Genomic DNA, 57671 nt, shown 5'->3' on the forward strand with positions numbered 1-57671 from the left:
TCGTTTTTAACTGCTTCAACTTCTTTACCAATGATGTTTATGGAAGATGCGATAAAGGCTACGGTAGATATTATGGAAGCTCCTACGGAAGCAATTAAGGTAAGATCTTCTTATAACCTGGCAGCGATGAGTTTTACGCCTGAAAGTTTAGCTGAAGAAATTAAAAAGTATATTCCGACTTTCGAAATTTCTTACGAACCAGATTTTAGACAGGATATTGCAGATAGCTGGCCCTCTAGTATAGATGATAATGCAGCAAGAGAAGATTGGGGATGGTCGCACAATTTTGATATTGTGGCTTTAACTGAAGCTATGCTAAATGGAATAAAAGCACAATTGGTAGTAAAGTAAAATTTACTTGATAATCGAGATTAGATGCTCTAGTCACGATAGCTATCGGGGTGTATTGTAATAAAGAAGATTTTCAAATAAATGCCTCTTTTGGGTTAGTCCTGAGGTAAGCCTACTATAGGAAATGTATATAAAATAAAAAGCCGCTCATCGAGCGGCTTTTGCATTTGAATACTATATATATAATCTAATCTATATGCACTATCCAATAACACGAACCTGGTCTGCGTTAAGACCTTTTCGTCCTTCTTTCTCAACGTACTCCACTTTATCTCCTTCATTTAGAGCATCTCCTTCGATCCCTGTAACGTGAACGAAGATATCTCTTCCTGTGTCGTCGTTGGTGATGAATCCGTAACCTTTAGATTCATTAAAAAATTTAACTGTACCTTCCATTGTAATAAAATAATAATTAATAAAGTACAAACATACTATAATATTATTGACAATGGTTCAATAAAATAGAAAGATTCTGAAAATTTTTTCAAGACTATAAAAGTGCTAATCTATGCCCTTATCCCGCATTTTTTTCATATTCTCTGGGCTTAAGGTATAATCTTCTAGCTTTTTACCTCTCCAACGAACTACTAAAAATATAGGCATCAATACAAAAGAAGAGGTTAGAACAGCAATACCTATAATACGATCTCCAGTTACAATATCATCTTCTGCAATCCTAAAATAAAATCCAACTGCTATGGCTATTAAAATAGCTATTCCTAAAATCTTCATTATTATCTTCATAAAATCGTCCTTTCTTTAAACGGTAACTTCAATCAATTTTTGGCGATATGCGGTAAGCATTTTAGATTTAGAGATAAATCCAACATACTTATCTTCTTTAACCACAGGTAAATTCCATGCTGCGCTATGCTGAAATTTCTTCATTATCGTTTTCATGCTATCGTTTTGTAAATCGATAATGTCTGGCGCTCTTTGCATGATATCACTTACAGTAATTTCATCATATAAATGTTGTTTAAACATTATTGGTCTTATATCATCCAAGAGAATGATCCCCATAAAATTTTCATTTTTATCGATTACTGGGAAAATATTTCGAGAAGATTTTATAACACCCTCATGGATAACATCACCTAAAGTCATATTCACTTTTAGAGGAATAAAATTCTTTTCGATAATCTGGTTTATATTCAGCAAGGTTAATACCGTTTGGTCTTTATCGTGTGTTAAAAGTTCACCGCGTTTGGCAAGTTCTAATGTGTAAACTGAGTGTGGTTGTACGGTATTTGTGATCATATAAGAAATAAGTGCGGTAATCATTAACGGCACAAACAGTTCGTATCCTCCGGTTAATTCAGCAATAAGGAAAATGGCAGTAAGGGGAGCATGTAAAACTCCGGCCATTAAACCGGCCATTCCCACCATGGTAAAACTACTGGTTGAAATAGGTTTATCTGTAATACCTAAATGATTTACCACTAAAGCAAAACAATGGCCTAATGCACTTCCCATAAAAAGCACCGGAGCAAAAATCCCACCTACACCACCGGCAGCGAAAGTAAGTGAAGTCGCAAATATTTTAAATACCACCAAGCCCGCAAGTAGAAGGATCACCACCCAGATATTATCTAGAAAATCGTTTAAAAAGTTAGTGCCTAATGCCTGAATATAATTTTCGGCTAAAAGATTATTAATCACGCCGTAACCCTCACCATAAAGTGGAGGTATAAAGTAAACGATAATTCCTAAACCGGTGCCCGCCAGTAATAATCGGGTAAATTTATTTTCAATTTTACCAAAGAGTGTATTTATTCTGAAATAAATCACTGTAAAATACATCGAGCCTAATGCGCAAATACAGCCTAAAATCATATAAAATGGAACTTCAGAAATTGTAAAATCATCTCTAAGCTCGAATGGTAAAATGGTATCTGAACCAAAGAAAAAGTAAGAAGTAAGAATCGCGGAAACCGATGCTGTTAATAAAGGTAACATGCTTACCAACGTTAAATCCAGGCTAAATACTTCTATAGCGAAAATAATTGCAGCAATGGGGGCCTTAAAGATAGAAGACATTGCTCCAGCAGCCGCACAGCCTATAAGTAATGTGCGGGCACTTTGGTTCATTCTAAATAAGCGAGAAATATTAGAACCTAAAGAGGCTCCTGTTGCAACCGTTGGGCCTTCTAATCCTACAGATCCTCCAAAACCAACAGTTAATGGGGCCGTAAGAATAGAGCCATACATCTGGAAAGAGCGCATAAGCCCTTTTCTTTTAGAAATAGCATAAAGTGTTGAAGGTATCCCATGGCCAACCGGTTTTCTAAGGATCTTCTTTATGATAAATACCGTTAGAGCCAATCCTATGATTGGAAATATAAAATAAAATGCATGATGGTAGTTGGCGATTAAATTTCCTTCAAGCAGATTTTGTATAAAATGCGTGAGGTTTTTAATGACGACGGCGCCCAAACCCGCCGTAAAGCCAATAATAGCACTAAGAATTAAAATGAACTGCTGTTGTGAAAGATGCTTTGTCTTCCACAGCAAAAACTTTTGTAATCCAGGGACTGCTTTTAAAAACATCTGCTAAACCTCCAATTTTGGGTTATGACAAAAAAATCCTGCTCTAAAGCAGGATTTTCGTTTTTTATTCAATATTCAATTTTAAGCTTAATTCTTTTAGTTGCTCTTCATCTAATTTAGAAGGAGCATCGATCATTACATCGCGGCCAGCGTTGTTCTTAGGGAATGCAATAAAATCTCGAATAGTCTCTTGCCCGCCAAGAATTGCTGTTAATCTGTCGAATCCAAATGCGATACCGCCATGTGGTGGTGCACCGTACTGGAATGCATTCATTAAAAATCCAAATTGTTCTTTTGCTTCCTCTTCAGTAAACCCTAAATGAGAGAACATTTTAGATTGTGTTTCTTTATCGTGAATTCTTATAGAACCTCCACCAATTTCATTTCCATTTAATACAAGATCGTAAGCATTAGCTCTTACTTTTCCTGGATCTGTAGCTAAAAGAGGAATGTCTTCAACTTTAGGAGAAGTAAACGGGTGGTGCATTGCATGGTAACGTTCGGTTTCCTCGTCCCATTCTAATAGCGGGAAATCGATCACCCAAAGTGGCGCAAACTCATCAGATTTTCTAAGCCCAAGCTCATTACCAAGATGCATACGTAATGCACTTAACTGAGACCTTGTTTTGTTGGTATCACCAGCCATTACTAAAATTAGATCTCCAGGATTTGCACCAGTTACCTGTGCCCATTCTTTAAGATCTTCTTCAGTATAGAATTTATCTACTGAAGATTTTAAGCTACCGTCTTCGTTGTATTTAGCCCAAACAAGTCCGTTTGCTCCAATTTGTGGGCGCTTCACCCAGTTTATTAAAGCGTCGATTTGTTTTCTGGTATAAGATGCAGCACCAGGAACGGCAATACCTACAACTAATTCTTGTTGGTCGAAAACATTAAAGCCTTTGTTTTTTGCAATAGCATCTAACTCGGCAAACTCCATCCCAAAACGAATATCTGGTTTGTCGTTGCCGTATTTGCGCATTGCTTCATCGTACGTCATTCTTGGGAATGTATCAACGTCTACATCGTTAATTTCCTTTAAAAGGTGACTTGTTAAACCTTCAAATATATTTAGAATATCTTCCTGTTCTACAAAAGCCATCTCACAGTCGATTTGTGTAAATTCTGGCTGGCGATCTGCTCTTAGGTCTTCGTCTCTAAAACATTTTACGATTTGAAAATACTTATCCATACCACCAACCATAAGCAACTGCTTAAATGTTTGTGGTGATTGCGGTAGTGCATAGAATTGCCCCTCGTTCATTCTACTTGGTACTACGAAATCTCTGGCACCTTCTGGAGTAGATTTAATAAGGTAAGGTGTTTCGACTTCAATAAATCCCTGATTAGATAAATAATTTCTAACCTGCATCCCAACTTTATGTCTAAAAACCAGTTTATTCTTAACTGGATTTCTTCGAATATCAAGATAACGGTACTTCATTCGTAAATCTTCACCACCATCTGTCTCATCCTCTATAGTGAAAGGCGGAGTTAAAGAAGTATTTAAAATGGCAAGTTCTTTTACCAAAACTTCAATTTCACCTGTGGCGATATTAGGGTTTTTAGACTCCCTTTCTATAACTTCACCTTTTACCTGAATTACAAACTCACGGCCTAAGGTTGCAGCTTTCTTCATTAAGTCTTCTGAAGATCTTTCTTCATCAAAAATAAGCTGAGTAATCCCATAGCGATCGCGAAGATCTACCCAGATCATAAAACCTTTATTTCTAATTTTTTGCACCCATCCTGAAAGCGTTACCTCGTTCCCAATTTTGGAAGAATTAAGCTCACCGCAAGTATGACTTCTGTACATAGTTGTTTTCGTAAAATTTTAGTGGGGCAAAAGTAATAAGTAAATGTGGTTTGAGTAAATAAACAGCCTAAAATTAATCACTATGTAAACACAATGTTATGAAATGATAATATTTAAATTGCTGTAAATAAGTTATTTATGTATTTAATGTTAATTTAATGTTACGTAATTATTGTTTTAATGTAAACTTTGTGTTATATTTGTTAGCACAAGATTAATAGATAGCAAAATGAAGACGATAAAAAATACAATGTTGGCTGCACTGATGATGATAGGAGGAGCAGCTATCGCGCAAAAAGGAGTTAAAAAACCTGTATTCGAAAAACAGGGAGATTTAATAAAAGGCACATATTATTATGAAGACGGAAGTATTAGGCAGGAAGGTACGTACAAGAATGGAGAGCTCCATGGAAAATGGGTTTCTTACAACGAGAACGGTGAAAAGACAGCGTCCGCAGAATATAACAATGGTGAGAAAACTGGTAGATGGCTTTTTTGGGAAGGTGATAAGATTAAGCAGGTAGAGTATAAATCTAACCAAATCGTATCTGTAGATAATATTTCATCTAAATCTTCGTTAGCAGTTAACGAAGAGTAGAGATTGATTTTAGTTTAAAGAAAAAAGCCCTGATTTTTTTTAATCAGGGCTTTTTTATTGGCACCGCCAAAGGCTATAATACCTCGAGGTAGTTTACTCGATATAAAAAATGTCCCAGTATTGCTGGGACATTTTTCTACTTAGTTATTTGCTAATTTTCGTTGTTTTCTTTCTAATTTTTTATTTCGGGTTTTCACCTTTGCACGGTTTACCAAGTAAAACATTACCGGTACAACAACCAATGTTAAGAAGGTGGCGAAAACCAGTCCAAAAATTACTGTCCATGCTAGAGGTCCCCAAAAAATAACATTGTCTCCACCAATATAAATCCCGGGATCATAATCTATCATTAATCCGAAGAAATCTATATTTAAGCCTATCGCTAATGGAATTAACCCAAGTACTGTAGTAATCGCAGTTAATAATACCGGGCGCAATCTTGATCGTCCTCCTCTAACAATACAATCAAAATATTGTTCTCTGGTAAGAAGGTCGTCTTCCTCTAGGCCAAGGTCGTTTTTCTTACGGTCTATTAAAATTTGCGTGTAATCGATAAGCACAATCGCATTATTCACAACGATACCGGCAAGAGATATAATCCCCATCATCGTCATAATAATCACAAAGTCCATTTGGAAAAGAATTAATCCAAAGAAAACACCAACCAAACTTAAAACTACTGCGCTCACTATTATTAGTGGTTTTGAGATCGAATTAAATTGGGCTACTAAAATCAACAATATCCCTCCAATAGCAATTAATAAAGCTTTTAATAAGAAAGCCATGTTATCTGCCTGTTCTTCCTGCTCACCAGTAAAAGCGAAATTCATGTCATCTGGTAATTCGTAATTCTGAAGTTCGGTTTTTAATTGCTGAACAATTTCATTGGCATTATAATCACCCAAAACATTCGAGTAAACAGTAATTACACGTTTTAAATCTTTTCTTTTAATCGAGCTGAAAGATGAAGCAACTTCAGTGTTTACTAATGCTGAAATTGGCACCTGAACTAACTGCCCATTATTTTGATCTCTAAAAGTAATTGGCTGATTAAACAATGCATTTTCATCGTATCTAAACTTTTCGTTGAAGCGAACATTAACTTCATAATCATCATCACCGTCTTTGTATGTAGATACTTCCTCGCCGTAAATTGCTCTACGTAGTGTTTGCCCCACAGCAACAGTAGAAACTCCTAGCTGTCCTGCTTTTCTTCGATCTACGGTAACTTCAAGTTCAGATTTAGATTTGTTTACGTCGATTTTTAATTCTTCAATCCCTTCAATACTAAGCTCCTGAATGTAAGAGCGCATATTTTCGGCTTCAGCTAACATTTCTTCGTAGTCTTCGCCTCTAATTTCAATATTAATAGGATATCCAGAAGGTGGTCCTGCTGCATCTTTTTCAACAATGATCGATGCTCCAGGAAAACCATGAACTGAAGCTCGAATTTCTTCCATTACCTCACTACTTTTCACACCTCTACGTTCGTTAAACTCGCGCATCGATAAAGTGATCTTACCTTTGTGTGGCATTTCGTTTTGCTGGCCACCATCGGTTTGTGGATTTCCTGCCCCTTCACCAACCTGAGATACGGCCGATTCTACCATGTAATTATAGCCACCATCATTATATTTCTCTATGGCATCGTAGATTCTTTTTTCAACCTCTTTTGTTAACTGATTCGTTTTTGCGATATCTGTCCCTTCAGGATATTCAATATAGGTGATAATTTGCTGAGGTTCGTTTTCAGGGAAAAACAATACATTAGGTTGTACCGCGCCAATAAGCATAAACGAAAGGATAAGCATAATCACTGTTCCGAAGAAAAATGCATAGGCTCTTTTTCCGCTTAATGCATATTTAAGAGTGCTTTCGTAGCTATTTTCTAGTTTTTTAAGTGCGGTAAACTGGAAGTATGAGATGGCTTTGGTAAGCACATATTTGTAAACCCATAAGAGGATTACCAGTAAAATAAGGATATTTCCTATTCCTCTTAATGCACCAGCATCTAGTAAGAACCCTGCTAATAATATTATAATCCCTAAGGCTGCAAATATTACCGATAAAATTACCAGTCTTTTTCTGGTGATTTCTTCTTCCTCGGTTTTCATAAATTCTGAAGTTAGCATCGAGTTAATGATCAATGCCACAAATAATGAAGAGCCTAATACAATAGAAAGTGTAATAGGAAAGATCATCATAAACTTACCAATGGTTCCTGGCCATAGCCCTAATGGGAAAAATGCTGCCAGCGTAGTTGCTGTAGATGCTATAATTGGCCATGCAATTTCTCCAAGTCCCTGTTTGGCGGCTTGTTTTCGTGACATTCCTTCGTCCATTAATGTATAGACGTTTTCTACCACTACAATACCGTTGTCTACCAACATTCCCAGTCCCATTACCAGTGCAAAAAGAACCATAGTGTTTAGGGTAAAACCAAGACTGGAAAGAATAATATAAGATAAGAACATCGAAAGCGGGATGGCTAAACCAACAAAAAGAGCATTTCTAAAACCTAAGAAAAACATTAGTACTAAAACCACCAATATTACCCCAAAGATGATATTATTTACAAGATCGTCAACTTGCGTTTGCGTTTTTGTAGATTGGTCGTTAGAGTAAGAGATATGAAGGTTTTCTGGTAAATAATCTTCCTGCTCTGCAGCGATAATTTTTTTAATATCCTCTACCGCTTCGATCATGTTTTTACCACCACGCTTTTTGATATCTAACATCACCACAGGTTCACCGTATTCTCGTGCAAAAGTGGTTGCGTCTTTTTCTTTGAAATTGATCTTAGCAATGTCCTTTAGAAAAATGTTTCCGCCTTCGCGCTTTACAATTACATTTTCTAATTCTTTAGGATCTTGGATTTCTCCAACGATTCTAATATTTTTTTCGACACCGCTGGTAATTACATTTCCGGCAGAAATGGTTTTGTTTTCCATACTTACCGCATTAACAATATTGTCAAAACTTACCTGTGAAGCAGACATTTTGTAAATATCCACGGCAATTTCAACTTCCATTTCTTCAGCTCCACGAATGCTAGCCTCTTTAATCTGGGGAAGTAATTCTATTTTTTCCTGAAGATATTCAGCATAGGTTTTTAATTGCTGAACAGGGTAATCACCTGTTAAATTGATATTCAGGATAGGTTGTTCTTCTGAAATGTTCAGGTCGAAAACATTTGGCTCTACCTTTGCGCCGTTATCTAAAGTTGGCCAGGTAGTTTCAGCTTTTACCAAATCTACTTTGTCTTTTACTTTAGTTTTGGCATTATCTACACTAACGTCTTCTTCAAATTCTACAATGACGATCGAGTAATCCTGAAGTGTTGTTGAGGTAATTTCCTTAACGCCGGCAATATCATTAAATTCCTCTTCTAAGGGTTCTGTAATAAATTTCTCTACATCTTCAGCCGAGTTTCCTGGGTTTACTGAACTGATATAGATTTTGGTCTCTATAATTTCAGGAAAAGCCTCACGTGGCATTCCGTAGTAAGAAAGCAAACCACCAAGCATGATGATCGCAATAATAACGTAAACCGTCATTTTATTATCGATCGCCCAGGAGGAGAGCTTAAATTCTTTATCTAGATTGTTCATTTTTTACTTTTTGCTAATTTTTACTTCCTGTCCGTCTCTTAAACTCTTGCTTCCTTCAACGATAAGAGTAGCTCCTGCTTCTAAACCTTCGGTTACTTCAATTCTATTGCCGTACACATAACCGGTTTCAATCACAGTTTTTCTCGCAACCCCAGTGCTGTCTGTTTTATTTTCTAAAGTGTACACAAGACTTTCTCCCATTGCATTTTTCTGAATAGTACTTTCAGGAATGCTAATAGCGCCTTCTGCTGTGTAATCATTCAACATGATTGTTGCGATTTGGTTAGGACGTATTAATTGATCTGGATTAGGAATAGCGATTTTTACTCTAAAAGTCCTGTTGTTGGCGTTAATGTTGTTTCCAACTTCTGTAACTTCACCTTCGTATTCCTTATTAATAGAGCTGATCATAACCTTCACTAAAGTTCCTTTTTTAATCTTTGGAAGATAATTTTCTGGAACCGCAGCTTCAACATACATATTGCTTAGGTTGATAATTCTAAAAAGCTGACTCTGTCCCGGGCTTACTACTTCTCCCTGGTTGCTAATCACATCATCTATTACTCCGCTAAAAGGAGCGGTAACTGTAGTTTTTGCAAGCTGTGATTTTAATTGTTCAGCAGCTTTTTGAGAAGCTTCGAAATTAGTTTTAGCTTCTAAAAATTGAATCTCAGATCCTATATTCTGGTCCCAAAGTCTTTTTTGGCGCTCGTAAGTTGTTTTGGCTAAAGTAGCTTGTGCTTCGGCCTGTGCTACCTGGCTGGATAATCCGCCATCATCGATTTTAGCTAAAATTTGACCCTTTTTTACACGATCCCCTTCATTTACATATACATTTTGTAAAATGCCAGAGTATTCTGGGTAAATGATAATATTCTCGTCTGTAGCAACATCCCCTTGTACTTCAGCAAAATGTTGAAATGTGCTATCTTTTAAAGTTTGCACAGTTACAAGATTAAGACTTTTGTTCTTGTCTAATTTGCCAATGGCTTCATCCAGTCTGTTAATGTCTGAAGTTAAAGCACTTTGCTCTTTGCTAAGTTCAGATTTTCTGGCTCTTATTTCGGTAAGATTCCCTTCTTCGATAAGATCTTCTATAGATTTTTTATTCTCATTTCCGCAGGCGGCTAATAAGAGAGAAACACTAAAAATTGCTGCTAATTTTTTCATATGGCGGGAATAATTATTCTTTATCTTCATATTTGGTTGTGTCTAATAAATTCTCTAGCTCAACTTTTGTGGTGATTACATTAAGCATAGATTGCAGGTAATCCTGCTGTGCGGTATATAATTGCCTTTGGGCTTCACTAAGTTCGAAGCTGCTGGCAACGCCTTCCTCAAACTTGGTTTTGTTTTTATTTTCGATACGTTCTGCTAGAGCCAGGTTCTTTTTCTGAACGTTATAATTGTCCAGGCTATATTCGTACTCTGTTTTAGCTGAATTTATCTGTTGTTTTACTTCGTTTTTGGTGTAATCTAAATCGGCAAGAGCCTGTTCTAATGCGATTTTCTTTTGCTGAGTTCTTGCAGATCGCATTCCGCTACTAAAAATTGGGATATTTAAGCTAATTCCTAATATCGATTGATCGAAGTATTCTTGATTGTCATTTAAGAAAGTGAATTCCTGGCTAAATCCCTGGTAACCATAGTTCACATATCCGGTAAGTGAAGGCAAAGCTTTGGCTTTCTCTAATTTAACTTCAATTTCTGCAGATTCTGCCGTGTTTTTGGCAATTCTGAAGTCGATATTCTCTTCTACAGCAATGTTTTTTTGCAAGATCGAAAGGTCAAAATATTGCATAGCTAGTTCTTCTAATTCTTCGGTAAGCGTAATATTTGTTTCTACCGGAAGTCCTAAAGTGATATTTAGCATCTCGTAAGCAATATCTGCCATGCGCTCACTTCTGTTCAGATTATTTTTTAAGGTAAGGAGGGTGATCTCTAATTGCTCTACATCTTCTTCTTCAGCAAGACCATTTTCAAAAGTAAGCCTGGTCTCATCGAAGGTTTTTTGTACGCTTTCTACGTTTTTCTTCAAGATGGCTACATTTTCTTCAGCTAAAAGAACATTTCCGTAGGCATTAATAATTCCTTTTTTTACTTCCTGATCTGTTTTTGTTTTTGCATTCTCTGTGATTTGAAGCAATGTTTTTGCAGATTGAATTCCTACCAGATAAGAACCATCAAAAATGATTTGATTCCAGGTGGCAGTTGCATTCATACTTTGCTGCGTACCAAAAGTTACGGGGATAAAAGTACCAGGTTCACCGCCGGTAATTTCAGCAGGTAAAAGTTGTACAGGCTGTTTTATGTAATTTTGGTAATCTACAGCGCCGCTTATTTGTGGTAAACCTTGTGCGATAATTTCCCATTTTTGCTTTAAAGAGATCGCTATATCCCGTTGCGCATTTGCTGCTTCAACATTGTGATCTAACCCATATCGAATTGCTTCTTCCAGGGAAAAAGAAAAAGATTTGGGGATTTCTGTAGTTTCCTGTGCATATGATGAAAGGCCAATAAAGCCAATAAGCATAAGAAAACTTTTAATTGGTAGGTGTTTCATTGTTGTTTATTAGATCTTCTAAAATTTCTAATCCTTGTTTAGTTGCAATTCCTCTTATATGATATTCGATGTATAATTGAAACAAATCTCCTTTACTGTATTCTTCAGCAGGAAAAATGCTGGTGTCTCTTATAGTATTTGTGCCTTCGTGATAAAGTTTAGAAATAAACTTCACGTCGATTTCTTTACGGAATAGTCCTTCATCTATTCCTCTTGTTACATTTTCTTCTATGCTACACGCAACAAGATCTGATTTGGTGCGGGTTACATTTGCAAAAATTTTTGGGTAATACTTTTCTAACTGAAATTGAGGAGAGGTTTTCTCGTCCTTCAAAAAAATGCTTATCTGTTTTTTTACTTCAAATAATTCTTCAATAGCATTAAGGTCTTTTTTCTTTATTTCAGCAATACTTTTTTGAATCGTCTCTAGGATATTAAAAGCAACATCCTGCACCAAAAGTGTTTTTGTAGAATAATTAGCGTAAATGGTTTTTTTAGAGATGCCTAGTTTTTCTGCAATATCATCCATAGTAACGCTTTTAAAGCCATACTCTAAAAACATCTCGGTCGCCATATTTAAAATCGTCTCTTTCAATCTTCAAAATTTTGGGCAAATGTATATCACGGAAACTTTTAAAACAAATAAAGTTTCCATAGTTTACGTTTATTTAATAATCGCATTAAATTTGAAATTATTGCAATTATGGTATTTTAGCAGAAAAATTATTTTAATGCTGGCTATTACAGAGTATCGGGAGGTTTTTTTAAAATATCTTGAAGAGAAAATAACGATTAAGGAACCTGCTAATCTTTACGAACCAATGGTTTATATTCTTGGTTTGGGAGGAAAGCGTTTACGGCCAGTACTGGTTTTAATGGCTACAGAAATCTTTGAAAAAGATTACAAAGAAGCTTTAGATGCATCTTTAGCGATAGAAATTTTTCATAATTTTTCCTTAGTTCATGACGATATTATGGACGATGCTCCTTTGCGTAGAGGTAAAGAAACCGTTCATGAAAAATGGGATATCAATACCGGGATTCTTTCTGGAGATGCGATGCTTATTAATGCTTACCAGCTTTTTGAAAATTACGAAGGAAATACATTTAAAGAATTAGCACAGCTTTTTACCAAAACCGCCATGGAGGTTTGTGAAGGGCAGCAATACGATATAGATTTTGAAACCCGGGACGATGTAAGCATCGATGATTATCTAAAAATGATTGAATACAAAACAGCTGTGCTGGTTGGTGCTTCATTGCAAATGGGCGCGATTGTAGCTGGAGTAGATGAAGACTGTAAAAAAGCCATCTACCAATTTGGTAGACTATTGGGAATAGCTTTTCAACTTCAGGACGATTATTTAGATGCTTTTGGAGATCCAAAAACTTTTGGTAAACAAGTTGGAGGCGATATTATAGAAAATAAGAAGACATTTTTATATCTAAAATCACTACAGGCTTCTTCAGAGGATGAAGCAAAACAACTGGAATATCTTTATTCTATTAATCCTGAAGATAATTCTGGTAAAATAGAAACTGTAAAATCTATTTTTCAGAAAAGCGGAGCCGCAAAATCTACAAAAGAAGAGATTGAAAAATATACAAAAATGGCTTTTGATGTTTTAGATGAGATCTCGATTAGCGAAGAAAAGAAAAAGCCTTTACGCGATTTTGGAAATCTGTTAATGAATCGTACAGTTTAATTTAGAGGTAAATTTTGATTTTCAGGTTTTTAGATAATTTTAAAGTTGGAAAGCGCTTAAGTTAAATCGATCTTATATTATCTAATATTAGTGAAATTTTAATCTCTTTCTAATTTACTTTCCAATATAAATTATCATATTCGTAAGAGATAGCGTGATTTGGTGCGCATGTTGCCTTGTCGCTATGTTAAATTTCTTTTAATGTATAAAATAAAACTATTGAATGCTGCAAGCAGTTTTTTCTAAAAATTGTACTTTTGCTGTGTTTTACACTTTATAGAAACATTAGTTTCCACTTATGGACAGATTTTCATTTCTAAATGCCGCGCATACTGCATATTTTGCCGAATTATACGATCAATACTTACAATACCCAGATAGCGTAGAGCCCAGTTGGAGGGCTTTTTTTCAGGGATTTGATTTCGGGATGGAGCAAAACGGCGTTTCTTCTGAAGTTTTGGGAGAAGCTCCGGTAACGTTTGAGGAAGGCGAAATGCCAGAGCATGTTTACAAAGAATTCCAGGTTATTAGATTAATCGACGGATATCGTACTCGCGGGCACTTATTCACTAAAACAAACCCTGTTAGGGAAAGAAGACATTACGAGCCAACTCTCGATATCGAGAATTTCGGCTTAAGTAAGGACGATTTAGACACTACTTTTGGTGCCGGTGATATTTTAGGGCTTGGGCCCAAAAAATTGAAGGATATTATTCAGCATTTAGAAAATATATACTGCGATTCTATTGGGGTAGAGTATATGTTTATTAGAAAACCTGAAGAAATCGATTGGATTCAGAAAAAACTGAATGTTAACGAAAACCATCCTGAATTTGATGCCGATAGAAAAAAACAGATTCTAAGAAAGCTTAACGAAGCCGTTTCTTTTGAAGGGTTTTTACATAGAAAATATGTAGGCCAGAAGCGATTTTCTTTAGAAGGAGGGGAAACTTTAATCCCTGCTTTGGATGCTTTAATAGAAGGAGCTGCAGAAAAAGGTGTTAAAGATTTCGTGATGGGAATGGCGCACCGTGGTCGTTTAAATACACTAACCAATATTTTTGGCAAATCTGCTAAAGATATTTTTAGCGAATTTGATGGTAAAGATTACGAGCAGGATATTTTTGATGGTGATGTAAAATATCACCTGGGCTGGACGTCTTGCCGTCACACTAGTAGCGGTAAAGAAATTAATATAAATATCGCACCAAACCCATCTCACTTAGAGACTGTTGGTCCTGTTGTAGAAGGTATAGCCAGAGCAAAAAGAGATCGCAGATATAGCGGAGATCCATCTAAGGTTTTACCAATTCTTGTGCATGGTGATGCTGCTGTTGCTGGGCAGGGCGTTGTATACGAAGTTGTACAAATGGCCAAGTTGGATGGTTACGAAAATGCAGGTACAATTCATATTGTAGTGAACAACCAGATTGGATTTACTACAAATTATCTTGATGCAAGATCGTCTACTTATTGTACAGATGTTGCAAAAGTAACATTATCTCCTGTACTTCATGTGAATGCAGATGATGCAGAGGCTGTTGTACATGCTGTGCTTTTTGCTTTAGATTTTAGAATGGAATTTAAGCGAGATGTATTTATCGACCTTTTAGGATATAGAAAATACGGGCATAACGAAGGTGACGAGCCAAGATTTACGCAGCCAAAACTTTATAAAGCAATTGCGAAGCATAAAAATGCCAGAGATATTTATGCTGAAAAATTGATAAAAGCTGGTGTAATCGAAGAATCTTATATTGAAAAACTAGAGGACGATTACAAGAAAAAACTTGAAGAGGATTTAGAGGATTCTAGAAAAGAAGATACTACCAGAATCACTCCTTTCATGGAAGATGAGTGGGGTGGTTACGAAAATGTTCAGGAAGATCGCATGATGGAAGATGTGGATACAACTGTGAGCATGGACGAACTGGATAAGGTAGCGAAAGCAATTTCTAAATTACCAGAAGATAAAAAGTTCTTACGTAAGATCGAGAAGATTATCAATTTACGCGAGCAAATGTACTTTGAAGATAATAAGCTGGATTGGTCTATGGGAGAACATTTGGCTTATGGAACTTTAATGTCTGAAGGTTATAATATTAGAATTAGTGGGCAGGATAGTGAGCGTGGTACATTCTCACACCGTCATGCTGTTTTAAAAGTAGAAGAAAGTGAAGAAGAAATAATTCTTCATAACAATATAGAAGGTAGAGAAGGAGATTTCTTTGTTTACAACTCACCTTTATCTGAATATGGTGTGGTAGGTTTTGATTATGGTTATGCTATGGCAAGTCCAAACACCTTAACGATATGGGAAGCGCAGTTTGGAGATTTTGTAAATGGTGCACAAATCATGATCGATCAATACATCTCTGCCGCAGAAGATAAATGGAAATTACAAAACGGTCTTGTAATGTTCCTTCCACATGGATACGAAGGGCAGGGAGCAGAGCACTCTTCAGCAAGAATGGAGCGTTTTCTTCAGCTTTGCGCTAAAGACAATATGTTTGTTGCAGATGTTACAACTCCTGCCAACATGTTCCATTTGCTAAGAAGACAAATGAAATTTGGTTTCCGTAAACCACTTATTATCTTTACTCCTAAGAGTTTATTGAGACATGCAAAAGTGATTTCTACTAAAGAAGATTTAGCTGAAGGATCATTCCAAATGATTATAGATGATGCTGAAGCAAATGTAGATAAAGTGAAAACTTTAGCATTTTGTACGGGTAAATTCTATTACGATCTTTTAGAATACAAAGAAGAGAATAATCGTGATGATGTTGCTTTAGTAAGAGTAGAGCAATTGTTCCCTCTTCCGGTAGAAAAAATGAAAGAGGTAATAAGTAAATATAAAAATGCAGATGATATTGTGTGGACGCAAGAAGAGCCTAGAAATATGGGAGCTTACGGCCATATGCTAATGCATTTTGATGAAGCTAAACAATTTAGATGTTGTAGTCGAAAATTCTATGGATCTCCGGCAGCTGGTAGTTCTGTTCGCTTTAAGAAAAGACATCAGCGTGTTATCGATAGCGTTTTTGATAAATCATTAACTGAAGAATAATTAAATTTGAATAAATTTTCTGGTTGATTCCAGAAACAAAATAAAAAAGAAGAACATGGCCTTAGAAATGAAAGTTCCATCCCCCGGTGAATCTATAACCGAAGTAGAAATCGCAGAATGGTTGGTAGAAGATGGGGACTACGTTGAAAAAGATCAGGCAATTGCCGAAGTCGATAGTGATAAAGCTACCCTGGAATTACCTGCAGAAGCAAGTGGTATAATAACCCTTAAAGCAGAAGAAGGTGATACCGTAGCCGTTGGTGAAGTAGTTTGTCTAATCGACACTGAGGCAGAAAAGCCAGGTGAGGACAGCAAAGAAGATAAAAAAGAATCTAAGGAAGAAAGCGAAAAAGCACCTGCTAAAACTGAGGAGCCATCAAAATCTTCAACGCCTTCACAAAAGCAGGATGATACTTACGCAACAGGAAGTCCTTCTCCAGCTGCTAAAAAGATTTTAGACGAAAAAGGAATTGATGCTAAATCTGTAAGCGGTAGTGGTAAAGATGGAAGAATAACAAAAGAAGACGCTGTACAGGCAAAAGCTTCTATGGGAACTCCAGGTCCAGGGAAACGTGGGGAATCTCGTAAGAAAATGTCTATGTTAAGACGTAAAGTTGCAGAGCGATTAGTAGCCGCAAAAAGTGAAACTGCTATGCTTACTACTTTTAACGAAGTAGATATGTCTGCAATCTATACCTTAAGAAAAAAATATAAAGAAGAGTTTAAAGATAAGCATGGTGTAAGTTTAGGATTTATGTCTTTCTTTACACTTGCTGTAGTTAGAGCCTTAGAAATGTATCCTGATGTTAACTCTATGATCGATGGAGACTTTCAGGTAAAATACGATTATAAAGATATTAGTATCGCTGTTTCTGGCCCTAGAGGATTAATGGTTCCTGTGGTTAGAAATGCTGAAAATTTAAGCTTTAGAGGAGTAGAGGAAGAGGTAAAACGTCTTGCGCTAAGAGCACGTGATGGTAAAATTACTGTAGATGAAATGACAGGTGGTACTTTTACAATTACCAATGGTGGTGTTTTTGGATCTATGATGTCTACACCAATTATTAACCCTCCACAAAGTGGGATTTTAGGAATGCATAATATTGTAGATCGTCCTGTTGCGATCGATGGTCATGTAGAAATTAGACCAATGATGTATGTTGCCCTTTCTTACGATCATAGAATTGTGGATGGTAAAGAATCTGTAGGTTTCTTGGTGGCTATTAAAGAAGCTGTAGAGAATCCAGAAGAGTTACTTATGGATAATGATATAAAGAGAGCTTTAGAACTTTAAAGTTCTCTCTCCATGTTCAAAATAAAAAAGGGAAGCTTAGGCTTCCCTTTTTAAGTTTTGGTTGGTTGAATAAAATAAGTTAAGAATAAACCAAATTTAGGATGTTTAAAATTATGATGCCTACAACCGCAACGATAAGAATGTATGATGCAGGATGTGGTTTTAAATACTCCTTCTTTTGGAAAAACATAAAATCTAACATTGGTTGTTTCAAAGTTATATTTAATAAGAAAGGTGTAAAAGGGGAGAAAGCCCCTATTTTAAAAACAATGTTTTTGATTTGTAATCTATAATTGCTTTACCTTTTTTAAGAATATCGGCGCCAATAATACCGTGGACTTTTTCAGCGTCGTGTTGTAATAAAGCTTCGTTAACGTGCCGAAGATCAAAAAGAACAAGGTCTACTTTTTTCTTTTTCCAGTTATTAATTTCCATTCTGTTTTTTTGTGAAACCTGGGTTAGCATATTAGAAGCGCCTGCTCCGGCCGCTTTTACATCGCTGTCCTCTGGTAAAAGATCAAAATGTTCTATACTGTCTATACCTACACAGGTGCTGGATGCGCCGGTATCTAAAATAAAATTCCCCTCAATATTATTGATTTTCGCCTTTATTTCCAGATGATTGGTTTTGGTAAATTTAAATTTGATGCTTTTATATCCCTTTTCTTTTAGGATTTTCTTGAAACTCGCCATTCTTTTCCGTTTTAGAGCAAAGATAGGTTTTCAAAATAAATTATTTTTGCAGATATGATAATAACAGATACACATACACATTTATATAGCGAATCTTTTGATGAAGATCGTGATGAAATGATTCAAAGGGCGATAGATGCTAAAGTTGAGCGCTTTTTTATCCCGGCAATCGATTCTACCTATGCCGATAGAATGTACGATCTTGAAAAATCATTTCCAGAGCATGTTCATTTAATGATGGGATTGCATCCAACCCATGTTCAGGAGAATTATAAAAGTGAGCTTCAATTTATCGAAAATCAATTTAAGCAAAGAGACTTTATCGCTGTGGGAGAGATTGGGATCGATTTATATTGGGATAAAAGTACGCTTAATATTCAGCAAGAAGCTTTCAGATATCAAATTCAGTTAGCTAAAAAGCATAAATTACCTATCGTAATACATTGTCGAGAGGCTTTTGATGAGGTTTTTGAGATTTTAGAGGAAGAAAAAGGAGAAGATCTGTTCGGGATTTTTCATTGTTTTACCGGGACTTTAGAGCATGCAAAAAAAGCAATCTCCTATAACCTAAAATTGGGTATAGGTGGTGTTGTGACGTTTAAAAATGGTAAGATTGATCAATTTCTAAATGAAATTTCTTTAGATAATATCGTATTAGAAACCGATGCGCCTTACCTTGCGCCAACGCCATTTAGAGGAAAAAGAAATGAATCTTCCTATATTATTAATGTTGCTGAAAAATTAGCTGAAATTTATGATGAACCTTTAGCAGAAATTGCTAAAATCACAACGCAGAATTCAAAAGATATATTCGGTATTTAAACTGAAATTAGTTAATTTTTTGTTCATTTGCTATAATAAGCCAGACACGTGCAAGACTTTGAAGAGATAAGATTTTATAACGAAAAGGAGGTTCAGGAATCCCTTCAGCATTATATTAAACATCCAATGATGAAGGCGCTCCTTCATTTTACATTTCCAGAGAAAACTTCCGAGGAAATAAAGGAAATTGTTTTTAGCTGTAAAAGTATTCGTGATTTTCAAACCAAAATTATATACCATTCTGTAGGGAAAATTATAGAGAAGAGTACCGATGGAGTGACCGATAGTGGGTTTGAGAAATTAAAACCTGGTGAATCCTATTTCTTTGTTTCGACGCATCGTGATATTATTCTGGATACTTCTTTGCTTAATTATACCTTATATAATCATGATTTGGTGATGACGGCTTCGGCTATTGGCGATAATTTAGTTCAGAAAACGTTTTTGATGGCTTTATCAAAGCTAAACAGAAACTTTTTGGTGCGTAGAAAATTGAGCCCGCGTGAAATGCTAAAAAGTTCTATCGAGCTATCTACTTTTATCAAAAAGATGCTGTTAGAAGATAAGCGATCTGTTTGGATGGCGCAGCGTGAAGGTCGTACCAAAGATGGTAGTGATTATACCCAGCAAGGCGTATTAAAAATGATTGGTATGGCAAAAGGAGATCATAGTCTTACCGAGTATTTTGGGAAACTTAAAATTGTTCCTATCTCGATTTCTTATGAATTTGATCCTACCGATGTTTTAAAAATGCCAGAAATTCTTTCTAAAAGGATGAAAGAAAAATATGTAAAAGCTCCAGATGAAGATTTTAAATCTATTATTCAGGGGATTTTAGGTATTAAAGGTAGGATTCATGTAAGTGCTGGAGATTTAATGGAAGCCAGTTTATTTTCTGAAATTGGTCATGATTTTGGATCGGTTAACGAGCAGCTTAAAGTTATTGCCAGTAAAATAGACAGGGAAATTCATAAGAATTATAAGCTTTGGCCTGCAAATTATATCGCACATGATATGCTGAATAATTCAGAGCAATATGCTTCTAAATATACTTTTAAGGATAAAAGACGTTTTGAACGCCGCTTAAAACGCCGAGTAGATTTTAAAAATTCTCTGGAGCTTAATAGCTATCTATTAATGTATGCAAATCCTGTAATTAATAAAGAAGGATTGTATGGCAAAGAAAACTAAGATACTTTTATTATATACCGGTGGTACCATTGGTATGGTTAAGGATTATGATACCGGAGCTTTAAAACCATTCAATTTTAATGATCTTTTACAAAATATTCCAGAATTAAATATTCTCGAAAATGAGATCGAGACCTTAAGTTTTGAGCATCCAATAGATTCTTCAGATATGAATCCTGAAGAATGGCGAAAAATAGCAAGCATTATTTACGATCGATATGAAGATTATGATGGTTTTGTAGTGCTCCACGGAAGTGATACGATGTCGTATACCGCGTCTGCCTTAAGTTTTATGTTCGAGAATTTAAGTAAGCCAGTGATTTTTACGGGTTCACAATTACCTATTGGGGATCTTCGAACAGATGCCAAAGAAAATTTAATTACGAGTATTCAAATCGCCAGTTTACAAAAGAATGATAAACCTGTTATAGCTGAAGTTGGGTTGTATTTTGAGTATAAATTATACCGTGCTAATAGAACCACAAAAATTAATGCGGAACATTTTCAGGCATTTGCCTCTTTAAATTACCCTCCATTAGCTGAATCTGGCGTACATTTATCTGTAAATTCTAAAATTCTTTGGAAGCAAAATAGAAATCAACAATTAAAATTACATCCACGTTTTAATACAAACGTGGTGATTTTAAAGATGTTTCCAGGGATAACTCGAGAAATGGTAACCCATATTCTAAGCTTAAAAGATTTAGAAGGAGTTGTTTTAGAAACTTATGGTAGTGGTAATGCACCAACACAAGCCTGGTTTTTAGAATTATTAGAAGAAAAAATTAATGCTGGTCTTAAGGTGGTAAATGTAACCCAATGTGCAGGCGGTAGTGTTGCGATGGGGAATTATGAAACCAGTGTAGCGATGAAAAAGATTGGTGTTGTTTCTGGAAAAGACATCACAACCGAGGCAGCAATAGCTAAATTAATGTACTTATTAGATAAAAAATTAACACATAAAGTCTTTAAAACTATATATGAAACCTCGTTGAGAGGGGAAATGTCGTAAAATTAACGAATCATACTTGACCGAGAGCATTTTTTTTTGTTATTTGGCGCACCGTTTTAAACATTAAACTAGAGAGGTGGCCGAGTGGTCGAAGGCGCACGCCTGGAAAGTGTGTATACGCCAAAAGCGTATCGAGGGTTCGAATCCCTTCCTCTCTGCTGGTGTTTTTATTAAAAAATTATTTTTATATCTTTAACCCTTTAACTAATTAAATTAAGACAAACAGTAATGAAAAGATTATTTTCTATTTTGGTAATCGCTGCGATTATGGTGTTAGGTGCCGGTAATCTTAAGGCGGCAAACATGGTTAACACATTGCCAGGTACGATAGCAACTTTCGTTCAGGAAGATGAAGATGCTACGGCAACGGCTGATGCAGACGAAGAAGTTAGTTTTCATCAGGAATTAAAAAGACGTTTTATTGAAGGTGGTGCCGGATTTATGGGTATCGTTCTTTTATGTCTTATTCTTGGTTTGGCAATTGCCATCGAGAGAATTATCTATTTAAACCTTGCAACTACAAACACTAAAAAATTAGCTCGAAACGTAGAGGAAGCTTTAAACAGTGGTGGTATCGAAGCTGCTAAAGAAGTATGTAGAAATACTAGAGGTCCTGTTGCTTCTATCTATTATCAAGGTCTTGACCGTGCTGATGAGAGCATCGAATCTGCAGAGAAAGCAGTTGTTGCTTACGGTGGTGTGCAAATGGGACAACTTGAGAAAAATGTATCTTGGGTATCTTTATTTATCGCTCTTGCTCCTATGCTTGGTTTCATGGGTACGGTAATTGGTATGATCGAAGCTTTCGATAAAATTGAGGCTGCTGGTGATATGCAACCATCTCTTGTTGCTGGAGGTATTAAAGTAGCACTTCTTACTACAGTATTTGGACTTATTGTTGCAATTATCCTTCAGATTTTCTACAACTACATTATCGCTAAGATTGATAGTATCGTAAATGATATGGAAGATGCTTCTATCTTACTAATCGATATGCTTGTAGATTACAAAAACAAAAAAAGAGTATAATAAGACCTGACTAATAAAAGTTATGACTTTACATAAAATTTTAAAATATGTTGCATTAGTTATAGGTGTGCTAGGGCTTATCTTCTTAGGAAGAATCCTGGCTGCTGGTGACGATGCAATCGAGGCATCGGCAGATGTACAAGGCAGCGTGCTGGAACCAATGATGTGGATTTCCTATCTAGTACTGGCAGTTGTTGTAGCTCTTGTCGTGATCTTTGTTATCTCAGGATTGTTCCGTGGTAACATTAAAAATACAATAATTGGGGTAGTAGCCTTTGCGGTAGTTGTTTTGGTATCATATTTGTTATCTAGTGGTACAGAGATTACTACTACAGACGGAGATATCTTATCTGCAAGTACGGTACATTGGGTAGGAGCTGGTTTAGTATGTTTCTACATTCTTGCTGCACTTGCGATCTTAGCAATGGTATTTTCCGGAGTTAAAAAATTAATAAGTTAAGAAACTATGGCTAGAAGATCATCACCAGAAGTAAATGCGGGATCTATGGCAGACATCGCTTTCTTACTTCTTATCTTCTTCCTGGTAACTACTACCATCGAGACAGATAAGGGGATTAGTAGAAAGCTTCCGCCATGGCAAGACGAAGAACAGCCCGATCCGCCAAAGATTAAGCAAAGAAACATTTTTACTGTTGTATTAAACAGTAATAATGATTTGTTGGTGGAGGACGAGGAAATGGAATTGAAAGATTTGCGACAAGCAGCTTTTGAATTTCTTGATAATGGTGGAGGAGCAGGAAGTGAAGCCTGTAGCTTTTGCCAGGGAGCAGGAAGTGTTGAATCTTCTGTGAATCCGCAGAAAGCAATTATTTCTTTACAGAACAATAGAGGTACAGAATATGGTACTTATATTGCTGTTCAAAATGAATTGGTTGCAGCGTACAATATGTTGAGAAACCGTGAGGCAAAACGTTTATACGGTGCAACATTTACAGAATTAGAAGCTCAATATAATGATCCTAAAACAGGTGAAGGTAGAAAAGAGTCTTTAAAGGAAAAAATCGAAGCTATTAAAGATATGATTCCTCAAAAGCTTTCTGAAGCCGAGCCTAAAGGTTAACAGCCTTTTTAATACTAAATTTAATTTGACCATTTATTATGTCTAAATTTACAAAGAAAAAGTCTGGAGAATTGCCTGCGATTAGTACGGCGTCGTTACCTGATATTGTATTTATGTTACTGTTTTTCTTTATGGTAGCGACAACGATGCGTGAAACTACACTAATGGTGCAGAATTCGTTGCCTACAGCAGATCAGGTAGAGAAGCTTGATAAAAAGGATTTGGTAATGTATATCTATGCAGGTAAGCCAAGCCAGAGATATCAACAAAAATATGGAACAGAAGCTAGAATTCAGTTAAACGATAAGTTTGCTGATGTTAGTGAGGTTCAATCTTTTATTTACTCTGAGAGAGATAGTAAAAGAGAGGAGCTTATTCCATATTTAACTACAGCTTTAAAGGTGGATAAAGAAACCAATATGGGGCTTGTTTCAGATATTAAACAAGAACTAAGAAAAGCTGAAGCGCTTAAAATAAACTATACTACCGTTCAGGGAGATGCTACAACCGGAAACGAGTAGTAGTAAAGTTTTAAATATTTTTAAAAAAGATCCCATCCTTAATTAAGGATGGGATCTTTTTTTATATTTACTTTTTAATCGAGATTTGATACTTTTCTGGCTTGCTTTTAAAAATTTTTTCGATAAAGCCTAACTCGGTTTTTTTGATGTATTTACTTTTGATTGAATCTATTCCAGCTTTGATGAAAAATTGGCCTTTACTTTTATTATTTTTTTGTGTTTCTCTAAATGCTCAGGAAATTAATCCGGCTTACGCAGATAGCATCCCTACGGTTATTGATAGTAGTTATAGGGAAGATCAGTTTTATTTTGGATTAAGTTTCAATTTTATAACTGATACCCCTCATTTTATGGATCAAAACGGGTTTTCAGCTGGGTTAAGCGGTGGCTTTATACGTGATATTCCTTTTAATAAGAATAGGAATGTAGGTATTGGTGTAGGTTTAGGATTGGCATTCGATAGTTTTGGGCAAAATCTTTTTATCGGTGAAGATGAAAATGGCGAGACTATTTTTAGAAATCTAAATTCAGATAATATCGATTATAATTCTAATCGTTTTAATACTTTCCTGGTAGAAGCTCCAATTCAGTTTAGGTGGAGAACCTCTACTTTTTCTTCTTATAAGTTTTGGCGTATTTATGCCGGACTCAAATTAGGCTACATTTATCATTTTAGATCGGTTTTTAGGCAAGATGCTAATATTGTAAAGCAAAGTGACGTGCCAGAACTAGAAAGGTTTAGATTAGGTGCTAGTTTTACTTTTGGGTATAGTACTTTCAATTTTCAGGTGTATTATGGTCTAAATCCATTTTTTCCGAATAGTACTGTAGATGGAGAAGAACTTGGAGTTTCAACCTTACGTGTTGGTTTGATGTTTTATATTCTATAACCAATAATAGAAAAGTAAGAATTGCGGTAAAACACCTGCAAAAATGCCTAATATCAATTCAGTATTTGTGTGAGCTTTATAATAAAGGCGAGAACTTGCGGTAAGGCCCAAGGCTATAAATAATCCAGAGGTTGCAAGAATCAAATTCATATGAAAATATCGGCTAAAAGCAATTAGAAACATTGTAAAACCAGCCAATCCCATCATGTGTAAGCTTATTTTTACCTTAAAAAAGGTAAAAATATAAGCGATTAAGGTAGCTCCTAAAATCCCTAAAAAATAGAAGTAAATTTCTGGATAGTTATAGCGATCTAAAATCTGATTTAAAACCATTAAAGTAAGCATGCCAAAAAAGAAGAGTGGCCACTTTCTTTCTTTTACCTCACTTAGGTTCATACTACTCACTTTTCCAAGATTTTTCAGTAAAAAGAAGAACACTATTGGAATAAAAACCGTGATGATCGAAATAGCCAGTAATTTCGCTTTTATTACCTCTTCCGGGAAAAATCGCGGAGTAAGTTGAAAATATAGCAAACTGCCCGCAAATGGCATCCAAATGGGGTGAAACACGTAAGAAGCGATCTTTAGAATTCCCTTCATTAAATTTCTTTACGTAAACGAGCTACCGGAATGTCTAATTGCTCTCTGTACTTTGCCACTGTCCTTCTAGCAATAGGGTAACCTTTGTCTTTTAAAACTTTCGCCAGTTTTTCGTCTGTAAGTGGTTTTCTTTTGTCTTCTTCTTCTATCGACATTTCCAGAATTTTCTTTATTTCTCTGGTAGAAACATCTTCGCCCTGGTCGTTTTTCATCGATTCAGAGAAAAATTCTTTAATCAATTTGGTGCCGTAAGGCGTATCCACATACTTGCTATTTGCTACTCGCGAAACCGTTGAAACATCCATTTCGATCTCATCAGCGATATCTTTTAAGATCATTGGTCTTAGATTTCGTTCGTCACCAGTTAAAAAATATTCTTTTTGATAATGCATAATAGCGCTCATGGTAACCATTAAAGTTTGCTGGCGTTGTTTTATAGCTTCAATAAACCATTTAGCGGCATCTAATTTTTGCTTAATGAACATAACCGCATCTTTCTGCTCTTTGGTTTTTTTCTTGCTCTCTTTATAACCTTTAAGCATGTTGCTGTAATCGCGCGAAACATGCATTTCAGGTGCGTTTCTTCCGTTTAGGCTAAGTTCAAGATCACCATCAACAATTTTTATGGTAAAATCTGGAATAACATGCTCTACCATTCTGGTACTTCCTGAATAAGCTCCACCCGGTTTCGGATTTAAATGGCTTATTACTTCAATAGCATCTCTAAGATCATCTTCAGAAATATCGTGCTTAGAAAGTAATTTTGTGTAGTGTTTTTTGCTGAATTGATCAAAAGACTCTTCAATAATTTCTGAAGCCAATGTGACCGCTCTGGTAGTATCTTTTCTTTTTAACTGAATCAATAAACATTCCTGAAGCGAACGTGCCCCTACACCAGCAGGATCTAATTCCTGAACTTTTTTTAGAACCTTTTCAACGGTTTCCTCATCAGTATAAATGTTTTGTGTAAAAGCAAGATCGTCTACAATATCTGGGATATTTCTTCTTATATAACCACTTTCGTCGATGCTTCCAACTAAAAATTCAGCAATTTCAAATTCAGTATCATCAAAACGAAAGGTGTTTAGTTGATTTCGTAAATGTTGTGTAAACGAAGTTCCGGCAGCATAAGGAACGTGTTTTTCCTCGTCGTCTGCACTGTAATTATTTGCCTGTAAACGATAACTCGGGATTTCATCATCGCTTAGATATTCATCAACATTAATATCTTCTGCATCGATCTCGTTGCTATCATCAAATTCAGCTTCAGAATCTCGGTTATCGTAATCATCCTCATAATCATATTCATCACGCTGTTCATCCTTCCCGGTTTCGAGCGCAGGATTCTCCTCAATTTCCTGTTTAATGCGCTGTTCAAAAGCCTGTGTAGGCAATTGTATAAGCTTCATCAACTGGATTTGTTGCGGAGATAGCTTTTGTGATAACTTAAAATTTAATTGCTGTTTTAGCATATAAAATAATTTCTTCTACTCACAAAAATACGGAAATGTTCGCTCAATGCAGTTTGGCACAGTAGATGATTGTGGTAAAATTTTGTTAAGTATACTAAAGATTTTTTGTAAATCTTTCGAATTTCTTCGGAAAATTAATCTTAAAAGAAGCTTTAGATAAATCTGCAGGATGTTTAAAACAAACGGCGGTTGAAGCTAGAAATAATCCTTTTTTAAATTGATGATTAGGGGATCCATAGATTTTTTCTCCCAAAATGGGAAACCCATTAGTTGCCAGATGAATCCTAATCTGATGAGTTCTTCCGGTTAAAGGTTTGGCTTCTACCAGGCTAAGATTAGTGCTTTTAAGCACTAATTTTTTTAAAAGTTTTACTGAAGTTGCGGCCGGTTTTCCTTCAATATCGTCTTTAAAATTAATTGTAGAATCTGGAAAATCGCCTTCTACAATTGCTGTATATGTTTTTTGAATTTCTTTTTGCTGAAATTGCCTGTTTAGCTCAATTAAAGCCTTGTTTGTTTTGGCGCAGAGTAAAATTCCGCTTGTAGGATTGTCTAAACGATGTGCCGGTAGAGGATTTTCTAATCGATCTGATGCCTTAGAAGATTTTAGATTAAATGGAAGTGCATTTTTTATAGTTTTAAAGTAATTTCCGCTTGTTGGGTAACCTGCAGGTTTATTAATTACCGCTATATGCTCGTCTTCGTAAACAACCTCCAGCTTTAATTCAAAGGTCTTTTGTTGATTTTCGATATTTAGCAACTCAATTTTCTGACCTTCTAAAATCCAATCCCCAGTTTGCCCAATCTTCCCATTAATTAAAATTCGTTGTTTTTTAATCGCTTTTTTTACTGCGCTACGAGTAGTAATAGATTTAAAAATCTTAGCGGCATATTCCTGTAATCTTATTTCTTCGGAAAGCTTTTGGACAATATGAGTTTCCTTAATTTTCAAATAATAAATTTAAATAGCCAAATTGTTGGTAAATACAAAATTAATAGAGATGTGTATCAATTTTATGATAATGTAGGCTGATGCAAATCCACCAATAATTTGATTAAAATCAATGCTTTTTAATCTTTTCCAGAATGATTTTTTAGATTTATTCATGTCGTAAATTAAGCATTAGACTTTTAAACAAAAAACCTCACAGTTTTAATAAGCTGTGAGGTTCGATTTTTATTGGCAGCGCCAAAGGCTTTAATACCACGAGGCTTTTCCTCTAATTAAAGATTTGTCTTTAATGAGTGACTCATTGTCTTTTTGCAAGTAGTTTACTCAAAAAAGCAATGCTTTAAAATTCGGCACTTTGCGGTGTTCTTGGGAAAGGAATTACATCTCTAATATTACCCATTCCGGTAACAAATTGAACAAGACGTTCAAAACCAAGTCCAAATCCACTATGCACACAAGTTCCAAATTTTCTGGTGTCTAAATACCACCATAATTCTTTTTCCTCGATACCAAGTTCTGCCATTTTTTCTTTAAGCACATCTAAACGCTCTTCTCTTTGCGAGCCACCTACGATTTCCCCAATTCCTGGGAAAAGAATATCCATAGCGCGAACCGTTTTTCCGTCTTCGTTTAAACGCATATAGAAAGCCTTAATTTTTGCGGGATAATCAAATAAAATTACCGGGCATTTAAAGTGTTTTTCTACCAAAAAACGTTCGTGCTCACTTTGTAGATCTGCACCCCATTCTTCAATAATATATTTAAATTTCTTCTTCTTATTTGGTTTAGAATCCTTAAGAATATCGATAGCTTCAGTATAACTTACCCTCTTAAAGTTATTTTCTAAAACAAACTTAAGTTTTTCGATAAGTCCCATTTCACTGCGCTCTGCAGCAGGTTTTGTTTTATCTTCGTTTGCAAGACGTTGCTCTAAGAACTCAAGGTCATCTTTACAGTTTTCAAGCACGTATTTTACAACATACTTTATAAAATCTTCAGCAAGATCCATATTGCCATCAAGATCACAAAAAGCAATCTCTGGTTCGATCATCCAAAATTCTGCAAGGTGACGAGAGGTATTAGAATTCTCTGCTCTAAATGTTGGTCCAAAAGTATAAATTTGGCCTAATCCCAGCGCATAAGTTTCTCCTTCTAGTTGTCCAGAAACGGTAAGATTGGTCTCTTTTCCGAAGAAATCTTTTTTATAATCAATGCTTCCGTCTTCGTTTTTTGGTGGGTTTTTAAGGTCAAAGTTTGTTACTTTAAACATTTCCCCAGCACCTTCAGCATCACTACCCGTAATGATAGGTGTGTTTACGTAATAGAAATTATTTTGCTGAAAGTAGCTATGTACCGCGAAAGACAGTTTAGAACGTACACGCATAATCGCTCCAAAAGTATTGGTGCGCACTCTTAAATGTGCCTGCTCGCGTAATTTTTCTAGACTGTGACGCTTAGGAGAAAGAATGGTAAGCTTTACCTCCTCTGGGTTTGCATCGCCAAGAATGGTAACTTCTTTTACATCGATCTCTACACGTTGTTGCTTTCCTTCACTTTCTTTAAGAATACCTTTTACACTAATCGCTGCACCAACGGTGATTCTTTTTAAAGTTTCAGGATTAAATTTTTCAAAATCTATAACACACTGGATGTTATTAATGGTAGATCCATCGTTTAACGCTACAAAGCGATTACTTCTAAACGAACGTACCCATCCGCTAACTTTAAATTCCTGTAAAAACTGGTCACTTTCTAATATTTCAGCAACTTTAGCTTGTATCATTTATTTTAGATTTAGAAAAGAAACAAAGATAAAATTTTCCCTGTAAGGGCTATACTTTAGCTTTCGTTTTTCTGGTTTTTGTATTCTTCGTCGTCTTTAGAAATTTCTTCTTCATCTTCTGGTGTAGCAATAATTCGCATTGCTGGTTCTTTCAGGGTTTCCTTGTTTGCTATACTTCTTTCTAAAGATAATAGTAATGATGGTAATAATAATAAGTTAGAAAGCATCGCAAAAAGCAAAGTAGCCGAAACTAAACCTCCCAGGGCTACCGTTCCGCCAAAACTACTGATCATAAAAACTGAAAATCCAAAGAATAAAACAATAGAAGTATAGAACATACTTACACCAGTTTCTCTTAATGCAGCATAAACCGAACGCTTAATTTTCCAGTCATTGGCTTTAAGTTCCTGCCTGTATTTTGCCAGAAAGTGAATGGTGTCATCTACTGAAATACCAAAAGCAATACTAAATACTAATATGGTTGAAGGCTTTATAGGGACACCTAAAAACCCCATCATTCCGGCGGTAATTAATAGCGGCAATAAGTTAGGAACTAGAGAAATTAAGATCATTCTAAACGATCTAAACATCCAAGCCATTAATAATGCAATTAGAACGATAGCTAGTGATAAGGAAAGCACAAGGTTATGAACCAAATACGTGGTTCCTTTTTGGAAAACCAATGCTTTACCTGTCATGCTTACTTCATAACGATCCTCTGGAAAAATCTTATGAATTTTTGGCCAAAGGTTATCTTCGATCTTTTCCATTTTATCAGTTCCAATATCTTTCATAAAGGTTGTGATCCTTGCAAACTGGCCGGTAGAATCTACGTAAGTATTTACCAGATCATCATTACCCTCCATGTTTTTGGTGTAGGGTAAAATGAAATTTTGTTCTTGTGAAGATGGTAGTTGATAATATTTTGGATTGCCGTTATAATACGCCTGCTTACTGTATTTTACCAAGCGTGTAATCGATAAAGGTTGTGAAAGTTCTGGTTCTTCAGCAATTAAGCCTTCAAGTTGTTCCAATCTTTTTAAGGTAGAAGATTTTAAAACACCACGAGGTCTTTTGGTGTCTACTACAATTTCTAAAGGCATAATTCCGTCGAACTCCTCTTCAAAGAATTTTACATCCTTAAAAAAGTCGGCCTGCTGTGGCATATCTTCTAAAAGACTTCCAGAAATTCGGATGTTATAAATCCCGATTATGCTCACTGCTAAAAGTCCTACCGCTGTAAAATAAACCGCTATTCGATGATTTCGCACCATTTTTTCCATCCATCCAACAAAACTTCCTATCCATTGCCTGTTAAGGTGTTTTAAGTGTTTAGACTTCGGAATTTTCATATAGCTATAAATCACTGGGATGATCAATAACGAAAGAATAAAAATGGCTACAATGTTGATGGAAGCAACAATACCAAATTCCTTTAGTAATTTACTTTCGGTTAAAATGAAAGTAGCAAATCCTGAAGCTGTGGTGATGTTAGTCATTAGAGTAGCATTACCTACCTTAGCAATAACACGTTGTAAAGATTTTGCCTGGTTTCCATGTTTTTGTATTTCCTGCTGGTATTTGTTGATTAGGAAAATACAGTTAGGAATCCCAATAACAATGATTAATGGCGGTATTAAAGCGGTTAAGACCGTAATTTCATAGTGCATTAATCCAATTGTTCCAAAAGCCCACATTACGCCAATACAAACGGTAACCATAGAGATTACAGTTGCTCTAATCGATCTAAAAAAGAAGAAGAAAATAAGCGAAGTTACCGCCAAAGCAGCACCTATAAAAAGCCCAATTTCATCTATAATATTTTGGGAGTTCAACGTACGGATGTACGGCATTCCAGAAACACGAACATCGATACCGGTTTGTGACTCGAAGTTTTTGATCATAGGATCAAGATTATCAATCACAAAATCTTTTCTAGCTTTAGAGTTTACAATCTCTTTATTAAGATATAAAGCAGATTGAATGGTATTAGAATGGGCACTATACACCAGGTTTTCGTAAAACGGAAGCTTAGTGAAAAGTTCATCTTCATAAGAGGCTAACTGAAGACTATCTGGATTAACTTCAGTAATAAAAGGAACCATTTCGAAGCGTTTAGGATCCTCAAATTTTTTAAGCTTATTTAAATTCCCAATCGAAATTGCATAATCTACCTCAGGAAATTTTTGCAAACTATCGTTTAAGGCTTTCCAGGCCTGGTAATTTTTTTCAGTAAAAAGAGAAGAATCCTTAATTCCCATTACGATAAGGTTCCCTTCTTCGCCAAATTTATCTAAAAAGGCGTTGTATTCCTGGTTTACTTCGTGATCATCGGGGAGTAAGTTGGCTTCTGTAAAAGAAAATCTCATGTATTTCCACTGCGAGGCAAAAAATGCGGTAGTGGCCAAAATGAGTAAAATAATTATAATTCTGTTACGTAAAATAAGGCGGGCAACAGAGTTCCAAAAACCGAACGTAAAAATCTTAGACATGCATTATTCTTAAGCGCGCGCAAAGGTAACAAAAGACAACCTAAAAATCAGGTTTTTGAGAATTAAACTCGGTTATTTCAAAACTTGATGTTTAAGGTGAATTTAAAAGCAAAATTCTGACTAAAGCCGGGAAGGTGATAAGAACCGTAACGATAAGCAGTAGAAAGTCCAAAGCCAGAGATGATCTTGTTAATTTCCAGACCAACTTCAGAGTAGCCCTGGTCTAAACTTTTAAAGTCGATATTTTGATGACGATCCATATGATCTATATCGCCAATGGCATGCCTGCTTATTAGAACAATTTCTGGCTGAAAAAAGTTAGAGAATTTTATAGGTCTTAATTGATGCCTCATGTGCAGCATTGCCAGGCGGTCACTATAAAATTCGTTGTAATACATGGTTTCAAAACTGGTTTTTCCCGCAACCGAAAATCGCTTTAAAACCGCTTCCTGTCTCGAGGAGTTTGGATAAGCGTGAAAGGTATGTGTAAGTGGTAAAGTTCCTGTAGCATAATTTCCTTCTAAAATAAATTCGGTTCTCGAAAGATCTAATCTTCGAATCGTATATTCTAATTTTAAACCTGTTCTTAAAAAGTTGAAATCACCATTGGCAACATCTGCAAAACCTTTATCGATCTGGGCGGTGATTCTTGGAGAATGCCGCTCTATTAAAACAGAATTCTCGGGTGTTTCTAAGTAATCGCTAAAAGGTTCCCAGCTAAAAGAAATTCCGGCTGTGCTTACCGTGTATTCAGGATAAACTTCTCCATTATACAAAAACGCGTAATCCCGGGCGTTAAAAATCTCGGTTTGGCTAAAGCGAATTTCAGAAGATAATTGCGGATTTATACGATGTTCTAAACCAGCGTAATATTGTTTGTAATTATAAAAGAAATTAATATTTACAAACCTTGGCTCGATTAAATAGAATTTTGGCGGTGCTTTTAAATAATTAAAACTTGCTACTTCTTTAATATCTCTGGTATAGCCCATTTTAAAATTTGTGCCGGTAGAACGATTAAGATAAATATTAGTATTAATATTATACTTAGCTCTTTCATCTCCAAAACCGTACACAAAATAACCGCCAATATTAAACTTTTTAGATAATCGATCGTTGGTTTTTCCGCCAACGCCTAAACGAATACCTTCAAAATTGTTGTATTTAAAAAGTTTACTTAGCTGTAAGTCCCAAAATGCCAAAGGATAATAGCCATTGGCCATTGCTTTTTTAACTTCGATTTTTCTTTCGATATTTCGGGTTTTAATGATGCTGTCTACATAAATAGATGTTGCCTCATCTTTTGCGGTGTATGGTTCTTTTCGGTTTGCATTCCAAAAATCATCTTCCTGTTTATTGGCTTCGGGAATAACCGAAATTGCTGCGGAAGTTTTTTCGATCTTCGGAACTCGATTTAATTGATAGTTATAATTAATGCTTGTTGCATCCAGATAAAGATCGTTATCAATGGGTTCATTATTAAAAATGCTCGAAATAGATAATCTACGCTGAATGGTTCCCAGCGAAATATTTCCACCAAAAACAGAGATGTCTTTCCCGCCACTACCCGGCCTAATTTTTATATCTCTTTTTTGAAGCAGCCAAACCTCTTTTGAAGTATTAAAGTCGTAATCTTCATGAATTTCCAGATCAATTTCTCCAATTAATCGGGTTTCTGTTTTCTGAATTCCGTAGTTTAAAGTATCCAGATGAATCACACCTTCCAACCCGGCAATAACTTTTTCTCGTTTTGGTTTAAAGTAAATTAAATAGGCTGGTCGCTCTGAATTTAAAGTGTCCAGGATGCGATATTCGTAATTTTTGAAGGCATTTTTCGCAAGTGGTCCGGCATATTTGGTTTGGAAAATAGAGTAGTCATTTTCATAAAAAGAGGTAGGATAAATGTCTAAACTTAAAACATCATAGATTGGTTTTTTAAATCCGGCGGTTTTTAAACCCAAAACCTCTTCCTGGCCGCCTTGCTTTTGGTTGTAGCGGTGTTTTGTAACTTTTTCAGATAAATAAGCTCTGGCAACATTTACGATGGTTGCGATTTCACTATTTGTGCTATCTGTAGCCAGCTGTATTGGGTTTTTGTCGTTATCAATTAAGAATTTTGAATATGATTGATACTCAAAACCCTCTAAAGCCTTGCGTGGATCGTTAACTTCCCTGTTTTCAATCGCTTTTGCAATAATTTTGTTTGCAGGGTTACGATAAGAGGAAATATAAACGGTGTTTAATTTCTCGTAATCTGGATAAAGCTGAAGTAAAACTGTTTTATTTTCTTCGGAAATTTTAAAATCTCGTGTGTAAAAGCCAAGGTAGGAAACTGAAATTTTTAGTGATTTTTGTCCATCCAGATCAAGCTGAAAACTACCGTCGATTTTCGATAAAATCGGGCTACTTTCTTTAATACTAATTTTAGCATAGGCCAAAGGTTCGCCGGTAATCGCGTTGATTACTTTTCCCGGGATTTGTTGTGCATTAGCAAGAAAACCGGTAAGAATAAGAATAAAGGTACAAACTAATCGCATAAATTATTCCTGGGAAAATTTCAGATAAAATGATGCACAAAAAAAGCCAAATTAGGTTTGCTTACAAACAGTAAAAAGCAATCCCAATTTGACTATGTTATTCAGAAATTATTTCCATCATTAAATGGTCATAATTTCTTTCTCTTTATTTTCTAAAATACTATCTATTTTAGCAATGTATTTATCAGTAAGCTCTTGGATGTCTGCTTCAGCATTCTTTTGTAGATCTTCAGAAACATCTGTCTTTTTAAGCTCGTTGTTTGCTGTTTTACGATCGTTTCTTACACCAACTTTAGCATCTTCAGCTTCAGCTTTTGCTTGCTTTACCAATTGTTTACGGCGCTCTTCAGTTAAAGGTGGTACGCTAATAATTACGCTATCACCGTTATTCATTGGATTAAAACCAAGGTTTGCCTGTAAAATTCCTTTTTCGATATTAGGAATACTTCCTTTTTCAAAAGGTTGAACAGAAATTGTTCTGGCATCTGGAGCGTTTACGTTCGCAACCTGATTTAAAGGGGTTAAAGAACCGTAGTATTCTACCATTACACTTCCTAGCATACTTGGGCTGGCTTTACCGGCTCTAATATTTAGTAATTGCTTATTTAGGTGAGAGATTGCTTTTTGCATCCCTTCTTCAGCAGAATCTATGATTAATTCAATTTCCTCTTCCATGGTGTGTTATTTAAACTGTATCTTCTGGTTTTTATAAATTCACTTTTGTTCCCACATTTTCTCCGGTCACAACTTTCATTAGGTTTCCTGGAGTGTTCATATCGAAAACAATAATTGGTAATTCATTTTCCTGGCTTAATGTAAAGGCTGTGGTATCCATAACTTTAAGCCCTTTTCTAATTACATCATCAAACGATATAAAATCGAATTTCGTTGCTTTTTTATCCTTTTCAGGATCTGCCGTGTAAATTCCGTCTACACGTGTTCCTTTTAAGATAACATCTGCCTTAATTTCGATGGCTCTAAGAACGGCAGCAGAATCTGTTGTAAAATATGGATTTCCTGTTCCTCCTCCAAAAATAACTACTCTGCCTTTCTCAAGATGTCTAATTGCTTTTCTTCTAATAAAAGGTTCAGCAACTTCGTTTATCTTAATCGCAGATTGTAATCTGGTTTGGATTCCGGCATCTTCCAGGGCGCTTTGTAAAGCTAATCCGTTAATTACTGTGGCAAGCATTCCCATGTGGTCACCTTGTACACGATCCATTCCGCGACTTGCTCCCGCAACTCCTCTAAAAATGTTACCACCACCAATCACAATCGCAACTTCTACTCCCTGGTCGATTACAGATTTAACTTCGTCGGCATATTCTGCCAGTCTCTCGGGATCAATACCATATTGGCGGTTTCCCATTAATGCTTCTCCAGATAATTTTAAAAGAACTCTTTTGTATTGCATGGCTAGTTTTAAAGATGAGTGCTGCAAATATAGCTAATATCTTAATTTGAAAAATCTTATCAATTAAAATTCTAAATCTTAAGAATAATTTAGTATTTAAAATGCTTGCCAAACTGTCTGTAGCACACAAAATGGCTGGATTTTTGTTATTTTCAAATTATTAAATTTTGAAAAAGAAATAAAAAATGATTGGATATTATTTAATAGCAGGAATCATGTTTATCGTGAGCCTGTACGTAAGCAATAAATTAAAAAGTAAGTTTAAAAGCTACTCCAAAATGCATTTGCAAAATGGAATGAGCGGTAAAGAGATTGCTGAAAAAATGCTACGAGACAATGGCATTTACGATGTGAAAGTAATTTCTACACCAGGCATGCTTTCAGATCATTATAATCCCAGTAAAAAAACCGTGAACTTAAGTGAAGGCGTGTATTCGCAAAGAAATGCTGCTGCGGCTGCGGTTGCTGCTCACGAATGTGGGCACGCTGTGCAACATGCAAAATCTTACAGTTGGTTAAAAATGAGAAGTGCATTAGTACCTGTGGTAAGTGTGGCTTCTAATCTCTCGCAGTGGGTAATATTGGCTGGTTTGGTATTACTTTATACCAGTACTTTGGGGCCTACGATATTTTTTATAGGGATTGTTCTTTTTGGTTTAGGAACCCTATTTAGTTTTATTACGCTTCCGGTAGAGTATGATGCAAGTAACCGTGCACTGGCCTGGCTGGAAACCGAAAATATGCTAACAAGACAAGAGCATGATGCTGCGAAGGATTCTTTAAAATGGGCTGCAAGAACTTATGTTGTGGCCGCTTTAGGTTCTTTAGCAACTCTTCTGTATTTTGTAGGAATATTTATGGGGTCTAGAGATTAATTTTAAAATAGAATCAATTATAAATAAAAAGCAGGTAGTTTTAAACTACCTGCTTTTTTGTTTTTGGTCTTATTTTTAATTGATATAAGTTATATTAGGTGTAAATACTTCTTTATTCTTTAATTTTGAATAGCATGCGAAGATTTAAAAAGCCCCGATGAACAACAAACTACTTTTATTATTTTTTGTTTTCTTTTTTATAAAGTTCAATTCTTTTGCTCAAAAGGATGTTGCAAAACCTGTATTTAGAGATTCTGCACAGGCTATTTTTTCTGAAGCTATTTCAGAAAGTCGGTTAGTTCCTCCAAAAGATGAGCATAAAATTTACAATCCTAGAAATCGTGGAATTAATAAAGTGGTTCCGGGGAAAGGATATCCTAAAGGAGTCGACGCAGCATTACAGAGTAAAAAGGGAGAAATCCCTTCCAGAGCACCAATCTTAAATTTCGATGCAGTTACTACAAGATCTACACCTTCAGATCCTACAGGGGTGGCGGGTTTAAATCATTATTTAAATGCCTGGAATTCGGCTTTTTCAATTTATGATAAGGAAGGAAACTTATTAATGCCACCGGCATCTTTAGCCAGTATCGGTGGGGAGTTTGAAGATGAAACCTTAGGAGATCCCATTGTTGTTTACGATCAATTTGCAGATCGATATTTGATAAGTCAGTTTAGTGACACGCCTGAGAGTTTTTTGATCGCTGTGTCTCGTGGGCCAGATCCTGTTAATGATGGTTGGTACACCTATCGTTTTTCTACAAACCGGGTGTTGCCAGATTATCCAAAAATATCGGTGTGGAGTGATGGTTATTATATAACTACTAATAAGAATTCTAATACAGCAGATCAAAGTCAGGTAATCTATGTTATGGAGCGTGACCGGATGCTTCAGGGAGAAACGGCGCAATTTGTTTCTTTTCCGTTACCAGGAATCGAGACTAATGGATTTTATAGCCCGGCGGGATTTAATGCTATGGGAAATACCATGCCACCAAGAGGGAATGCACCAATCATTTATCTTCAGGATGATGCCTGGGCAGGAGTTTCAGAAGATCATTTAAAAATATGGCTGGTAAATGTAGATTGGGATAATTTGGCGAATTCAACTATAGAGGAATCCCAACAATTAGGTTCGGCAAGTGGAGTTTCGCCATTTACAGCAACTTTTGATGGCGGCGCGTTTAATAACCTGGAGCAACCGGGCAATGCCCCAGATATAGATGCATTACAGGCAACAATGATGTATATGACTCAATATCGAAGATTTTTAGATCATAATTCAGTAGTCTTAAATTTTGTAGTAGATGTAGATCCAACCCAGGCCGAGCATGCGGGAATTAGATGGTACGAGTTAAGGCAATATGGAGATGGTAATGATTGGGAAGTTTATCAGGAAGGAACGTATGCACCAGATGGAAGCGATCGTTTTAGTGGTAGTATAGGTATCGACGATCAGGGAAATATAGGTTTAGGTTTTACGGTTTTGGATGATAGTCCTGCTAATCCGGTTTTTCCATCTATTCGATATACAGGCAGGTATCAAGGGGACGAATTGGGAGTAATGACTTTAGAGGAGCAAAGTCTTGTGGAAGGGCAAAGTCCTAATCCCAGTTCAAGATATGGGGATTATGCGCATTTAACGGTAGACCCGGCAGACGGAATTACATTTTGGCACAATGCTGAATATTTTCAGGGAGAAAACAGGCTTAATCATATAGGTGTTTTTAGATTAGCTTCAGATTTAACAAGAGATGTTGGGATAACTGCAATCGTATCTCCTATAGATGCCACTTTAGGCGCGAATGAGCCAATAACGGTAACGATACGAAATTTTGGAGTTGGTACGCAATCAAACATTCCTGTGAGCTATACCCTTAATGGGCAAACCGTAAATGAAATTTATGATGAAAGAATTGAAGCTTCGTCATCTGTAGATTTTACATTTTCTGAAACTGCCGATCTTTCTGAATTAGGAGAATCTTATAACATTGCGGTTAGAACAAGTTTAACTGGAGATCAAAATCCAGAGAATGATACGATTTCAAGAGTTATAAGAAATCTACCTCCTCGAGATGTTGGGGTAACAGCTATTAATGGGCCAACAACTTCAGAAAATCTTGGTAACGAAGAGGTCTCTGTTACCATAGAAAATTTTGGCGGTGAAGCCCAAAGTAATATCCCCCTATGGTATCAGGTAGGAAATAATAACCGTGTAGAAGAAACTTTTTCAGGAACCATAGGAGTAGGAGAAAACCATGTTTATAATTTTCAGCAAACTGCAGATCTTTCGGTAGATAAACGATATAGACTAAGTTCTGGCACAAATCTTCAGGACGATTTCGATCCAACTAATGATTCCGAAGAAGCTTCCGTAGCTAATCTTAATTGTATTCCTGAAGGTTCAGATTGCGATTTTGGTGATGGGATCTCTTATTTCGAATTGGGTGATATTTTAAATGAAAGAATCCCCTGTAATAATGGCTATGGCGATTTTATAAGTTATTCTACAAATCTAGATAGGGCGCAAGGAGTTTACTCTTTAATCTTACAAACTTATTTTCAGGCTGAAGGAAATGAAGAGCAATTTTCGATGTGGATCGATTTAGATGATAATGGCGAGTTTGATGATAACGAGCGATTAATTACTTCACAGGCATTAAGGCAGGCAAATAGTTCTTTTGTTTTTGATTTTAACCTTCCAGAAGATGCAGCTTTAGGGCAGCATTTATTAAGAATTAGGGCTGGTGATACACGTTATGAAGGAGATTTAAATAGTCCTTGTGATGTGATGGCTTTTGGAACCACTCACGATTACTCGGTAAATATTATCGATACAGAGCTGGATATTGAAGATTTTATTCTGAATGAAGCAGAACTAATGGTTTTAAATGAATATAATAATCACTATCGCGTAATCTTAGAAACCACCTTCGATGAAACTTTGCGTATTACGGTACATAATGTTCTTGGGCAGAAAATGCTTGAAAATAAAGTTGAAAATAATGGCGACGGCTATATTTATGATTTAGATATGTCTTATGCTGCACGCGGTGTTTATCTGGTAAGAATTGGTACCAGGCAGGTAGGAAAAGTGAAACGTTTTATTGTTAAATAAAAAGATGTGTATGTTTAAAAAATTACTGGTTTTTGTAATACTTACTTCAAGTTTTTCTTTTGGTCAAAAGTTAAAAATCGGAGATAAAGCTCCAGAGATCACTCCTGAAGAGTGGTTTTATTCTAAAGATTACTTTAAAAACACTTCAAAAACAAATTTAACTATTGTTGATTTCTGGTTTACCCATTGCGCTCCTTGTGTGGCTACGATTCCAGATTTTAATCAAATAAAGGCAAAATATCCTTTTATAAAAGTTGTTTCTGTCACCTTTAATGATAAACAAACAATTGAAGAATTTTCTAAAAAAGTAGCTTTAACCTATCCGGTTGGCATAGATTCAGAAAAAAAAGTGATTTCAGCATTTGGTGTTTATGGCTATCCCAAAACTTTTATCATTAACGAAGAGGGAAAGATAATTTGGGAGGGGTATCCGGTAGGTATTCAGAAAAAATTAGAACAAATTTTAATAAATCAAAATAAATTAATCCCAACAGAATTTAAAGAACAAACTAATAGCATCTTAAGTCAGTCTAATCAAGAGTCTTTTAGTTTTTCTCTAAAACCTCATGATATAGGTATGGGAGGTTCATCTTCAGCTAATTTAATAGAGACTGGGGCAATTTTGTTGAATAAAAAGCTTAAGGATATTCTATTTCGGTATTTCGGAATAACTTCAGCAAGGTTACATTCAAGTGATTTAGATTTGGAAAAGTCGTATGATGTAAAGTTAACAATGAGTAAGCCTGAAGTTGATGGTAAGAATAATTTAACGCTTTTAAAATATAATCTCTTAAAAGAATTAGGTATTCGTTTGCAGGGATTTGAAGTAGAAGAGAATTATTACAGTTTGGTAAGCTTAGATGATTTAAAATTGGTGAAATCTGATGATAATTTTTTTGGAGTGACAACTACCCGCGACGGTACTTGGAAGGCAACAGGAGCAAAATTGAAAGATGTAAAGGATTTTATCGAGAATTATTACAACAAATTAGTAGCCTTAAAAACCGAAAGTGATACGCTTTATAACTTTACGTTACCAATAGATAATTGGGAAGCCTTAATTTCAGAATTAAAGACAACTTATGGTATCGAATTGGAATTAACTTCTGGTAAAATGATTGTTTACGATGTTCTTAAAAACTAATTAAACACCTTATTTTTGCCCAAAATCGATAAAAATGAAGATAATTTCCTATAACGTAAACGGAATACGAGCAGCAGTAAGAAAAGGCTTTTTAGATTGGATAAAACAAGCAAATCCAGATGTGATTTGTATTCAGGAGATAAAAGCAAATCCAGAGCAGTTAAATTTAGACGAATTTACCGAAGCTGGTTATCCTTACCAATATTGGTATCCTGCGCAAAAGAAAGGTTATAGCGGAGTTGCAATTTTAAGTAAAACCGAGCCAAATCATATCGAATATGGAACCGGAATCGATTATATGGATTTTGAAGGCCGAAATATTCGAGCCGATTTTGACGGGGTTTCGGTAATGAGTTTGTATTTGCCTTCAGGAACAAATATCGATCGATTAGAATTTAAGCTGAAGTATATGGCCGATTTTCAGGAATACATCGATAAACTGAAAAATGTTGTCCCAAACCTTATCATCTGCGGTGACTATAATATTTGTCATGAAGCCATAGATATTCACGATCCTGTGAGACTAAAAAATGTCTCAGGATTTTTACCGGTAGAGCGCGAATGGATCGATAATTTTATGAAAAGCGGTTTTATAGACAGCTTTAGATATTTTAACGACGAGCCAGATCAATATTCGTGGTGGAGCTATAGGGCTAATGCCAGAGCAAATAATAAAGGATGGAGAATCGATTATAATTTAGTTGCATCGCCATTACAAGAAAAATTAAAACGTGCCGTTATATTACCAGAAGCCCATCATAGCGACCATTGTCCTATCTTGGTAGAGCTGGAATAAATTAATTTTTAAAAAAATGAGAAAAACCATATTAGCTATTTCAGGAAGTGTTTTAATGCTTACTTCCTGCGTTTCTTCAAAAGTGTATAAAGATCTTGAAAGTCGGCATGCCGATCTAAAGCGTGAAAATCGAGAGCTAAATTCAGAATTAGACCGATTAAAAGGGGTAGATGAAGAATTAGCCGAATTAAAATCTGAGCACGAAAGTCTTACTGCTGAAAGGGATAAATTGAAAAACGATCTTGCCAGTTTGCAGTCTAACTACGACAATTTAAAAAGTTCGTATGATGCGTTAGAGAAAAATTCTTCTGCAGCAATTGCTGAAAATTCTCGCCAAAATCGTGAGTTATTAGCGCAGCTTGAAGAAAAGGAAAGAGCACTTGCGGCCGAGCAGGCAAGATTAGAAAAACTAGAGAAAGATCTGGCAGCTCGCTCTAAACGAGTGAACGAGTTAGAAGGTTTAATTGCAGCCAAAGACGCCAAAATGAATGCTTTAAAAGATGCAATTTCGAAAGCGCTAACAGATTTTGAAGGCAAAGGGCTTACCGTAGAACAACGCGACGGTAAAGTTTATGTCTCTATGGAAAACAAATTACTTTTCAATTCTGGTAGCTGGGCGGTAAATGCAGATGGTCGCCAGGCGGTAAATCAGTTAGGAAATGTATTAGCACAGAATCCTGATATTAGCGTATTGATCGAGGGTCATACAGATAATGTTCCTTATGGTGGTAATGGGCCGCTAAAAGATAACTGGGATCTTTCTACCAAAAGAGCTACTGCAATCGTACAGATTTTAAGAGAAAATAATAGTATCGATCCGCAAAACTTAACCGCTGCCGGTCGTGGAGAGTATGCACCTGTCGCTAGCAATGATACTGCGGAAGGAAAAGCTAAGAACCGAAGGATCGAAGTGATCCTAACACCAAAATTAGATGAGGTGACCAAGCTTTTAAACGAAGTAGACTAATCTTTTCTGCGGAAATAAATTTTCTACGGAAAGTTAATAATATTGAAATGCCCTTTTGAAGTTTTCAGAAGGGCATTTCTTTTTTAATATTTGTTCGAAATTCGTCGTTTTTGACGATCATTTTTTCTGAAATTAAAATTATGAAATACACTAAGCTACCAAATACCGATATTAAAGTGAGCAAGATCTGCCTGGGCACAATGACCTGGGGAGAACAAAATACTGAAGCTGAAGGGCACGAGCAAATTGAATATGCGCTAGATCAGGGAGTAAATTTTCTGGACACAGCCGAAATGTATTCGGTGCCGGCAAAACCGGAAACGCAGGGAAGCACAGAGAAAATTATAGGAAGCTGGTTAAAGAAATCAAAGAAGCGAGAAGATATCGTTTTGGCATCTAAAGTTGCCGGCCCGGCAGAAATGGTTTCTCATGTTCGGGAAAATATGGGCTTCGGTAAAGAAGCGATCAACGATGCGATCGATAAAAGTTTGAAGCGTTTAAATACAGATTATCTGGATCTTTATCAGCTGCACTGGCCAGAGCGAAATACTAATTTCTTCGGAAAACGTGGTTACAAACATCAGGAAGATGAAGAGTGGCAGGATAATTTTAAAAGCGTTTTAGAAAATCTTCAGGAGTTAGTGAAAGCCGGGAAGGTTCGTCATGTTGGACTATCGAATGAAACGGCTTTTGGATTAAGCAGGTTTTTGGAAGAAAGCAGGCTTCATGATTTGCCAAAAATGATAACGGTTCAAAACCCGTACAGTTTATTAAACCGAAAGGATGAAATAGGACTTACAGAAGTGTTACATCGTGAAAATGTTGGACTGCTGCCATATTCTCCGCTAGGAATGGGAACACTTTCAGGAAAGCATTTAAACGGAATTGTAGAAAATACGCGCCTAAGTTTATTTCCGCAGTATAAAAGATATTCCGGAGAAATCGCAGTTGAAGCTACCAAAGCGTATAAGGAAGTTGCGGTAAAACATGAATTATCGATGACGCAAATGGCACTGGCTTTTGTAAACCAGCAGCCTTTTGTAACCAGTAATATTATTGGCGCTACAAAAATGAACCAGCTAAAAGAAAATATCGCAAGTATCGATTTACAACTTTCTGATGAGGTTTTAGAGGATATCGAAAAAGTACACGAAAAATATCCAAATCCAGCTCCTTAAGCTAGTTTAATGGCTAACAGCTGCAAGCTGAATCACAACGGAGCCACCAAACTTTCATGAATAAAAGATGCGCTTTTATTTTTAGGTCGAACATGGTACCAATCACCGGTTTTTCCTAAAAGCTGAAGCGTATCCTTATTTTTAGCCTGTCCTAAAATCTGTGATCTTGAAGTTGTTGGTTTGTCCCGAAGATTTGCAATACTGCTTTTGGTGATCAAATTAGTCGATTTTTTATCGAATTTTGAGATTTCCGGCTTAAATTCTTCTGCTTTTTCTACAAAGTGAAGCGGATTTATAGCCCCGTGTTTATAGATCCCAAAATGTAAGTGAGGCGGAGTAGTTCTTGCATTCCCGGTATTCCCTACAAAACCTAAAGTGTCTCCTGTTTTTACACTTCCAGAAGTTTTAGCGATACTATCTAAATGCGCGTAATATAAAGACTGACCTCTTTTGGTGTCGCGTAACCAAACTTGTTTGCCGCCAAGACCTTTTTCACCGGTAAAACCAATGCGGCCATTGGTTACAGCGAGTACAGGTGTGCCTCGTTTGGCAAAAATATCGATACCTTCGTGGCTACGAGCACCGCCATCTCTGGCAGCTCCCCAATAACTTTGGATGTTGCTGTTTTTCCCTTCGGCTACCGGAAAAAAATAGGCCGGTTTTTTATCGAATTTCAACACAAAGTCAGTTTGTGTTTCTATCGCGGGCTGAATTACAATTTTGTAATCCCCAGATTCTTTAATTTCATATTGAAATAATTTCTGATCGATTTCAGCACTTTCAATCTTGTCGAAACTTTTAATACTATCGCCCGTTATTCGGTAAAAATCGATAAAAACAAGATCGTTTAAAGAATCGGTAAAGATTTCAAAATTAAAGATCTCTCCGATATTCAAATTCATTTCGTAAGCATAAATTGGAAAAGATCTGGGTGAAAAATGCCCATTTTCGGCAAAAGGAAGCTCTATTTTTAAACTATCCCGAAGTCCTGTTTCGTGCTGTTGTTCCCAAAGCGAGTATAATTCATCTGAAACATTAAAATCTCGCTTATAAACTTCTTTGGCAGTTGGATTTGTAATAAAATCTGTTGCTTTATTTAAGCGAGAACAGGACGTAAAAATTAGGGCTAGAAATATATAAAATAAGTACTGCTTCAAGTTTTTCAATTTTTTAGTTATATAGAAACAGTAACTATGCCATACTTATGCGAAAAGCTGACTCACAACATCTTCGATCTTAGAAACCTTGATTACTTCAATAGTATAAGAAGTTTTTGGAAGTTTACTTTGTTTAGAAATCACGATCTTTGCGAAACCAAGTTTTTCGGCTTCTAAAATTCTTTGGTCAACTCTGGTTACCGGTCTAATTTCTCCGGCCAAACCAACTTCAGCAGCAAAACAAATATCTTTTTCGATCGCAATATCCTCGTTAGATGATAAAATTGCGGCAACAACGGCAAGATCGATGGCGGGATCGTCTACGCTAATTCCTCCGGTAATGTTTAAAAATACATCTTTTGCACCCAATTTAAAGCCTGCACGTTTCTCTAAAACCGCCAAAAGCATATTTAGTCGCTTTACATTATAACCGGTTGCAGATCGCTGCGGAGTCCCATAAACTGCGGTGCTCACTAGCGCCTGAATTTCGATCATTAGTGGGCGCATGCCTTCTAAAGTACTGGCGATGGCGGTACCACTTAGATCTTCGTGGTTTTTGCTGATTAATATTTCTGAAGGATTGCTTACCTCACGCAAACCGCTGCCCTGCATTTCGTAAATCCCCAGTTCGTGAGTGCTTCCAAAACGGTTTTTGTGTGATCTAAGAATTCGGTATACATGATTGCGATCACCTTCAAACTGAAGCACGGTATCTACCATATGCTCTAAAACCTTAGGCCCGGCTATACTTCCTTCTTTGGTAATGTGGCCTATTAAAATTACAGGAACATTACTTTCTTTGGCGAACTTTATTAACTCTGAAGTAGTTTCACGAATTTGAGAAATGCTTCCGGGGGCGCTTTCAATATAATCGCTATGCAGCGTTTGAATAGAATCGATAATGACAACTTCCGGAGAAACCTCTTCAATTTGCCTAAAGATATTTTGCGTTTTAGTTTCTGTAAGGATATAGCAGTTTGTCGAATTTGGGTCGATACGCTCTGCCCGCATTTTTATCTGCTGCTGGCTTTCCTCTCCTGAAACGTATAAGACTTTATAGGGGAAACTTAAAGAAATTTGAAGTAAAAGTGTACTTTTTCCTATACCCGGTTCACCACCAAGAAGTGTTAAGGAGCCGGGCACGAGTCCGCCTCCTAAAACACGATCTAATTCGTTATTTCCGGTCTTCCAACGGTATTGTGGAGCGGTTTCAATTTCATTTAAGCGCAAAGGTTTAGCAGCACGTTTTGCTTCAGTCTTTGCTGAAGATTTCCAGTCTTTCTTATCTGGTTTTTCAACAATTTCTTCAACTATCGTATTCCAGTCTCCGCAAGAATTACAACGTCCCTGCCATTTAGAATACTGCGCGCCACAATTTTGGCAATAATATGCTGTTTTTACCTTCGCCATAGCCGCAAAGATAATTAAAGGCCGTGTTCTTTTTTAATTTCGTTAGCTCTTTCAAGCATAAAATCGATATTTAAAAACGAAATTGCCTCTTGCCCATAAGCTTTTTTATAAGTTTTTATTGCTTTTTCGGGGCTACCAGTTTCCTCTGCCCATCTGGCTTCGAAATAAGTTGCCAGCATCGTATTTGGGTAATGCTTTGCAGCTAAATCACTTAATCCTAAAAAGTCTTCCCAACGTCTTGTTTTTTCGATTGCCTGGTTGATGGCCAGAAAGTCGTTTAATCTTATTTGTTTTTGGAGGCCAAAAAGCTCGTCTATGGTGTTGTATTTATCTTCTAAATATTCTGAAAGGCTTATACTGGTTTGAAGCAATTTAGTTTGATATTCTTTTTGCGAGATTGGACGGTAAATTTCAAAAATATTATCGATTGCTGAAGGAATTGCTTTTCCTACCAGTGAGTAATGCGTGGCGTTTTCAAAATTATCAAACTTATAGTTTAATTGCGTGTTGTTCAAATCTTTTATCTGGGCATCGAAAGCATTTATAGATTCCTGCAATTGTGGGATATCATCAGATGCCGTGGCAAGATAATACCATAGTTTTTTTTCTGTCCTTTCAAAAACTTCACCCAGGCGCACATTCATTTTTGGAGCATAATCTGGACTTAGATTAATATAAGCGTCAAAAATTGGATTGTCTTTTAACAGATAAAAGTTCATAAAGTTGGCGGTAAGGTCGTGGCCAACAATTACGTGAAACGGAGCTACGCGATATTTGTTAGCGATGCTCTGCATTAATTCCATTCCTAAGAATTCAAAAAAATCTGCACCTTCTGCGCTAGGTAAATAACGGTTTTCATCATAGTATGAGTCGGCCTCACGGCTACGGTTCTGGTTCACCCCAACAACGATCATTTCTGGAGCGTCTTCCCAGTACGAGTAATAATCTACCATTCCTGCAACAGGTTCAAATAGGTAATCACCGTCTAATACGAGCATTACGGGGTAAAGCTTTTCTGTGTTTTTTTTGTAATTTCTTGGTAGCTGAATTTTTATTTCCCTGCTAGTTCCAAGTTTTTCAGATGAGATCGTCTCATAGGTGGTTTGGGCAGCAGTTATCCATGGACAGATAAATACCACCGCTAAAAGTAGTTTTTTAATCATAGGTGTCTATTTAGCGACGATCAATATAGATAATTATTTCCTTCTGTTAAGGATTGGAAGAAAAATAAATGAAAGTCCGCCAAGAACAAGGTTTAACAGCGTTTGTGAAGCCCATACTACCCAACCAAAAGCTTCACCACCCTGCTTAGAAATACTAAAAAGTGTTAAGACGCCACCAATTGCGATAGGATAAACACCAATACCACCGTTGGTTACAGATATAGCAAAAGAGCCTACCACGAATGCGGCTAAAATTGCGCCAAAACCTGCATCGTTAGTTTCTGGAATTGCAAAAGTGGCTACATAAAACATCATTACATACATTGCCCAAATGAAGATTGTATGAAAGATAAATGCCCATTTCTGTCGCATTTTCAAAATGCTTCGCATTCCTTCAAGCAAGCCTTTTGCAAAGTCTTTGATCTTTTTAAGAAATGGAATTTTTGATTTTTTAATCAGGATTAAGGTAAGTGTTCCTAAAATAACTAAAACTACAAAAGCACCAATGGTAAAAACTGGATTGATGTTGTTTTCAGCAAAATAGGTAAGTACATTTTCAGTTTGAAGTATAACTGCAAGTGAAATAATACTTAAAAGGATAATAAGATCTGCAAGTCTTTCAGAAATTATTGTTCCAAAACCTTTTTCAACAGGAATATCTTCGTAGGTTTTTAGAGTAGCTGCTCTAAGAAATTCTCCAGATCTTGGAATTCCAAGATTAGCCAGGTATCCGGCCATAACGGCCATAAAACTATTTCTAAATTTAGGTTTGTAGCCTAGAGGTTCTAGCATAAACTTCCAGCGATATGCTCTGGAAAGATGTGAAAGTGTGCCTAAAACCAAAGAAAAGCCAACCCAAAAAGGATCAGCTTTTTTAATATTCTTAATAAGTTCTGCTCTTTCAGCAGGTGTTGCACTGTTGTAACTATACCAGATTAAAAAAATCCCCAATAAAAGGGAGATTGTTGTTTTTAGTATCTTTTTAAGCGTCGTATTCAAACAGGCAATTTTTAGTTAAGTAAATTATTCTCTTCGTTAGGGAAAACAATTGCCGGCTTAAAACTTTTAGCTTCTTCGAAATCCATAATGGCGTAACAAATTAAAATAAGTACATCGCCTTTAGCTACTTTTCTGGCAGCGGCGCCATTTAAAGTGATTTCTCCAGAATTTCTTGGTCCTGGGATGGCGTAAGTTTCTAAACGCTCACCGTTGTTGTTGTTAACGATTTGTACTTTTTCGCCTTCAATAATATTAGCGGCGTCCATCAAATCTTCGTCGATGGTGATGCTGCCAATGTAATTTAAATCGGCACCAGTTACTTTTACACGATGAATTTTAGACTTTACTACGTGAACTTGCATGATTTTTAATTATTGAGAGCAAGGTTATCGATAAGCCTAATGTCACCTGCGTAAGCAGCGATAAAGGCACGATAGTGTTCTCCCTCTCTTTTTTCAGTTAATTTTTTTAAAGTTTTAGCGTCGGATATTTCAAAATATTCCAGTTCCAAAAATGGATAATTTCTGAATTGTTGTTCTACCCAATCATTTATGTAATTTGCACTTTTTGTGCCAAAAAGCGTTTTAGTTTCCTTTAGCGTTTCAAAGATAAAGGCTGCTTTTTCGCGTTGCAAATCATTAAGTCGTTCATTACGGCTACTCCTTGCAAGACCAGATTCTTCTCTTAGGATAGGGCAGCCAACGATTTCAACAGGTATGTTTTCGATTTCTGTAAGCTTTCTTATGATTTGTAATTGCTGATAATCTTTTTCTCCAAAGAAAGCTTTATTGGGTTCTACGGCTTCAAATAATAGTTTTACCACAGTTCCAACACCGTCAAAATGTCCGGTTCTATGTTTTCCTTCCATTACAATATCAAGTCCGTCGAAATCAAAATGTTCAGAAATGATTAAATCTCCATATAATTCGTTTGCGTTTGGAGTAAAAACAATAATTTCTTCAGAAATATTTTGAAGTAAATTAATGTCTTTTTCCAGGTTTCTGGGGTACTTCTCCAGGTCTTCTGGATTGTCGAATTGTGTGGGATTAACAAATATACTAACAACAACCTGGTCGCAGGATTTAAGTGCTTCTTTTACAAGGTATAAATGCCCTTCGTGTAAAGCGCCCATGGTTGGCACTAAACCAATGGTATTACCAGCAAGCTTATTATTGGATAAGCTTTGCTTTAAAAGTTCTTTTTCTTTAAAAACCTGCATCGTAATTTAAAATTAACAGCGTGCAAACTTAATATATCTCTGGCAATCTGCATAAAATTTTGTAATTTTGCGTGTTTTTTGTTCGCAACCGCACTTTAAAGAAAAATTATATGAAAGATAAGAGGATATTGTACGTCTCGTCTGAAGTTATACCTTACTTACCTGAAACCGAAATATCATCCACATCTTTTGAAGCCGCAAAAATGGTGAATAACATTGGAGGGCAAATTCGAATTTTTATGCCAAGGTTTGGTAATATAAATGAACGACGCCACCAGCTACATGAGGTTATTAGGCTTTCTGGGATGAATATGGTGATTAATGACTTAGATATGCCATTAATCATAAAAGTTGCTTCGATCCCAAAAGAAAGAATGCAGGTTTATTTTATCGATAATGAGGATTATTTTAAAAGAAAAGCAACCTTGTCTGACGAGGATGGTAATCTTTTTGATGATAACGACGAGCGAGCCATCTTTTTTGCAAAAGGTGTTATCGAAACTGTTAAGAAACTAAACTGGTCTCCAGATGTGATTCACGTGCATGGTTGGCTTGCGTATATGCTACCATTATACCTAAGACATTACTACGGAAATGAGCCACTTTTCAAAGATGCAAAAATTGTGACTTCTATTTACAATGAAAACTTTGAAGGGACGTTAAATGAAGAGATGAGAGATAAAGTCTTGTTTGACGGTATGGAAAAAAGAGATCTTAAGCATCTTAAAGAACCAAGTTTTGTGAATTTAGCCAAAACGGCTGCAGATAATTCAGACGCTGTAATTGTTGGTAGTGATAATTTACCAGAAGGCTTATTGGATTACTTAAAGAAAATTAATAAACCATTACTTCCGTATAAAACAAGAGAAGAATTCTCACAGGCATATCAGGATTTTTATACTACAAAAGTATTAGCGGAATAGTAATTCTTATTTACATGAATTTATACAGAGGGATTTTAAAAATAACAACAGTATTTGTTGTTATTTTTCTTTTAGCATCTTGTGATGATGATTTTAGCAATATTGGAGGTGAGATTATAGAGAATCCATCGGGGGTGCAATTACGAGAGTATGATATTAATGCATATACCGTAGATATTAAATCTATACAAACCAATACTTCTAACCCAAAACTTTTAGGTGTCTATAATCATCCTGTTTTTGGTGAAAAACTGGCAAGTGTTTTATCTCAGGTGCGTTTAGGTGCTACCTCTCCAGAATTTCCAGAAGGAGCAGTTTTAGATAGTGTTGTGTTAAACCTTCCATATTTTAGTACAGAAGATTTAGACGATGATGGCAATCCGGTATATCAATTAGACTCAGTCTATGGGGATGGAGGATTTAGACTAAGTATTCGAGAGTCAAGATACTTTTTAAATGATCTGGATCCATCAGAAGATTTTGAAAGAGCGCAGCGATATTATTCAGATCAGCAACCACTTTTTGAGCAATTTCTTACACAAGATTCGATTTATGTAAATAATTACTTTGTTCCTTCAGCAGATAGAATTCGTTTTATTCGTGAAAATGATGAAGACGAAGCAGATACAACATATAGTGCGCCTGCTCTTAGAGTTCAGTTAAGTAGAGATTATTTTCAGCAAAAGATCATGGATATGGAAGGAAGTGCAGAACTTTCTAGTGTAAGTAATTTCTATGATTATTTTAGAGGATTATTAATTAAAGCTGAACCTGTAGCAAATGAAGGTAGTATGATGTTGTTTAATTTTGCAGGTGAAAATGCTGGTATAAATTTATACTATTCTTATCCTGAAGAAACTACAAATGATGAAGGTGAAACCGTAGAAGAAACCTTTATCGATAGCCTTGGAATTAGCTTTGGAGCGAATATCGTAAATACTTTTGAAGGTGAATATTCGCAGCAAATTCAGGAAAACATTGCCAATACTTCAGAAAATCTTTATCTTGATGGCGGTGAAGGTACGATTGGAGTTTTAGAATTATTTGACGAACAGCAATTGGAAGATTTAAGAGCTGAAAATCTATTGATTAATGAAGCCAATTTAGAGCTGTATATAAATAGTGATTTAATGAATGGTGCTAATGCGCCTAATCGTCTTTACCTGTATGATCTTAGTAATAATTCGGTCTTGATAGATTATAGTTTAGATCCTAGTAATAATCAAAATGATCCTTTGAATTCTAGAACTATGTTTTCTTCTTTGCCTGAAACAGATGAAGAAACAGGAGAAACTAAATACACTTTAAGATTAACACAGCAGTTAATTGATCTTATAGAAAATGATTCTACCAGTCTTAGACTTGGTGTTGCGGTGACTTCTAATATTCAGCAAACAGCTGGCGTTTCGGTAAGAGAGAGTACACCAGAGCTTGGAGAAGATGAATTGGCATCAGCTGCTTCTACAATTACTCCAGAAGGTGTGGTGGTTTATGGTTCTGAATCTTCAAACGAGAATAGAAGACTTAAGCTAAGGGTTTATTATACTGCTACAGGCCAGTAACCCAAATCTTAATATGTGCGGAATAGTAGGATACATTGGGCATAGAGATGCTTACGATGTTGTTATCAAAGGTTTAAAACGTTTAGAGTATCGTGGTTATGATAGTGCTGGTATAGCATTGTATGACGGGGATACTCTAAAAGTTTGTAAAACCAAAGGAAAAGTTGTTGATCTGGAAAAAAAAGTCCAGGAATCTATAACTTCTAATGGCTCTATAGGAATAGGGCATACCCGTTGGGCTACCCATGGGCAACCAAATGATGTAAATTCCCATCCACATTTATCTAATTCTGGTAATCTTGCAATTATTCATAATGGGATTATCGAGAATTACGATTCATTACGAAAAGAGTTAAAAAAGCGTGGATATACTTTCCAAAGTGATACCGATACTGAAGTTCTTGTAAATCTTATTGAAGATGTAATTAAGAATGAAGGAGTTAAACTTGGTAAGGCAGTTCAGATAGCTTTAAATCAAACCGTAGGAGCTTATGCTATTGCGGTTTTTGATAAAAGAAAGCCAGATGAAATTGTTGTTGCCAGATTAGGAAGTCCTTTAGCTATTGGTATTGGAGATAATGAATATTTTATAGCTTCAGATGCTTCCCCGTTTATTGCTTATACTAACAACGCCATTTATCTTGAAGATGGGGAAATGGCTGTGGTAAGACATGGGAAAGAAGTTAAGGTTCGTAAGATTCTTAATGATTCTGAAGTTGATGCTTATGTTCAGCAATTACAGCTTAATTTAGAGCAGATCGAAAAAGGTGGTTACGATCACTTTATGCTGAAAGAAATCTACGAACAACCTAATGCGATTCGCGACACCTATAGGGGTAGATTGCTTGCCAATAAGGGCATTATAAAAATGGCCGGTGTAGACGATAATCTTGATAGAATCGCAAAAGCTAACCGAATTCTTATAGTTGGCTGCGGAACTTCATGGCACGCAGGTTTAGTAGCCGAATATATTTTTGAAGATATGGCGCGTATTCCTGTAGAGGTGGAGTATGCTTCAGAATTTAGATATCGAAACCCTGTAATTACAGAAAATGACGTGGTGATTGCTATTTCCCAAAGTGGGGAAACTGCAGATACTATGGCCGCTATAAAATTAGCTAAAGAAAAAGGTGCTTTTGTTTTTGGGGTTTGTAATGTGGTAGGTTCTTCAATCTCCAGGGAAACCATGGCTGGTGCTTATACCCATGCCGGGCCAGAAATTGGTGTGGCCTCAACAAAAGCATTTACTACTCAGATTACTGTTTTAACCTTAATGGCTTTAAAACTTGGTAAGTATAAGGGTACGATTTCAGATTCAGATTTTAGGGTGCATTTACAGGCGCTGGAAGCCATTCCACAGAAAGTAGAAAAATTACTGCAATCTGATAAAGTAATTAAAGAAATTGCTGAGACCTATAAAAATACCAGAAACTGTATTTATTTAGGGCGTGGATATAATTTTCCTGTTGCTTTAGAGGGAGCCTTAAAACTTAAGGAGATCTCCTATATTCATGCTGAAGGTTATCCTGCCGCAGAAATGAAGCACGGCCCAATCGCACTTATTGATGAAGAAATGCCGGTGGTTGTTATTGCAGTTCGAAAAGGACACTACGAAAAAGTGGTAAGTAATATTCAGGAAATAAAATCCAGAAAAGGAAAAATTATAAGTGTAGTTACCGAGGGAGATGTTGAGGTTAAGGAACTTGCAGATCACGTTATTGAAATTCCTGAAACTATCGAGTCTTTTACTCCTTTATTAACTACGATTCCTTTACAGTTACTTTCTTACCATATAGCGGTGATGTTGGGTAAAAATGTAGATCAGCCAAGAAATCTAGCAAAATCGGTAACCGTAGAATAAGGTAAGTACAGGATAATAATTCTCAATTTTTAAGTAATTTTACAGAGTAAGAGATAACTTTTTAGGCTATAAAAAAACTTATTTCTTTGGAGGTATGAAATTATAAAGAAAAAACTATCTTTGCAGCCAAATTTGTGGCCTATTTTCATTTATAGATTTATAAATCAGTTAGGTAGGTTGTAGGTAGATTTAAATAAAAAACATTAAAGAAATTAATAATGTCTAAAGTAACAGGTAAAGTTGCCCAGGTTATTGGCCCTGTAGTTGATGTTTCCTTCGACTCAGATAACGAATTACCAAAGATCTACGATTCTTTGGAGATTAAAAGAGAAGATGGTTCTATTTTAGTTTTAGAGGTACAAACTCATATTGGTGAGGACACTGTAAGAGCTATTTCTATGGATTCTACAGATGGGCTTAGCCGTGGTGTAGAAGTTGTAGCTACCGGAGCTCCTATTCAGATGCCAATTGGAAGTGATATTTACGGGCGTTTATTCAACGTAGTTGGAGATGCTATCGATGGTCTAGGAAATTTACCAAAGGCTGGTGAAGCAGGATTGCCAATTCACCGTGAAGCTCCAAAATTTGAAGACTTATCTGTTTCTACCGAAGTTTTATTTACTGGTATTAAAGTAATTGATCTTATCGAGCCTTATGCAAAAGGTGGTAAAATTGGATTATTTGGTGGTGCCGGTGTTGGTAAAACTGTACTTATTCAGGAATTAATTAACAATATCGCGAAAGGTCATGGTGGTCTTTCTGTATTTGCCGGTGTAGGTGAGCGTACTCGTGAAGGGAATGACCTTCTTAGAGAAATGCTTGAATCTGGTATTATTAAATACGGTGACGATTTTATGCACTCTATGGAAGACGGTGGATGGGATCTTCAAAAAGTAGATAAAGATGTAATGAGAGAATCTAAAGCTACTTTCGTATTTGGACAGATGAATGAGCCACCAGGAGCTCGTGCTCGTGTTGCCTTATCTGGTCTTACAATCGCAGAATACTTCCGTGATGGAGCAGGAGAAGGACAGGGTAAAGACGTTCTTTTCTTCGTAGATAACATTTTCCGTTTTACTCAGGCTGGTTCAGAGGTGTCTGCACTTCTTGGTCGTATGCCATCAGCGGTAGGTTATCAGCCAACTCTTGCAACAGAGATGGGTGCGATGCAGGAAAGAATTACTTCAACTAAAAATGGTTCGATTACATCTGTACAGGCGGTTTACGTTCCTGCGGATGACCTTACCGACCCTGCGCCAGCAACAACTTTCGCTCACTTAGATGCAACAACTGTACTTTCTCGTAAGATTGCCGAGCTTGGTATTTATCCTGCGGTAGATCCTCTAGATTCTACTTCAAGAATTCTTACTCCAGAGATCTTAGGAAAAGATCATTACAATTGTGCACAACGAGTAAAAGAGTTATTACAACGTTACAAAGAATTACAGGATATTATTGCGATTCTTGGTATGGAAGAACTTTCTGAAGAAGATAAACTTGCGGTATCACGTGCAAGACGTGTGCAACGTTTCCTTTCTCAGCCATTCCACGTAGCAGAGCAGTTTACTGGTCTTAAAGGTGTTCTTGTAGATATTAAAGATACTATTAAAGGATTTAATATGATTATGGATGGTGAATTAGATCATCTTCCAGAAGCAGCTTTTAACCTTAAAGGAACCATCGAAGAGGCTATCGAAGCTGGAGAAAAAATGTTAGCTGAATCATAAATAGTATAGAGCTATTAGCGGTTAGTGATTTAAAACTAACTACTAACTACTCAGTACTCAATACTAAAAACTATGTATTTAGAAATCGTAACTCCTGAAGCAGTTGTTTTTCAAGCCGAGATCGATGCGGTTAAAGTTCCTGGAATCGAAGGTGAATTTCAGATGCTTAATAATCACGCACCAATCGTTTCTACTTTAACAGAAGGTACGGTAAAGATTAATCTTGCTGCTTCAAGTACTGTTGTAACTTCAGAGTTGTCTTCAGATTTTAAACAAGAAGGAAAAGAATTATTCTACCCAATTAAAGGTGGAGTGCTGGAAATGAAAGATAATAAAGCGATCATTTTAGCCGACTAAAATAATTCTGATATTATATAAAAAAGCCTGTTGTTTTCGCAACAGGCTTTTTCTTTTTCTATTTTTAAAAATTACTGTGAACTGTGTACTGTTAACCGTGAACTGTAAACTTTACTTCCCAGAAAGCCAGTTTTCGCGATTTTTAAGTTCTTTTTTCTTTGCTTCGGGATCGATTTTTATTTCATAAGAAGGATTTTTCCCTACAGCTACTTCTACAGTCTTTTCTTCACCATAATTGCTGAATTTTACATTGATTTTTTCGCCAGGTTTTAATGCTGAAGAGATATTATCGAATTCTTCGGCAGTTTTTAAAGGTGTATTATTGATCGAAATGATCTTTGTCCCTTTGTCCAGACCAATTTTATAACCTGAAGTGCCTATTTTAGGATTATTGGTCATGATCACTTCTTCGTTTTTATTTTCTACGGAAATCCCCAAATATGGCTCGTTATCTTTCTTTGAAAAATGCACTCCCATTTTCGCTAATATCGGCTCATAGTTTGGCATATTGCTATTGTAGATATATTTGCTGAAAAATTCTTCGCCAAATGTTTCACCTGCATATTGTTTCAATAAATTTTCGATGTCTTCAACTTTGTATGGCTTTTCAGGTTTGCCGTGAGTTTCCCAAACCAGTTTCATAAAATCATCAAGATTAAGATCTTTATCTCGTAATTCAAGATCTAATGCTAGACCAAGAACACTTCCGTAGGAATAATAAGAAATGAATGTATTTTCACGATTTACGGGATCCAGCGAAGTTGCAGCATCTACAAAAGGTGCCTGGTAACTCATTTCAATTGGGTTGAAATATTGTAACGCCGGCGATGTCCACACATAATTGAAACTTCCATTAAGTCCGTTTATATAATCTTCAGCAGAAATAATTCCTGCTCGGCATAAAATCAAATTGGTGTAATAACTTGTAAAACCTTCAGCGAACCAAAGCGCGCCGCTCATGTTCGCTTCTGTAAAGTCGAAAGGTTCTAAAGATTGTGGGCGTATTCTCTCTACATTCCAGGCGTGAAAAAATTCATGTGAAACAGTTCCAATATTGCCTTTCATGCCACCATTAGCCAGTGTTTCAACATCGGTTAAAATTGTACTGTTACGATGTTCCATTCCGTCTCCAGATGCATTTGGGATATAGCAGGCTAAAAAGGTGTA

Annotated in this window: 48 protein-coding genes and 1 tRNA gene (2 of these 49 cut by a window edge); 25 read left to right on the forward strand and 24 right to left on the reverse strand. The window is 36.1% G+C overall.

The genetic code is table 11. The features are described 5' to 3' along the window. Positions 1-351, forward strand: partial view of an NAD-dependent epimerase/dehydratase family protein gene (locus IIF7_RS07770; protein ID WP_084841120.1) — the 3' portion only. It extends 606 nt beyond the left edge of the window; only the last 351 of its 957 coding nucleotides appear in the window; the start codon falls outside the window, past its left edge; its stop codon occupies positions 349-351. Positions 352-552: 201 nt separating this feature from the next. On the opposite strand, the gene IIF7_RS07775 is transcribed toward IIF7_RS07770, so the two are convergent. The 4 genes from IIF7_RS07775 to aspS form a co-directional block, all read right to left on the reverse strand. Beyond that, a complete protein-coding gene (locus IIF7_RS07775; RefSeq protein WP_084841121.1) occupies positions 553-747 on the reverse strand; it encodes a cold-shock protein in 195 nt (64 codons plus the stop codon). Between the two features lie 105 nt (positions 748-852). Then, on the reverse strand, positions 853-1095 hold the full coding sequence (locus IIF7_RS07780; RefSeq protein ID WP_176218921.1) for a hypothetical protein: 243 nt from the start codon (positions 1093-1095) through the stop codon (positions 853-855). A 15-nt stretch (positions 1096-1110) separates the two neighbouring features. After that, positions 1111-2901 carry a chloride channel protein gene (locus IIF7_RS07785; protein ID WP_084841123.1) on the reverse strand — a complete coding sequence of 597 codons (1791 nt, stop codon included), beginning with the start codon at positions 2899-2901 and terminating at the stop codon, positions 1111-1113. 64 nt (positions 2902-2965) lie between these two features. After that, positions 2966-4717: an aspartate--tRNA ligase gene (gene aspS / locus IIF7_RS07790; RefSeq protein WP_084841124.1), complete on the reverse strand. Its 1752-nt coding sequence runs from the start codon at positions 4715-4717 to the stop codon at positions 2966-2968. 229 nt (positions 4718-4946) lie between these two features. Between aspS and IIF7_RS07795 the strand changes: the two genes are divergently transcribed. Next, on the forward strand, positions 4947-5315 hold the full coding sequence (locus IIF7_RS07795) for a toxin-antitoxin system YwqK family antitoxin (RefSeq protein WP_084841125.1): 369 nt from the start codon (positions 4947-4949) through the stop codon (positions 5313-5315). Between the two features lie 140 nt (positions 5316-5455). Here IIF7_RS07795 and IIF7_RS07800 read toward each other — a convergent pair whose 3' ends face one another. The 4 genes from IIF7_RS07800 to IIF7_RS07815 are packed head-to-tail and all read right to left on the reverse strand — an operon-like array spanning position 5456 to position 12084. Next, the gene (locus tag IIF7_RS07800; protein ID WP_084841126.1) at positions 5456-8926 is read right to left on the reverse strand and encodes an efflux RND transporter permease subunit; all 3471 of its coding nucleotides are present in this window, start codon (positions 8924-8926) and stop codon (positions 5456-5458) included. Positions 8927-8929: 3 nt separating this feature from the next. Then, positions 8930-10126 carry an efflux RND transporter periplasmic adaptor subunit gene (locus tag IIF7_RS07805; RefSeq protein ID WP_245801578.1) on the reverse strand — a complete coding sequence of 399 codons (1197 nt, stop codon included), beginning with the start codon at positions 10124-10126 and terminating at the stop codon, positions 8930-8932. After that, positions 10110-11489, reverse strand: coding sequence for a TolC family protein (locus tag IIF7_RS07810; RefSeq protein WP_084841127.1), 1380 nt, complete (start codon positions 11487-11489; stop codon positions 10110-10112). Before IIF7_RS07810 ends, IIF7_RS07805 begins: the two co-directional genes overlap by 17 nt. Further along, entirely contained in the window at positions 11470-12084 is a 615-nt protein-coding gene (locus IIF7_RS07815) for a TetR/AcrR family transcriptional regulator (protein WP_245801579.1), read from the reverse strand. The genes IIF7_RS07810 and IIF7_RS07815 overlap by 20 nt, the downstream gene beginning before the upstream one ends. Before the next feature lie 136 nt (positions 12085-12220). Between IIF7_RS07815 and IIF7_RS07820 the strand changes: the two genes are divergently transcribed. From IIF7_RS07820 to odhB, 3 genes are all read left to right on the forward strand, one after another. After that, entirely contained in the window at positions 12221-13195 is a 975-nt protein-coding gene (locus IIF7_RS07820) for a polyprenyl synthetase family protein (protein ID WP_084841243.1), read from the forward strand. 298 nt (positions 13196-13493) lie between these two features. After that, on the forward strand, positions 13494-16265 hold the full coding sequence (locus IIF7_RS07825) for a 2-oxoglutarate dehydrogenase E1 component (protein WP_084841129.1): 2772 nt from the start codon (positions 13494-13496) through the stop codon (positions 16263-16265). A gap of 55 nt (positions 16266-16320) precedes the next feature. Further along, complete coding sequence (odhB, locus tag IIF7_RS07830) at positions 16321-17559, forward strand: 2-oxoglutarate dehydrogenase complex dihydrolipoyllysine-residue succinyltransferase (protein ID WP_084841130.1); 1239 nt, start codon at positions 16321-16323, stop codon at positions 17557-17559. A gap of 255 nt (positions 17560-17814) precedes the next feature. Here odhB and IIF7_RS07840 read toward each other — a convergent pair whose 3' ends face one another. Continuing rightward, a complete protein-coding gene (locus tag IIF7_RS07840) occupies positions 17815-18252 on the reverse strand; it encodes a retropepsin-like aspartic protease (RefSeq protein ID WP_084841132.1) in 438 nt (145 codons plus the stop codon). Positions 18253-18306: 54 nt separating this feature from the next. On the opposite strand from IIF7_RS07840, the gene IIF7_RS07845 reads away from it, so the two are divergent. The 9 genes from IIF7_RS07845 to IIF7_RS07885 all read left to right on the forward strand — a co-directional run bounded on the left by IIF7_RS07845 (position 18307) and on the right by IIF7_RS07885 (position 24798). Further along, positions 18307-19074 (forward strand): TatD family hydrolase, encoded by a 768-nt coding sequence (locus IIF7_RS07845; protein ID WP_084841133.1) that lies wholly within the window; start codon positions 18307-18309, stop codon positions 19072-19074. Between the two features lie 48 nt (positions 19075-19122). Beyond that, positions 19123-20265, forward strand: a complete 1143-nt coding sequence (locus IIF7_RS07850) for a 1-acyl-sn-glycerol-3-phosphate acyltransferase (RefSeq protein WP_084841134.1) — start codon at positions 19123-19125, stop codon at positions 20263-20265. After that, entirely contained in the window at positions 20249-21277 is a 1029-nt protein-coding gene (locus IIF7_RS07855; protein WP_084841135.1) for an asparaginase, read from the forward strand. The genes IIF7_RS07850 and IIF7_RS07855 overlap by 17 nt, the downstream gene beginning before the upstream one ends. 70 nt (positions 21278-21347) lie before the next feature. After that, a tRNA-Ser gene (locus IIF7_RS07860) sits at positions 21348-21435 on the forward strand. 70 nt (positions 21436-21505) lie between these two features. Beyond that, positions 21506-22306, forward strand: a complete 801-nt coding sequence (locus tag IIF7_RS07865; RefSeq protein ID WP_084841136.1) for a MotA/TolQ/ExbB proton channel family protein — start codon at positions 21506-21508, stop codon at positions 22304-22306. 22 nt (positions 22307-22328) lie between these two features. After that, the gene (locus IIF7_RS07870; protein ID WP_084841137.1) at positions 22329-22766 is read left to right on the forward strand and encodes a hypothetical protein; all 438 of its coding nucleotides are present in this window, start codon (positions 22329-22331) and stop codon (positions 22764-22766) included. Between the two features lie 6 nt (positions 22767-22772). Next, positions 22773-23387 (forward strand): ExbD/TolR family protein, encoded by a 615-nt coding sequence (locus tag IIF7_RS07875; RefSeq protein WP_084841138.1) that lies wholly within the window; start codon positions 22773-22775, stop codon positions 23385-23387. 38 nt (positions 23388-23425) lie between these two features. Continuing rightward, positions 23426-23908, forward strand: a complete 483-nt coding sequence (locus IIF7_RS07880; protein ID WP_084841139.1) for an ExbD/TolR family protein — start codon at positions 23426-23428, stop codon at positions 23906-23908. Between the two features lie 182 nt (positions 23909-24090). Further along, positions 24091-24798 (forward strand): porin family protein, encoded by a 708-nt coding sequence (locus IIF7_RS07885; RefSeq protein ID WP_084841244.1) that lies wholly within the window; start codon positions 24091-24093, stop codon positions 24796-24798. Here the strand turns inward: IIF7_RS07885 and IIF7_RS07890 are convergent. The 8 genes from IIF7_RS07890 to pyrH all read right to left on the reverse strand — a co-directional run bounded on the left by IIF7_RS07890 (position 24793) and on the right by pyrH (position 36048). Next, complete coding sequence (locus IIF7_RS07890; protein WP_245801587.1) at positions 24793-25398, reverse strand: hypothetical protein; 606 nt, start codon at positions 25396-25398, stop codon at positions 24793-24795. The two genes, IIF7_RS07885 and IIF7_RS07890, sit on opposite strands and share 6 nt — an antisense overlap. After that, positions 25398-26870: an RNA polymerase factor sigma-54 gene (gene rpoN / locus IIF7_RS07895; RefSeq protein ID WP_084841140.1), complete on the reverse strand. Its 1473-nt coding sequence runs from the start codon at positions 26868-26870 to the stop codon at positions 25398-25400. The genes IIF7_RS07890 and rpoN overlap by 1 nt, the downstream gene beginning before the upstream one ends. 94 nt (positions 26871-26964) lie before the next feature. Beyond that, the gene (locus tag IIF7_RS07900; protein ID WP_084841141.1) at positions 26965-27822 is read right to left on the reverse strand and encodes a pseudouridine synthase; all 858 of its coding nucleotides are present in this window, start codon (positions 27820-27822) and stop codon (positions 26965-26967) included. 340 nt (positions 27823-28162) lie between these two features. Next, complete coding sequence (asnS, locus tag IIF7_RS07905; RefSeq protein WP_084841142.1) at positions 28163-29605, reverse strand: asparagine--tRNA ligase; 1443 nt, start codon at positions 29603-29605, stop codon at positions 28163-28165. Positions 29606-29661: 56 nt separating this feature from the next. Continuing rightward, complete coding sequence (locus IIF7_RS07910) at positions 29662-32097, reverse strand: efflux RND transporter permease subunit (RefSeq protein ID WP_084841143.1); 2436 nt, start codon at positions 32095-32097, stop codon at positions 29662-29664. Between the two features lie 77 nt (positions 32098-32174). Beyond that, positions 32175-34634 carry a DUF5686 family protein gene (locus tag IIF7_RS07915; protein ID WP_084841144.1) on the reverse strand — a complete coding sequence of 820 codons (2460 nt, stop codon included), beginning with the start codon at positions 34632-34634 and terminating at the stop codon, positions 32175-32177. 120 nt (positions 34635-34754) lie between these two features. After that, positions 34755-35309, reverse strand: a complete 555-nt coding sequence (gene frr, locus IIF7_RS07920) for a ribosome recycling factor (protein ID WP_084841145.1) — start codon at positions 35307-35309, stop codon at positions 34755-34757. Positions 35310-35340: 31 nt separating this feature from the next. Next, positions 35341-36048, reverse strand: a complete 708-nt coding sequence (gene pyrH, locus IIF7_RS07925) for a UMP kinase (protein WP_084841146.1) — start codon at positions 36046-36048, stop codon at positions 35341-35343. Positions 36049-36233: 185 nt separating this feature from the next. On the opposite strand from pyrH, the gene IIF7_RS07930 reads away from it, so the two are divergent. The 6 genes from IIF7_RS07930 (at position 36234) to IIF7_RS07955 (ending at position 44126) form a co-directional block, all read left to right on the forward strand. Beyond that, positions 36234-36923, forward strand: coding sequence for a zinc metallopeptidase (locus tag IIF7_RS07930; RefSeq protein WP_084841147.1), 690 nt, complete (start codon positions 36234-36236; stop codon positions 36921-36923). A 157-nt stretch (positions 36924-37080) separates the two neighbouring features. Further along, a complete protein-coding gene (locus IIF7_RS07935; protein WP_084841148.1) occupies positions 37081-40041 on the forward strand; it encodes a GEVED domain-containing protein in 2961 nt (986 codons plus the stop codon). 10 nt (positions 40042-40051) lie between these two features. Next, entirely contained in the window at positions 40052-41185 is a 1134-nt protein-coding gene (locus IIF7_RS07940) for a TlpA family protein disulfide reductase (RefSeq protein WP_176218922.1), read from the forward strand. A gap of 34 nt (positions 41186-41219) precedes the next feature. After that, positions 41220-41981, forward strand: coding sequence for an exodeoxyribonuclease III (locus IIF7_RS07945; protein ID WP_084841150.1), 762 nt, complete (start codon positions 41220-41222; stop codon positions 41979-41981). A gap of 16 nt (positions 41982-41997) precedes the next feature. Next, positions 41998-42948, forward strand: a complete 951-nt coding sequence (locus tag IIF7_RS07950; RefSeq protein ID WP_084841151.1) for an OmpA family protein — start codon at positions 41998-42000, stop codon at positions 42946-42948. Positions 42949-43088: 140 nt separating this feature from the next. Then, positions 43089-44126, forward strand: coding sequence for an NADP(H)-dependent aldo-keto reductase (locus tag IIF7_RS07955; protein WP_084841152.1), 1038 nt, complete (start codon positions 43089-43091; stop codon positions 44124-44126). A gap of 32 nt (positions 44127-44158) precedes the next feature. Here the strand turns inward: IIF7_RS07955 and IIF7_RS07960 are convergent, their stop codons facing one another. The 6 genes from IIF7_RS07960 to panC are packed head-to-tail and all read right to left on the reverse strand — an operon-like array spanning position 44159 to position 50074. Then, positions 44159-45283: a M23 family metallopeptidase gene (locus IIF7_RS07960; RefSeq protein WP_245801588.1), complete on the reverse strand. Its 1125-nt coding sequence runs from the start codon at positions 45281-45283 to the stop codon at positions 44159-44161. Positions 45284-45328: 45 nt separating this feature from the next. Further along, complete coding sequence (radA, locus tag IIF7_RS07965) at positions 45329-46693, reverse strand: DNA repair protein RadA (RefSeq protein ID WP_084841154.1); 1365 nt, start codon at positions 46691-46693, stop codon at positions 45329-45331. A gap of 14 nt (positions 46694-46707) precedes the next feature. Beyond that, a complete protein-coding gene (locus IIF7_RS07970) occupies positions 46708-47856 on the reverse strand; it encodes an alpha/beta hydrolase (RefSeq protein WP_084841155.1) in 1149 nt (382 codons plus the stop codon). Positions 47857-47889: 33 nt separating this feature from the next. Beyond that, positions 47890-48855, reverse strand: coding sequence for a lysylphosphatidylglycerol synthase transmembrane domain-containing protein (locus tag IIF7_RS07975; RefSeq protein WP_084841156.1), 966 nt, complete (start codon positions 48853-48855; stop codon positions 47890-47892). A gap of 11 nt (positions 48856-48866) precedes the next feature. Then, on the reverse strand, positions 48867-49217 hold the full coding sequence (gene panD, locus IIF7_RS07980; protein ID WP_013073881.1) for an aspartate 1-decarboxylase: 351 nt from the start codon (positions 49215-49217) through the stop codon (positions 48867-48869). 5 nt (positions 49218-49222) lie between these two features. Continuing rightward, positions 49223-50074 (reverse strand): pantoate--beta-alanine ligase, encoded by an 852-nt coding sequence (gene panC / locus IIF7_RS07985; protein WP_084841157.1) that lies wholly within the window; start codon positions 50072-50074, stop codon positions 49223-49225. Positions 50075-50184: 110 nt separating this feature from the next. On the opposite strand from panC, the gene IIF7_RS07990 reads away from it, so the two are divergent. The 5 genes from IIF7_RS07990 to IIF7_RS08010 all read left to right on the forward strand — a co-directional run bounded on the left by IIF7_RS07990 (position 50185) and on the right by IIF7_RS08010 (position 56504). Continuing rightward, positions 50185-50997, forward strand: a complete 813-nt coding sequence (locus IIF7_RS07990) for a glycogen/starch synthase (protein WP_084841158.1) — start codon at positions 50185-50187, stop codon at positions 50995-50997. 14 nt (positions 50998-51011) lie between these two features. After that, on the forward strand, positions 51012-52559 hold the full coding sequence (locus tag IIF7_RS07995) for a DUF4270 domain-containing protein (RefSeq protein WP_084841159.1): 1548 nt from the start codon (positions 51012-51014) through the stop codon (positions 52557-52559). Between the two features lie 13 nt (positions 52560-52572). Then, positions 52573-54420, forward strand: a complete 1848-nt coding sequence (gene glmS, locus IIF7_RS08000) for a glutamine--fructose-6-phosphate transaminase (isomerizing) (RefSeq protein WP_084841160.1) — start codon at positions 52573-52575, stop codon at positions 54418-54420. A 218-nt stretch (positions 54421-54638) separates the two neighbouring features. Continuing rightward, the gene (atpD, locus tag IIF7_RS08005) at positions 54639-56147 is read left to right on the forward strand and encodes a F0F1 ATP synthase subunit beta (RefSeq protein WP_084841161.1); all 1509 of its coding nucleotides are present in this window, start codon (positions 54639-54641) and stop codon (positions 56145-56147) included. Between the two features lie 72 nt (positions 56148-56219). Continuing rightward, positions 56220-56504 (forward strand): F0F1 ATP synthase subunit epsilon, encoded by a 285-nt coding sequence (locus tag IIF7_RS08010; protein WP_084841162.1) that lies wholly within the window; start codon positions 56220-56222, stop codon positions 56502-56504. 111 nt (positions 56505-56615) lie between these two features. On the opposite strand, the gene IIF7_RS08015 is transcribed toward IIF7_RS08010, so the two are convergent. Then, on the reverse strand, positions 56616-57671 hold the 3' portion of the coding sequence (locus IIF7_RS08015; RefSeq protein ID WP_084841163.1) for a M61 family metallopeptidase. It continues 717 nt past the right edge of the window; the window shows 1056 of its 1773 coding nt (coding positions 718-1773); its start codon lies off the right edge, out of view; its stop codon occupies positions 56616-56618.

The organism is Zunongwangia atlantica 22II14-10F7, assembly GCF_002094855.1.
In the GTDB taxonomy this organism is placed as follows: Bacteria; Bacteroidota; Bacteroidia; order Flavobacteriales; family Flavobacteriaceae; genus Zunongwangia; species Zunongwangia atlantica.

Coding starts and splice junctions, on each gene's coding strand:
- IIF7_RS07775 (WP_084841121.1), bottom strand. CDS start 747: ATGGAAGGTACAGTTAAATTTTTTAATGAATCTAAAGGTTACGGATTC.
- IIF7_RS07780 (WP_176218921.1), bottom strand. CDS start 1,095: ATGAAGATAATAATGAAGATTTTAGGAATAGCTATTTTAATAGCCATA.
- IIF7_RS07785 (WP_084841123.1), bottom strand. CDS start 2,901: ATGTTTTTAAAAGCAGTCCCTGGATTACAAAAGTTTTTGCTGTGGAAG.
- aspS (WP_084841124.1), bottom strand. CDS start 4,717: ATGTACAGAAGTCATACTTGCGGTGAGCTTAATTCTTCCAAAATTGGG.
- IIF7_RS07795 (WP_084841125.1), top strand. CDS start 4,947: ATGAAGACGATAAAAAATACAATGTTGGCTGCACTGATGATGATAGGA.
- IIF7_RS07800 (WP_084841126.1), bottom strand. CDS start 8,926: ATGAACAATCTAGATAAAGAATTTAAGCTCTCCTCCTGGGCGATCGAT.
- IIF7_RS07805 (WP_245801578.1), bottom strand. CDS start 10,126: ATGAAGATAAAGAATAATTATTCCCGCCATATGAAAAAATTAGCAGCA.
- IIF7_RS07810 (WP_084841127.1), bottom strand. CDS start 11,489: ATGAAACACCTACCAATTAAAAGTTTTCTTATGCTTATTGGCTTTATT.
- IIF7_RS07820 (WP_084841243.1), top strand. CDS start 12,221: ATGCTGGCTATTACAGAGTATCGGGAGGTTTTTTTAAAATATCTTGAA.
- IIF7_RS07825 (WP_084841129.1), top strand. CDS start 13,494: ATGGACAGATTTTCATTTCTAAATGCCGCGCATACTGCATATTTTGCC.
- odhB (WP_084841130.1), top strand. CDS start 16,321: ATGGCCTTAGAAATGAAAGTTCCATCCCCCGGTGAATCTATAACCGAA.
- IIF7_RS07840 (WP_084841132.1), bottom strand. CDS start 18,252: ATGGCGAGTTTCAAGAAAATCCTAAAAGAAAAGGGATATAAAAGCATC.
- IIF7_RS07845 (WP_084841133.1), top strand. CDS start 18,307: ATGATAATAACAGATACACATACACATTTATATAGCGAATCTTTTGAT.
- IIF7_RS07855 (WP_084841135.1), top strand. CDS start 20,249: ATGGCAAAGAAAACTAAGATACTTTTATTATATACCGGTGGTACCATT.
- IIF7_RS07865 (WP_084841136.1), top strand. CDS start 21,506: ATGAAAAGATTATTTTCTATTTTGGTAATCGCTGCGATTATGGTGTTA.
- IIF7_RS07870 (WP_084841137.1), top strand. CDS start 22,329: ATGACTTTACATAAAATTTTAAAATATGTTGCATTAGTTATAGGTGTG.
- IIF7_RS07875 (WP_084841138.1), top strand. CDS start 22,773: ATGGCTAGAAGATCATCACCAGAAGTAAATGCGGGATCTATGGCAGAC.
- IIF7_RS07880 (WP_084841139.1), top strand. CDS start 23,426: ATGTCTAAATTTACAAAGAAAAAGTCTGGAGAATTGCCTGCGATTAGT.
- IIF7_RS07885 (WP_084841244.1), top strand. CDS start 24,091: ATGAAAAATTGGCCTTTACTTTTATTATTTTTTTGTGTTTCTCTAAAT.
- IIF7_RS07890 (WP_245801587.1), bottom strand. CDS start 25,398: ATGAAGGGAATTCTAAAGATCGCTTCTTACGTGTTTCACCCCATTTGG.
- rpoN (WP_084841140.1), bottom strand. CDS start 26,870: ATGCTAAAACAGCAATTAAATTTTAAGTTATCACAAAAGCTATCTCCG.
- asnS (WP_084841142.1), bottom strand. CDS start 29,605: ATGATACAAGCTAAAGTTGCTGAAATATTAGAAAGTGACCAGTTTTTA.
- IIF7_RS07910 (WP_084841143.1), bottom strand. CDS start 32,097: ATGTCTAAGATTTTTACGTTCGGTTTTTGGAACTCTGTTGCCCGCCTT.
- IIF7_RS07915 (WP_084841144.1), bottom strand. CDS start 34,634: ATGCGATTAGTTTGTACCTTTATTCTTATTCTTACCGGTTTTCTTGCT.
- frr (WP_084841145.1), bottom strand. CDS start 35,309: ATGGAAGAGGAAATTGAATTAATCATAGATTCTGCTGAAGAAGGGATG.
- pyrH (WP_084841146.1), bottom strand. CDS start 36,048: ATGCAATACAAAAGAGTTCTTTTAAAATTATCTGGAGAAGCATTAATG.
- IIF7_RS07930 (WP_084841147.1), top strand. CDS start 36,234: ATGATTGGATATTATTTAATAGCAGGAATCATGTTTATCGTGAGCCTG.
- IIF7_RS07935 (WP_084841148.1), top strand. CDS start 37,081: ATGAACAACAAACTACTTTTATTATTTTTTGTTTTCTTTTTTATAAAG.
- IIF7_RS07940 (WP_176218922.1), top strand. CDS start 40,052: ATGTTTAAAAAATTACTGGTTTTTGTAATACTTACTTCAAGTTTTTCT.
- IIF7_RS07945 (WP_084841150.1), top strand. CDS start 41,220: ATGAAGATAATTTCCTATAACGTAAACGGAATACGAGCAGCAGTAAGA.
- IIF7_RS07950 (WP_084841151.1), top strand. CDS start 41,998: ATGAGAAAAACCATATTAGCTATTTCAGGAAGTGTTTTAATGCTTACT.
- IIF7_RS07955 (WP_084841152.1), top strand. CDS start 43,089: ATGAAATACACTAAGCTACCAAATACCGATATTAAAGTGAGCAAGATC.
- radA (WP_084841154.1), bottom strand. CDS start 46,693: ATGGCGAAGGTAAAAACAGCATATTATTGCCAAAATTGTGGCGCGCAG.
- IIF7_RS07970 (WP_084841155.1), bottom strand. CDS start 47,856: ATGATTAAAAAACTACTTTTAGCGGTGGTATTTATCTGTCCATGGATA.
- panD (WP_013073881.1), bottom strand. CDS start 49,217: ATGCAAGTTCACGTAGTAAAGTCTAAAATTCATCGTGTAAAAGTAACT.
- panC (WP_084841157.1), bottom strand. CDS start 50,074: ATGCAGGTTTTTAAAGAAAAAGAACTTTTAAAGCAAAGCTTATCCAAT.
- IIF7_RS07990 (WP_084841158.1), top strand. CDS start 50,185: ATGAAAGATAAGAGGATATTGTACGTCTCGTCTGAAGTTATACCTTAC.
- IIF7_RS07995 (WP_084841159.1), top strand. CDS start 51,012: ATGAATTTATACAGAGGGATTTTAAAAATAACAACAGTATTTGTTGTT.
- glmS (WP_084841160.1), top strand. CDS start 52,573: ATGTGCGGAATAGTAGGATACATTGGGCATAGAGATGCTTACGATGTT.
- atpD (WP_084841161.1), top strand. CDS start 54,639: ATGTCTAAAGTAACAGGTAAAGTTGCCCAGGTTATTGGCCCTGTAGTT.
- IIF7_RS08010 (WP_084841162.1), top strand. CDS start 56,220: ATGTATTTAGAAATCGTAACTCCTGAAGCAGTTGTTTTTCAAGCCGAG.